Here is a 46,046-nt window from a genome sequence, read left to right as displayed (position 1 = left end):
TTTTAAAATCAAAGATACTAACTTGAACTGAACTAATTAAACCACATATTTTTCAATAGGTTATAGCTAACTAACCACATGTAATTCTGAAATTTTCTTTTTCTGAACATCACCTGATAAGGCTCACCGACCTCTCTTCTATCCTACCCTCTATAACCACATAAATTGTGTTGATTTTGTGAACATACGAGCAAAGTTGTCTTTGCAACTGGTGTAGTATTTAACGCATAAGCATCAGATGGTCATCTCGAGAGCGATCACTAGGTTTATGTGGTTCATCACCAAATGCTCTGAATGATAAGGTGCAAGCTGGCAATTAGCCATGAAGTATTTGGTGAGGAGTAAAGAATCGACGCATTAAGGAAGTCGAACTAATAATAAAACCATATACCAAGGAGCAACCTCTTATGTCTACGATGACCCAAGGGAGCAATGCGCACCACAACACCCCATCCTATCCCGGCCTGACTACTGTAATCCACGGCAATGGCGCTGTCGCACATGTTATGGATTACGTTTGTGGTGGAGTGATAGGATACCCAATCACCCCTTCTACTGAGATTTCCGAACTGTATGAAGCCTTTAGAGCTCAAGGTGGCTGCAATGTTTGGGGGCAACACCCATTCTTCTTCGAACCTGAAGGTGAGCATTCTGCGCAAAGTGGCGCATTAGGCGCCGCGCTGACAGGGGGCAAGTACATTTCCAACGCTTCATCAAGCCAAGGGATTTTATACGGGCTTGAATCGCACTATGTGACCGTCGGTAAGAAGGCTGCAGGTTTTGTGCTTCATGTCGCGGCGCGTTCAGTTTCTCGTCATTCACTGAATGTAATGGCGGGACATGATGACGTCTACGCTCTGTTATCTGCTGGATACACCACTTTATTTGCAAGTAATGCCCAAGAAGCGGCCGACCTTGCTGCCATTTCGTATCGCGTCAGTGCCTTGTCACTAATTCCTGTCGCCAATACCATGGATGGCTTCGCAACGAGCCATATTCAAAGTGAAGTTCAACTACCTGAGCCAGAATTACTTAAACAATATCTCGGTGACCCAACCGATCGAATTCTCGCACCAACAGAAGCTCAGAGAATGCTATATGGTGCCAAAGGCCGCGTCTGGCAACTCAATCAATTTATCGACAAATACCAAGACCAGTTTTGGCCTGAAAAATTAGCCGACTTAAGAGGCTATATCACAGCTAATGAAGCAGCGATAGAAAAAGACGTTCAGGGCGAATGGATTGAATCCACCAACGCTTACCTACCCGAAGCACTATTGAAAAAATGGCAACGTGCTTGGCTTAATGCCTATGAAAAAGATACGCGTCAACGTGTACCAGCGCTGATGGATCCGCATAACCCAGGATTAACGGGTGGTGTCCAAAATCAGCCAGACTACCAAGCGGGTATCGTCGACCATCGCAGCCACTTCCTGAGTGATGTTCCACAGTTTATCGAGCAAGCCATGCGTGAATATGGTGAGCTAACGGGTCGCACCTATGAGCCTGTCATGGATTATCTATGTGATGACGCTGAATACGTCATTGTCGGTTTAGGCTCGGTCACGGATGATGCTGAAGCCGTTGCTTTACACCTCAGAGAACAAGGTCAAAAAGTCGGCGTCATCTCCATCAAACAATTACATCCATTCCCTGAAGCGCAAATCGTCGAGAAACTTGCGGGAAAAACTGCGGTAACGGTGCTAGAGCGTTGCGACGAAACACGCTTAACTGCGCGCATCTCTAGAGCGCTATTTAAAGCGCAAGAAAATGCCCATTACCCTCGCCACAATGGCATCAAAGCACTGACGCACATACCAATGATCAATACTGGTATCTTCGGACTAGGAGGTCACGACCTGCAACCTAAGCACTTGATCGCTGCTTTTGATAACATGCGCTCAGAGAACATTAAGCCATTCTTCTACCTAGGCAGCCAGTTCTTCGACAAACAGGCAACTGGCGAACTAAAACAGATTCAAGATCGATTACGCTCTGCTTATCCAGATACTGAGCTGATGGCTTTAGAAACAGGCGAAAACCCGAACCTGTTACCTGAATCGGCAATGCGTGTACGCTTCCACTCTGTCGGTGGATACGGCACCATCGCCACGGGTAAGCTACTGACGGACATTCTTTCTGGTGCATTAGGATTGCACTCGAAGTCCATGCCGAAATATGGTTCTGAGAAAAGTGGCGCACCAACCAACTTCTTTATTACTCTTTCTCCAGAACCTATCAAAATCACCAATGCCGAACTACAACAGGTCGAAGTCGTTCTTTCACCCGACCATAAAGTGTTTATGCACACCAATCCACTGGCGGGTCTTAGTAAAAACGGCACCTTCATTTTGCAAACTCATCATGAACCAGAGCAAGTTTGGCAAGAGATCCCTGCGAGTGCTCGTCAGTTCATTCGTGACAACAACATCAACTTCTACATTGTTGATGCGTTCAAGGTAGCGCGTGAGCAAGCGCCATCAGCTGATTTAGAAATCCGTATGATGGGTATCGCCTTTATCGGAGCCTTGTGTGGACATGCAAAACAAGTTACCCAAGGTGCTGATGAGTCGGCGATGTTAGAGCGTATTACCCAACAAATCGCCAAGAAATTTGGTTCAAAAGGCGAGAAAGTCGTTGCCAGTAACATGGCAGTGATTCGTGAAGGCATGCACGCCACACAGCACGTCAATTACAGCGCATTTAACGACAATGTCGAAACCAGTGAAACGCTAGCGCAAACCGAAACCCAAAAACCAGCGCAAGCCAGTTGCGGATTATTTGATCCTTCTTATTTCAATAATATCGCAGGCAAACGCTACGTTGATGGCTCCATTGGCGAAGCTCCTGTTATCCCAGGTTCTGGCATGTTCCTGCCTCCTGCCAGTGCCATCACTAAAGATAAAGGACTCTTTAGGCTTAACGTGCCTAAATTTGATGCAGACAAGTGTACTGGCTGTATGGAATGTACTATTGCTTGCCCAGATGGCGCTATTCCTAACGCGGTGCATGAGCTGCACGATATTGCCTATGTAGCAATAGACAAACTGAATATTCCACCTGTACAACGCGACAGTTTGAAAGCGAAAATGCCGCCAATCCTGGACGCAGTACGCCACCACTACCGCAGCTCGGCAAAAGGGGAATCACAGCCACTGCATCAAGTCGTATCAAAAGTTGTGGATTCCATGACCTTTGAAGAGCCTATCGCCTTGCAAATGGCAGCGCTATGCGTGGCATTAGAATCCTTACCAGTAAGCCGCACCAAGCCATTCTTTGATGCGATGGAAAAAGCGGTACCAGGAAGTGGCGGTTTGTTCTCTGTGGCTATCGACCCAAGCAAATGTAGCGGCTGTATGGAATGTGTCGACGTTTGCGGCCCGAATGCGTTAGAAAAAGTTCGTCAAACCACCGAAATGAACCAGCAAATGCACGAACTGTTCAACACGCTTGCGAATATGCCAAATACGCCTACTCGTTTTGTTGAACAAGGTGTGAAAGATGCCTCAGAGTCAAAACGTTTGCTACTCGACCGCAGCAACTACTATGCAATGAGTTCTGGTCACGGCGCATGTCGCGGCTGTGGTGAGGTCACAGCCTTAAGACTCGTCACCTCCATCAACCGAGCACTGCAACAACAACGCTATCAAGCTCATATACAGACTCTTGAGTCTATGATTGAGCAACTTGAAGACAAGTTGGATATGATCGTTGGACAAGACAGTGAAAATACCAGAACCCAGCGGTTAGTTCGCACTATTGAAACGCTAGAAAAACGCTTGTTCCTATTCGAACATGGTCCAACAGGAAATGGTCCTTCTGATGCACTTATCGCTAACGCCACTGGCTGTAGTAGCGTCTATGCCTCTACCTTCCCTGCAAACCCATACAACGACCCTTGGGTAAACAGCTTGTTCCAAGACACCCCGGCGGTCGCGAAAGGCTTGTTTGAAGGTGAAGCAGCCAATCAGCTTGAACAGTTCAAAGCACTGCGCACTGCAAAACTCGAATTAGAAGATATGTACGATGAAGAGATTCACGATCGTCAGCTTCGTTACCTTGAGTGGAGTCAGTTGTCCGATCAAGAATTGGCACTGATGCCAACGGTATTCAGCATCGGTGGAGACGGCGCAACCTATGATATTGGTTTTGGTGCGCTTTCTAGACTGTTAACTACCAGTACACCGATTAAGATCTTTGTATTGAATACTGGGAGCTACTCTAATACTGGAGGACAAGCATCCACAGCAAGTTTCACCGCGCAAGATTCCGACCTCAGCCGTTTCGGCAGTGCTCATAGCGGTAAAGAAGAGGCACGTAAAGAGCTAGGAATTATTGCTACCTTCCATCCGAAAGTCATGGTGGTACAGACCTCAACGGCATTACAAGGTCACTTTATGTCGAACTTGATGGAGTACTTGAATTATCAAGATGCACCAGCACTGTTTGATGTTTATACCCCTTGTATGGGTGAGCACGGTATCGCCGATGATGCTAGCACGCGACACTCTCGCTTAGCCGTAGAGAGCCGCATGAGTCCGGTATTTGTTCACGACCCACGTAAAGGTGATACTTTAGCAGAGCGTTTCTCTATTGAAGGTAACCCTGAACTGGATCAGGACTGGGCAACACATACCATCAGCTACCTAGATAACGATGGCATGACCCAACTTAAACAAGTGCCATTTACCGCCGCAGACTTCGCGTTGTATGAGGGTCGATTCAAGAAACACTTTGCGCTAGTCAGCGATAACGACAACACCGTAGAGCTCGCTGATTACCTCAAGCTAAGCGCTCAAGAACGCGCAAATAAAGTACCGTTTATCTGGTCCACCGATAAACAGCAACATTTGGTGCAGCTCTCTGTTTCACCGTCGTTAGTGGCACTGAGTGAAGAGCGTCTTCGCAACTGGCACATGCTACAAACATTAAGTGGACAGCATATAGCGCAGATCGAGCAAGGTTATCAGCAGCAAATCGAAGAGTGGAAACTGCGATATCAACAAGCCTTGGACAACAATGAACAAACTATTGAGTCCATCGCAAACGGACTAGCAGAACTTGCTATGGTTGCAACACCAACCAGTAGCATCCCTGTGACACAAATCGACACCACTGACGCACCTGCGAAAGCCGATGGACAATCGCAACCTCTTGTCGCGATCAATGAGGACGAAAAATGTCTGTGTACCGATTGCAAGACCTGCTACCAACAACTGAGTGAACTGTTTGAGAAAACAACCGTGGTTGAGAATGGCGAAGCGAAAGTGATTAGCCAAGTCATTCCGGGTTCATTGGCGAAAGTGACACTCACTGATGAGTTAGTGAAACGTGCCGCACGAATCGCCGATGAGTGTGACGCTGAAATCATTCACTTTAACGCTCCTGCTTCGGTGGAGGTGTAGTTATGGTCGCTTTACTTACTCAATCTCAACGGGAGCTTATGCTAAAGCGCATGGATCAAAATCCACAGCGCTTCCAGCAAATGATCATCGAAGAGAGTCAACAGCTAATCCAGGACACGCTGAAACGCGGTAACCTATCGGCAGAGTTCACCACTAAGCTATGGGATCTGTTGCTCGCGGGCAACGATCTTAGTACCGCACTACAGCGTTATCTATGGCGAATTCCACTGAAACAAAAACGGGCATTTGTTAAAGGCTTAGACCTGCACCTTTCAGAACGTTATCCCATGTTTAAAGGGTTATCTGAAGGTTGGCCGGGCAGCAATAATATTCCTCCTTACGTTCGTCCTGCGGAAGAGCGCCGCAAAGACTTCGATCTAGTGAGCCAAGGCTACCTTGGCTACATGGGGTTGGGTTATTCGCTGCGCGAAGTAGAGCTGTTTGTGTGGCTTGAAGTGCTTCGCGATAAGCAATGCGAAGACAAACCTTGTGAAGTCGGTGTCCCAATGTGCGACCGCGACGGCAATCCCGCGGAAGAAGCCGATGGAGGATGTCCGGTTAAGATCCACATACCAGAAGTGTTGAACTTGATGGGCGAAGGCCGTTTTAAAGCAGCATTTGAGCTAATACGAGACGCCAACCCTCTGCCAAATGTTACGGGTCGAGTTTGTCCCCAAGAGCTTCAATGCCAAGGTGTATGTACTCACAACGATAGACCGATTGAGATCGGTCAGTTGGAGTGGTTCTTACCACAACGGGAGCGTGAGCTTTCTAATGGTGAGCCGCCGAAACCTGTGGCGTGTAACCCGTGGGTTGCCGCTAGCAAACCGCCAGTGGCTATTGTAGGTTCAGGGCCCTCTGGGTTAATCAATGCTTACCTACTGGCCAAAGCTGGCTACCCCGTGACGGTATTTGAAGCATTCCATGTCCTAGGTGGTGTGCTGCGTTACGGCATCCCTGAGTTCCGTCTACCGAACCAATTGGTGGATGACGTGGTAGAAAAAATCAAAGCGCTTGGAGGCCGCTTTGTCACTAACTACATCGTTGGTAAAACTGCCACTCTAGCGGACCTCAAACGTGCAGGTTTTGTGAGAGTGTTTGTCGGCACTGGGGCAGGACTACCGCGCTTCATGAACGTTCCGGGTGAGCATCTACTTAATATCATGTCAGCGAATGAGTTCTTAACTCGCGTCAACCTGATGCACGCCAACCTCCCTGACTATGAGACACCTATGCCAGAGATGGACAATAAAGAGGTGATGATCATCGGTGGTGGTAATACCGCAATGGACGCTGCGCGAACCGCTCGTCGCCTTGGCGCTAACGTGACCATTGTTTATCGTCGGACGCAACAAGAGATGCCAGCTCGTGTGGAAGAGCTACATCATGCGTTAGAAGAAGGTATTATGCTCAAAGAACTACGCTCTCCTTGTCAGTTTAATGGGGATAAAAACCATGTACTGGCGACTGCCGACTTAGACGTGATGGCACTAGGTGAGCCCGATGCCTCAGGCCGTCGCAGACCGCAGTCAACCGGGGAAACGGAGCTAATGAAGGTCGATTTCGCCATCATGGCTCTGGGTAATAGTTCTAACCCTATAATGAAAGACGCCAACCCAGATCTTAACACCTCGAAATGGGGTACCTTGCTGCTTAATAAAGGCTCGCAGGAAACCTCGCTTGCTGGTGTTTATAGTGGTGGTGATGCGACTCGTGGTGGCTCAACAGCCATTAAAGCGGCAGGTGATGGGCAAGCAGCCGCTCGTGAAATCATGAGTACGCTAGACTTCAATTTAAAAGAAGTCGAAGGGTTAGTCGCGCAGGCAAGCAATTACACTGAACTTGGGCAAATGCCAGCCAAAATCGTCAAACGTCGTCAACTTACCGATGAGATTGTCGAATTTACCATTACCGCCCCACTTATCGCCCGCTCCGCAAAACCCGGTCAGTTTGTGCGAGTTCTTGCCGATGAAAAAGGCGAGTTAATTCCACTGACACTCGCTGATTGGGATGCTGAAAAAGGGACGATTGAGTTAGTGATTCAGGGGCTAGGAAGCAGCTCTAAACTTATCAACCGGATGCAGGAAGGCGATGTCTTTGAAGCGATTGCAGGGCCACTAGGTCAAGCAAGTAAAGTCGTTGTGCACCAAGATAATCACAGAGTCTACTTCACCGCAGGTGGTGTGGGTCTTCCGGCTGTTCATCCTATTATGCGCGCACATCTCGAAATTGGTAACAAAGTCACTTTGATTTCCGGTTTTAGAGGCGCACCTCAAGCATTCTGGACTGAGCAAGGCGATAAAGTCGAAACACTCAAAGCGCTCTACCCTGATTTACTGGAAGTCATCTATACCAGTAATGACGGAAGCTTTGGTGTAGAAGGGTTTGTCACTACCCCTCTAAAAGACCGCCTAGATGAGCATCAAGCCGGAAAAGGCGAACCTATCGCGGAAGTCATTACTATAGGTCCACCACTCATGATGAGAGCTGTAAGCGACTTAACTTTGGAGTACAAAGTGGAGTGCGTGGCGAGCCTTAACTCTATCATGGTAGATGCTACTGGTATGTGCGGTGCGTGTATGGTCCCAGTAATGGAAGATGGAAAATTGATTCGTAAACATGCTTGTATCGATGGCCCTGAGATCAACAGTCATGTGATCGATTGGGACAAGTTCTTACCTAGGTTTAATCAGTTCAAACCGCAGGAAAGAGAGAGTCAGATAAAGCACAAGTTTATTGAGGAGTAAACGACGCGGCGGCTATCAATGATAGCCGCCGTTTTTACTTTCGCTTACTTAAAGCCTTACTTCATTAAAACTCGTAACTCACCGATCCTGCCAGTTTATTATTAGTCCCGTAGTCGTCCTCCGAGAGCATTCCAAAGAAGTTAAACGATGCATTTTTGTTTATCTTATAACTAAGGCCAAGTCCGCCCCAGTAACCGCGGTAATTATCCGAACCTATCGAGCCACCAGCAAACCCGAGTACGCTCCAATCCGAGTCATCAATTGGACGAATACCAAACATTCCCAAATAACCGCCGTGACTTTGGCTTCGCATCAGTACGTATTCGTTATCCACCTCTTCTGAAGGCATTGCCATTTTTCCATCGTTGTAGCTGTAGCCCGCCATGGGAAATAGCATCCATCCTGCCGGAGAGATGTCAAAGTAACTTAGAGGGATGTAGGTGCCAATACTGTAGTTGTTGCGATAGCTATCATTTTCATAATCAGTACGGCTAAAGTTGAAGTTTAAGATTCCCAAATCAAATAGCCATGAGCCACCCAAGCGCCACTCTCCAGTCTCATTGTATCGAGCGTTGATCATCCTAGCTTCATCAAGACCAATCGAACCAGACACAAACGCAGAGTCTGAATAGCCAGCACCTACTTTGGTAACGATCTTGGTTGGATCTTCATGATGTTTCTCTTTGGCTGAGACTCCTGTCACTACCAATAATCCAACAACGGTAACAAAGCCAAAAGCTCTGACAACCGATGAAAACAGACCATTCTTTTTCATAACGCTTTATTTCTCATTAAAAACAAAAATGCCCCTCACAACGGTGAGAGGCCAATTTACGGTTAGCTCACTAAGTTAGTAGGCGTAGCTGATACTTAGAACATGAATACGGTTGGTATCCACACTGCCAGTAAAATAAGGAATTGTGTCTGTAGGGCCAGTGTAGGTGACGTCTTGAGTACCCATATTGCGGTATTGGTATGCGATACCGATTCGATGACCATTTGAACGCTCTTTTTCTGCGCCAAGACCTAACGACCAGTTTGCTCCAATAGGAAGCGCAGGGGTCATTTTGTCAGTGTCATACATTTTCGAGTCGTAACGGATACCACCTTGGTAGGTCCAATCATTTTGAGAATACGCGAGCGCTGTACCTAAGCTATAAACGTTGTTTGCAGCATCATCAAACTGTGACCAAAATTCAACACCCGTCATGGCTTTGAAAGTTAACTCATCTGAGATTTTGTGCTGAAGGCCAAAATCAAGTTGAGCTGGCCAAGAAGCATTTCGCTCAATTGACGTAAACTGGTTGCCATCAAACGACACATCGATATCACCAGAGTTATGCTTTACTTTGTGTTTATAGTTGGCAGATAGAAAAGTAGAGTCTGACACGTCATACATAGCTGATAGCATAAAGCTTGCCGCCGTAGAACTGCCATCTCCATCAAGCCTAGAACCACCACCAAGCTCAAACGACGTCATTAAATGCTGAACGATCAAAGCTCCGCCAAGAGACAGATTGTCGCTTGCCTGGAATCCAGCGGCTAACTGCAAATTTAACGCTTCATCAGACAGTGTTTTTGGAAGACCACCATTAGGTCCTACAAGACCACCGCTATAGTCCATACTCAAACCACCTTCACCATGTAAAGATGCCCCGATAACCCAGCTGTCATTGATTCTCTGTGCATAAGCAAGACTTGGAATAAAAGCATTCGACTCACCTGTCGTTGACTTGTCAACAGAAACCCCAGTACCACTGTGCTCAGTCTTTGCGTTTAAGTACTGAACGCCAATAGAAAAACTATTGTCATCTATCACCGTTAGACCAGCAGGGCTAGTAATCACGGCACTTGCATCAGTACGATTAGATGAGTTCCCTACACCAGCAGAAGAAACACTATCAAAGGTAGCTACTTCGTGAAGTAAGATACCGCCAGCAAATGTGGACGAAGAGAAGGTTACAGCCATTGCGACTGCTAAAAGGTTTTTGTTCATCGTTTGCAACTCACAGATTCGGATGGCGCAAATCATAGTCAAATCAGCAATCCAAAGGTGCACTATGAGTGCATGGTAATAGCTTGTAACGAAAAGCGACGCAGGCAATTGGTCAAACTTCCTCGTTATCGAAAAGGTTGAACAATATAAACGGCGTTTATGTTTTATATAACCAGCGGCTTATTTATTCACCGTCTTGGCCCTCTTATAATCACAGACATACAACCCCCAAGAAGCTAAGGAATAGCGCTCATCCCTTTCTTGAGAGGCTTAAAATGTCAGTCCAGAAGATACTTAAAGAGATATACCGCGCTAGCGATGAACTTGCAGCTCAACTTATCCAGCGTGGCGCAGTTGTCACCATTCCCAAGGATAAATTTCTGTTCTTCCAGTATCAAAGTGTGAGCGATATCGTTATCCCTTTACAGGGCGTATTAGGTTTTTACCCCACTATCGATGAGGGCACTAACTTAAAGTACGACCTGATTACCCCCGGCATCCTTATCAATGATGTACCATTGATTTTGGGTGAGGGTGCTCAGTCTGATATACAAGCCGTGACCGACAGTACCGTGCTGCTGTTACCCTTTGAGGATGTCAAAGAATTGATGGATTCTTGCTGTAGTTTTTCAAAAATGATCAACTTCTCGTTGGCAAAAAAACAGCGCTTTTGCTTGACATTATTTCGCCTACGCGGCGAAAAAAATACCGATTTGAAGATTCGTTTGGCGATGGAAGCAATCAGTGCAGCGACCTACGATGGGTCTATCCCATTAAATATTCTTACTCTTGCTTCATTACTTAATATGTCGCGAAACACCGTCGGAAGCTATATGAGTAAAGCAATCGCTGCCGGAGAAGTAGAAAGGAATGAGCTCGGTTTTCGTTTAATCGAAAAGAGATCTATCGCAGCTTGACTATCTACTAGAGCATGAATCTACAAAACGTGAAATGAAGGAGCGCCAGTGCTTGTACATCAGAAGATATCTAACGCTCCTTCATACATTTACCCTGCTTCAGCACAAGAATAGTACTAAGGTCAATGTCGCCTCAGTATGCGCTAGTTTTTCTTCCTTAGGTGCACTAGCGGTGCATCTGCTTAAAAAACTCACCAACGAAATATAGGTATTGCCTATCAATAAAAGAGCTTTAATTGATTTTAATTCTCATTACCAGTTCATCATAATGGACTCATAAGATTTGAACTGAGTGATACATCCCATGATTAAGACGATTCGATTTGCCGCTATCCACTTTACTATTGCCTTTACGGTTGCATATGCGCTAACTGGCGAAATCTTAATCGCGAGTATGATTGCAATGCTTGAACCAGCCGTAAATACCGTTGCGTTTTACTTTCACGAACGTGTTTGGGACAAAAACCAACGCCTTCAAGCTTTGAGAAATAACGAAACCATTAAGACGGCTTCATTTGCGACCGTACACTTTAGTGTGGCGTTTGGTGTAGTTTATTTGCTAACGGGTGATGTGTTGGCGGGTGGTATCATGGCAACATTAGAACCAACGATTAATACCATCGCGTACTTTTTCCACGAAAAGTCCTGGAATAAGAAGCACCAGCACATGCGCTTTGCGCATTAATCACACCAAAGGTATATCTGCACAATGAGAGGAGGTCGTTCATACATTTTGTACACAATGCCGAGGTTTCTATCGTACCTGTTTGTATGACTTCCCACCCTATCTTCTAGTAACAAATAAGACATTACTGAAAGCTCAACGCCCCAATGCTATTCGCTGAGGCACTTGCAAACCAACTCTTGGACTCCTGCACACACGAAAGCCAACTACGTTTCATGACACCGCTAGTACATTCGGTTACAGATCGAAAATTACCCTAGGTGATAGAATAAGAGTTGGTGATATTGCTCGCTATAAAAGTTGGAGTGACGGCAAGGATGCTAGGTAATGAACTGTAAAAAATATAGGTTAACTTTCATTCTATTTGGCTTGGCAAACCTCTGCTTAGCTATCTTTCTTATGAGCGATTCTTATGTCGATCAATCGGGCGTCCTTGTAGAGAATTTTGGATTTCTTGCCCTATTCTGGCTATTACTCTTTAGTTCAGCAATTAGCTGGTTCATTACCTTGAATCGTCGACGTCGTTAAAACAGACAGAACAAAATAAACCAATACCTTCACCCAATCTCTATGAATGGATAGTTACTTAATAAGCTTGACGAAGAGCATTGTTGACTAAGTAGCTTTCGACTCTTTAGCACTCTTTTTATTTTTCACTGTTTTGGATTTTATATGTATATCGGACTAAAAAGTTTAAACATCAAATGGCTTGTCGCTGCACTAGCTATCACGCTTTCTGGCTGTTCCAGTATGTCTATTGAAGAGTGTAACAACGCTGACTGGTATCAAGTTGGTTATAGCGATGGACTTAACGGTAATAGCCCTAAAATGATTGATAGCTATATCAGTGATTGTAGCGAAGCCGCTGTTTTTCCCGATAGAGAACAATGGTCAAAGGGATTCAAAGTAGGGACGGGGCTGTACTGCTCACCAGATAATGGTTACAAGGTGGGTTATGAGGGACAGCAGTACTACTATGTATGTCCGGGCGAGTCTTTTCTCAAAAACTATGAGTTGGGCAAACAAGCTAGACAACGCGACCAGCGCCTTAAACAGATTGAAACCGAGTTACGTACTATCGAAGACAAGTTAAGAACGACACCAAGCGAAAATCATGATGAGCGCAAACGTCTAGAAAATGAAAAGCGAGATTTAGTGTCAGAGCGTTCTCATCTACTCGGGTTAACCGTACAACATAATTTCAATATCTCATTTTAAGCTAGCTGAGTCCTTGCTACCCAACGCCTTCCTCTTCAACAAAGAGGGAGGCTTACAATTTAACGATAAAAGTCCTTCCCAAATCCAGATTGATTACCGTCATATCGCATTAATTTTCAGATTGTTAGCCTAATAACTGTACAATTTCTACTCAAACAACCAAAATTAGTCACCACAGGCAGCAATTATTCTTCTATAATCAGCGACCGTATTTTTGGTCAACAATCATTTTGTTGATTGGTTAACGAGAAACACCAAATACCGCCATCTGCTTTTAGGAACAACGAATGTCATTTTTATCACAAGGTTTTTCATCTGAGATCGTGCAAGCACTGACCGAGTGTGGTTATGAAAAACTCACTCCAGTTCAACAACAAGCGATTCCACATGCTCGTCGTGGACACGATATTTTGGCACACGCTCAAACCGGCACAGGTAAAACCGCCGCTTTCTCTTTGCCAATTATTCAACAGATTGTTGATACTCCAAAAGCTCGCACTCGTGGAGCGGTACGTGCACTTATTCTGGCGCCAACTCGTGAATTAGTAGATCAAATCGCTAATAACATCGAAAGCTACACTCAATACGTCGACGTGTCAGTTGCCGCCGTGTTTGGTGGTGCGAAAATGTCGTCTCAAGAGCGCAAGCTTGAAGCTGGTGTCGACATATTGGTTGCAACTCCGGGTCGTCTTATTGAGCATTTGGAGCTTGGTAACGTTAAGCTTGCTAATCTTGAGTTCCTAGTCTTCGATGAAGCAGACCGAATGCTTGATATGGGCTTCATTAGTGCAATTCGCACCATCATGAGCAGCGTTAACAGCCAACCTCAAACCATGCTGTTTTCCGCGACATCATCACCTCAGATGAACGCCCTGGCACAAGATCTATTGCGTAAGCCTAAGCGCATTATTGTCAACGCAGAGAACTCAACCGCAGATACTGTTGCGCACGTAGTTTATCCCGTAGATGAAGATCGTAAGCTTGAACTACTGTCAGAGCTTATTGGTCGTAAAAACTGGCAACAGGTCTTGGTTTTCGTGAATTACAAAGAGACCGCCAATGAAGTGGTAAAAGAGCTCAAACTTGATGGTATTAAAGCGGTGCTTTGCCATGGAGATAAAGCACAAAGCTCTCGTCGTCGCGCTCTGGAAGAATTTAAAACAGGTAAAGCACGTGTGATGGTGGCAACAGAAGTTGCGGCTCGTGGTTTAGATATTCAAGGTCTTCCGCACGTTGTAAACTATGACATGCCATTCCTAGCTGAAGACTACGTACACCGAATTGGTCGTACTGGCCGTGCAGGTCAGCAAGGTCATGCTGTCTCTTTCGTTAGCCGTGAAGAAGAACTGACTCTGGTTCAGATCGAGAACCTAATTCAACACCGCATTAAGCGTATCCAACTTGCAGGTTACGAGCCAGCAAACCGCGATGCTTTGCTACAGAAAATGCACACTAAACCAGCTTACAAGGACCGCCAAGGTCGTACTAATAATGCGAGCGAGCAAGGCTCTGCGGAGCGCAGATTACGTCTGATGCGAGCAATCAAAAACAAGTCGAGTAAAACAACTCGCCTAAAAGGTTAATCGCAGTTTCACTAGCGAACACCATTAAAAAACGCAGCTGTTAAACGCTGCGTTTTTTGTTTGTCTGTCGACCTATCTCTGTCACCATCGTTACTCAGCTATTTCGCAATCGACTCCAATGAAGCATCCAAGCAGTCCGATATCGTCACCAACTCATCCTTAGCACGCACAACATTGTCGGTACTTTTAGTGCAGTCGAGCGCCAACTTATTCACCACCTCTAAACTGTCGATAGACTGCTCACATAGGTGCAGTGTTTCTACCGAGTCGTTACAAATCTGTTCATTCAATGCCAGAAGCTGGTTATAAGCGACCGTTATATCGTCAAAGCTGGCCGTGGACCGCGTGGTCACTTGAGATATTTCACTCACACTGCTCTCACTTTTCGCAATAGCGGATACTAAAGTACTCGCCGTATCGATAAGTTGTTTGGTCATGGTTTGAATTTCCGACACAGCGTTTTGGGTGTTCTCCGATAAGGTTCTTACCTCTCCCGCTACAACTGCAAACCCCCGTCCAGCTTCGCCAGCCCTAGCGGCTTCTATAGCAGCATTCAGCGCAAGCAAATTCGTCTGCTCTGAGATCGAAGTAATCACATGCAAAACATCCCGAACCTTCATCGAAACATCAGTCAGTACATTACTTGATTGATTTGCTTCTGCCATTTCGTGTCTGAGTTGATCAACATCTTTAGTTAGTTGCTGGTTGTTCTCCTGAATCGCTAAGAACTGATTGGAGATAGATTGGCTTGCATCAAGACTGCGCTGTGCTTCTTGCTCACCACGGCTTATCGCCACTTGAATATTGTTGATGTCTGACGTGGTATCGGCTAGCTGAGTCACCTGGGTTTTGAACAAGTCATCTAAATCCGAAGAAGCACTTTCGATATGGTGAGTGCAACGCTGAAGCTGCTCGACTGAACCATTAACATCATTGATAAGAGAAACCAATTTATTGAGAGTACTATCGACAGCCGAACCAATCTGACCGAACTCGTCTTGTCCTGAAAAGCCAATTCGGTGGTCAAGTTGACCGCGCTGAACCTGCTGCATAGTATCAATGATGTGTTTGAGAAGCGGTAAGATATTCTGGGAGATGCCGGTGGATAAGAACAGCACCAACCCAACGACTACCAATGAAAAGACAATAATCGCAGCAGGCGATAGTAGTAATTGAACGCCATCGCCACCCGATAACACACCTAAAGCGTACAAATTTGATATACATAGAACAACAATACCCAAGCAACCTACAATGCCCGGTAGCAGCATTTTTACTGGCATACTGATGTTCATAAACAGCCTATCTCGCCAGCCAATCTCAATATCACTCATTTCCATTCCCTTGATTTTCTGACCTTACGGTCAGGATATTGAGCAGGATTTAGCCGATAGTGTCAACTTATTCTGATATTGGAGTGTGCGTTTTATGATGCCAACGGTTTTATGAATAACATATAGATCGCAAAAGAAAAAACGGCACAAAGAGTGCCGTTTTTCATTAGTATCATATTCAGCTCATAAGACTATTAGCTGATAACCATTGCGATATAGCCAAGGATTAAAACGATAACGGAAGTTAGCGCATACGGCACTGGATAACCAATTGCTGGCATGTCACTTTGAGTGGCATCTTGAGCTCCTTTCATTGCAGGTGTGCTATTCCTACCACCAGCGCAAGCACCAGCAAGAATGGCCGGATTCATCTTACGAACATACAGACCATACAACCAAGCTAATACCGGTGGAACAAGTGCTGCAGTCACGCCAAGTAACGCTATTTTAATCACAATAATGCCTTGAAATGAGGCTAGGATCTTAGGCCCCACAGTCGCAGCTAGCACCGCTACGAATAAATTAAGGCCAATATCTTGTAAGAAGCTTCGCGCCCCCTCACTCATTGGGCCGCCAAACGCCGGATTACGAGTTCGTAAGAACGAGAACACGATACCAGTAAGCATACATCCAGCAGATGTACCCAAGGCAAATGGGATTCCTGCAATGGTCACACTCAAGTGGCCAAACACATAACCTACCAACAATGCTAACGCTAAGTAGAATGTTTCTGTGACTGTGCTCTCTACAATGGGCACACTATTCAACTGAGAAGCCGTTTGTTCTACACACCACTGTGAGCCTGCAATACGAACAACATCACCCACTTCTACCGTTGTATTAGGTAATAGTGGTTGTTGATGACCTTGTCGAAATAGTGCTTTGAAGTACACACCAAAACCCACCTCAGCATGCAACTGAGAAATAGTTTTACCTGCATGTTCTGATTTACCCACATGGATGTCAGCAACTTCAATATCGACATTGCGCGCTCGAGGTTCGTCAACTTCATTGCCAATATCTGCTTCACCTTCTTTGATAAGAGCGCTGTACTCACCACGAACACCGATAACATCACCAATCTTTAATGTTGGGTTGTCCGATGCATCCAACACCTCCTCACCACGCACCACTTTCAAAACCACTGCATCGGGAAACTGCTTATAGAGATCTTGAACCGAGCGACCTTCCAACTCCGCATGTGTCACTTTGTAAGCACGAACATCGATAGGCAAAGCACCAGCATCTGAGAACCCAAAGGTGCTGGGGAGTTTCTCATTGTCATCGCCGGTAGAAAACTCTTTCTCTGCATCTTTACCTGCTTTAACGGGGTCAATACCAAACATCGAAGGTAAGTATTTGATTAGCAGAATAATGAGCACTGTCGACAATACATAACTGATAGCATAGCCCGCTGCGATATTAGCACTGACTTGATCAGCGCTCATCCCCGCCGGCGGAACAAAAGCGCCCGAAGTAATCGCCGATTGTGCGACACCCATTACCGCGGTAACGGTATAGCTTCCAGAGATGATACCTGCCGCATATCCAGGCTCTAATCCCATCAACTTGGCGCCAATCACGACGATGGCGAAGTTACTAAAAACAACGATTAGCCCAATTACGACAAAATCTAAGCCACCTCTCGCCAGTCCGGAAAAGAACTGAGGACCTACTTTCATGCCAATGGCGTACATAAACATCATTAAGAAGATGTCCGATACTAGCCCCGGTTCCTCAATTTTTAATCCAAAGACTGAAAATGAGGTCAACGCCAACGTAACACCAACAATCAATGTACCTGCCGTTGTACCAAGGCTCACACCTTTAACAGTAATACGTCCTAATGGGTACCCTATCGCGAGTGATAGAAATAGAAATACAAATGGGTTTTCAGATAAGTAATTAAAAAGAAAAGACATGATCTCACCTGCTACATTGTGATTGAAGCAGCAGAGCAATGCGACGCATCGCTCTGCCGATTACCTAGAGCGGTGACAACCTTAACCGTGGTTAAAGTTGCTAGACTCGTCGGCATCACTGCCGTTAACCACTGGGTGCTTGTCAAAGAAATCAACACAATGTTGCAAGTCAGAAATCAGCAAGTCCGCCATGTCTCGACTAAAACCGTGACGTACGAGAATACGCATAATAACCAGATCTTGGCGATCCGCAGGCATTGCATACGCTGCAATCTGCCAACCACGAGATCGAATGCGATCCGATAAGTCATAAAGGTTGAAGCCTGGGTTTGCACCTTTCTTGATAGACCAACTTAGTGCTGGAATACCACCGTGGCCATCGTAAATGATTTCAAACATGCCCATCTTCTCAACTTCTTTGGCAATGTAGCGTGCTGTTTCGTAGCATGCATCATGAATCTTTTTATAGCCTTCTTTACCCAATCTTAAGAAGTTGTAGTACTGCGCAACGATTTGTCCCCCTGGGCGAGAGAAGTTCAATGCAAATGTTGGCATGTTACCGCCAAGATAGTTTACATTGAAGATCAAATCCTCATGCAACGCATCAGCATCACGCCACACGACCCAACCCACACCTAATGGCGAAAGCCCAAATTTGTGGCCGGAAGCATTAATCGATTTAACACGAGGCAAGCGGAAGTCCCATTCTAAATCAGGGTCACAGAAAGGCGCTAAAAACGCACCACTGGCGCCATCAACGTGAATAGGAATATCTAAGCCTGTTTCTTCTTGAAGCTTATCTAGCGCTTCATGAACCGCTTTTACTGGCTCATACTGGCATGTGAACGTCACACCAAGAGTCGGCACTACACCAATAGTGTTTTCGTCACAACGTTTGATCACTTCTTCAGGTGTCATGATGAGGCGATCACCTTCCATTGGAATCTCACGAAGTTCAATATCCCAATAGCGCGCAAACTTATGCCAACAAACCTGTACTGGGCCACAAATAAGATTTGGTTTGTCAGTAGGTTTGCCTTGCTTCTTCATTTTTTCGCGCCAAGCCCACTTCAATGCCATCCCGCCAAGCATCGCGGCCTCGCTCGACCCCGTCGTTGAACAACCCATTGGGTTCTCTGCATCTGGCGCATGCCAAAGATCCGCTAACATATGAACACAACGCGCTTCGATCTCCGCCGTTTGTGGGTACTCATCTTTATCAATCATGTTCTTATCGATGCATTCATCCATCAATTGATGAACTTCATCTTCTACCCATGTTTGACAAAATGTCGCTAAGTTCTGACGCGAGTTACCGTCTAGCATAAGTTCATCGTGAACAACTTGATAGGCATGTTCAGGTGCGTGCTCATTCTCAGGGATTCGATACTTGGGCATAACCACTGACAAATCTTTGGAAGAGTAAACATCATCTAACATTGAACCACGAACAGCTGACTTTTTATGAAGAGGCATAATCAATCCTTTATATCATTGAAACTATTGCGTAAGTTGTCATTAAGCATTTGTTTTAAAAGGCACAACGACGTTGGATTAAAGTTAGTCGAGATTCCATTGGCGTGCTAGTTTCATATTCGGTTGATAAGATTCAAATCGTTATTAGTAGACTTTTCTGCAGATGAGAGTAGTGCGGCCTTCCAGTATTATCTGGGGGACTAAAGACCATCATTTTCTCAGCTCATGAGATTAAACCGTCAAGAATGCCTAGAAAATTGACAATAACCGTTACCTGAAACCTAACTAGACGCTTAACACAAACGCAATTCGACTTATACCACCCGCTCTCACTGTCAGATAAATCTTAGTGCCAGAAGCTAAGATAAACGCCTCACCATGCATTTAGTGCGACAGTAAATCCGCCCTACTTGAAGCTTTGATTTACCCTTTTGTTAGTTTGGCTCTCTTTTTGCTTATTATTTGTTCGTTTTATCCTAACTAATAACGAAAATTGGAGATACCACTACATGGATAACCGTATCATTAAGGTTTCAAGGAATACTGAAAAAGCGCCCGTAAGCCCAATATCTACACAGTCTGTTGCCTTTTCTCACTACAATAATATTTCGGCTCAATTACCCATCGATCCTGCTACCAAGACTCTTATTGCGGGTGGTATAGAGCAGCAGGCAAAACAGTGTCTGAAAAATATCAAAATGATAGTAAACAGCATTGAGCATACGATGAGTGACGTGGTGAGGATCAACGTTTACCTGAAAAACATTACCGACCTCGACAAAGTCAATGAAGTCTATGCTTCCTTCTTTCCTCTACACCGCCCCACATATACGTCACTTGCAGTCGCTGACTTGCCAATGAAAGGGGCGTTGGTGCAAATGGACGCTGTCATTTCAAATGGCGAAGGTACCTACCCTCAAGACCCTTGTGATTTGGTGAAATTAACTCGAAATAGCGTCAACGCGCCGATAACACCACTCTCAAGCCAGACTGTTGCGTTTTCCCACTACAATCATATTTCAGCTCAGCTGCCTATCGAACCAAAGTCGGGGAATGTAGTGACAGGCGGGATAAAAGAACAGACACAACAATGTCTACGCAATATCAAAACGATACTCGAAAGCATTGACGTGCCGATGGATGATATCGTCAAAACAAATATTCATATCACAAAGTTGGAGGATCTTGAGGCCGTTGACGAAGTGTATAAAACCTTCTTCCCAGATTCTTCCATTGCTCGTGCCGTTAATTACTTACCTGCACGCTCCAGTGTGGTTGTGGAAGGCTTAGCGCTGGATGCACTCGTACAAATAGATGCGACCGTTTCTCACGGCGATGGTACACCGCCTCAATTAGTTGAAGACCGTCACGGCATCGTTATTAAGGCAACCAATACCGAAAAAGCACCGTTAAACGCCCTATCGACGCAAAGCGTGGCCTTCTCTCACTACAACAATATCTCAGCGCAACTGCCTATTGATCCTTCGATTGGTAAGATTGTTGCTTCAGGGACAAAAGAACAAGCGATGCAATGCTTCGAGAACATTAAAGCCATCGTAGAAAACATCGACCACGTGATGGATGATATTGTTAAACTCAACATTCAGCTAAAAGACATGAATGATTTGTGCGCACTAGAAGAAGTATTGAGAAGCTATTTCAGTGATTTGTTGCCAGCGTTGACCGTTATCGGCGTATCCAGTTTACCGTCTAATGCGGTAGTTCAAATAGATGCCATTATGTCGAACGCCGAAGGTACGCCACCGAACAAATAGGCTAATGGCAGCTCGCTGACAAGGTTTCCTGCTGACCTGAGTGCCCTTGAAGTTATCTTCTAGGGCACTTTTACTAACGAAACACCGATCTATTACAATGTGATGCTCTTAACCATCCCAGCTTCTGCATGGCCTGGAATGTTGCAAGCAAACTCGACTTGTTTCTCACCATGAAAATGCCATAGCAACTGTCCTGCTTTGCCTGGTTCAAGATAAACCACGTTGCCCATACCATGATGATCATGTCCCGCTGGCATCGATTTCATCATTTCACGGTGTTCCAATTGTTCTGCAATAGAACCGATAGAAAACTCATGGTCGATTTTGCCAGTGTTCATGACCACAAACTGAACGACGTCATTAGGTTCTATCTTAACATCACGCTTAAAAGTGATTTTCATGTCATCCGTTAAAATCACATGTACCACTTTATCGGGTTTCGCTCCCTTGGCAGGCATACCCACAGCAGACATCCCGTCCATGTTCATCATATTACTATGGTCCATCTTAGCGTCGTCCATATTAGAATGATTCATCATGCCATGGTCCATATTGGAGTGATCCATTTTCGAATGATCCATACCTTCTGCCATCACGGCGGTTGAAGCGATGGTAAGAGCTAATGTTATCAGTGTTTTTTTCATGATTGCTTCCTTTTTAAATAAGTGATTAGCGGCCTCTTCATTAGAGGCCGCCAACGGTTATTGGTTAATTTCTTTTGATTTCCATAACTTGTAGATAGCCGGAAGGACCAGCAATGTGAGCAGTAATGCGGACGCCATGCCGCCAATCATTGGAGCGGCGATCCGTTGCATCACTTCAGAGCCAGTACCTGACCCGTACATAATTGGAATAAGACCGATGATGACTGTTAACACCGTCATCATGACGGGTCGCACACGCAGCCCTGCGCCTTCTCGGATTGCCTCGGTTAACATATCGCGCGTTAGTGGTGCTTGATTTTCTTGTGCCGCTAGTTTGCGTGCATGCCATGCTTGATTTAGGTAAACCAGCATAATGACTCCAATCTCGACCGCTACCCCAGCAAGCGCGATAAAGCCCACTCCTACAGCAATCGAGAAGTTGTACCCAAGGTAATGCATAAGCCACAAGCCACCTACCATGGCGAGCGGCAGTGTCCCCATAATGACCAGCACTTCACCGACCCTTCTAAAACTCAGGTAAAGCAGCAACATAATGATGGAGAGAGTGACAGGCACAACAACGCTCAAACGCTCTTTGGCGCGCTCCATATACTCATATTGACCAGACCACGTTAGTGAGTACCCCGCGGGTAGGGACAACCGCTCCGCCACAGTGTTTTGAGCTTCGGTGACATAAGACCCAAGATCGCGCTCAGCAATATCAACAAACACCCAGCCGTTCGGGCGAGCGTTCTCAGTCTTAATCATTGGCGGGCCATCTTCATAACGAATTTCCGCCACATCTGCTAACGCGATTCGAGCACCATTTGGAGTGACAAGAGGCAGGTTCTGTAGCTTCACCACCGAATCACGATAATCTTGTGGATAGCGAACGTTAATTGGGTATCGCTCCAACCCTTCCACTGTCTCGCCCACATTCATACCACCCACTGCCGTTGACACAACTTGCTGAACATCACTGACGTTCAGACCATAACGCGCGGCGGCGAGTCGTTTGATATCAATCGTGACGTATCGTCCACCCGCTACCCTTTCGGCATATACCGACACCGTGCCTTGAATCGTATTGAGGATAGGTTCGATATTGGCACCTATCTCCTCGATGACTTTGAGATCAGGTCCAGCGATCTTGATACCTATTGGCGTCTTTATCCCAGTGGCCAACATGTCGATGCGAGTCTTAATTGGCATTACCCACGCGTTTGTTAGCCCTGGGAACTGAACCAAATCATCAAACTCCTTACGTAGTGATTCTGTGGTAACGCCATCTCGCCACTCTGAGCGAGGCTTCAATTGGATGGTGGTCTCAATCATGGTTAAAGGGGCTGGGTCAGTGGCAGTTTCTGCACGACCAATCTTGCCCCACACAGTCTCGACTTCAGGAACGGTCTTGATCAACTTGTTGGTTTGTTGAAGCAGTTCACGTGCTTTACCAATCGAGATACCAGGATAAGTCGTTGGCATGTACATCAAATCCCCTTCATCCAAAGGCGGAATAAACTCACTACCTAACTTACTGGTCGGATAGAAAGCCGACCCCATCAAGACGATAGCCAGTACAATCATCGATTTAGGGTAACGAAGACTTAGGTTAAGCATCGGTCGATACAAGACAATCAACGCTTTGTTGACGGGATTTTTATGTTCGGGCAGCACTTTCCCACGAATAAAGTACCCCATCAGCACAGGCACCAAAGTAATGGCTAAGCCCGCAGCTGCTGCCATGGCGTATGTTTTGGTATAAGCGAGTGGTGAGAACATTTTGCCTTCCTGCCCTTCAAGCGCGAACACAGGAACAAAACTCAATGTGATAATAAGCAAAGAGAAAAACAGCGGAGCACCGACTTCTTCTGCTGCACGTCCGATAACTTGCCAGCGGTTTTTATCGGTGAGGGGCGTTTTCTCGATATGTTTGTGAACATTTTCGATCATCACTATCGCACCATCGACCATAGCCCCAATGGCAATAGCGATCCCACCCAACGACATAATATTGGCGTTAATCCCTTGCCAGTGCATGACGATAAATGCGGACAAAATGCCAATGGGCAAACTAATAGCAATCACAAGTGAAGAACGAATGTGGAATAAGAACAGCGCACAGACTATGGCTACTACCACGAACTCTTCTGCCAACTTCTTCCATAGATTTTCAACCGCCGCATCGATGAGCGTTGAACGGTCATAAGTCACAACAATCTCAACGCCATCAGGCAGACCGCGTTGCAGCTCTTCCAACTTTGCTTTGACATCATGAATAACCTGACTGGCGTTCTCCCCAAAACGCATAACGATAACGCCACCAACCGCTTCACCTTCACCATTAAACTCGGAAATACCACGACGCATTTGAGGCCCAAGATTGATGTCCGCGATATCCCCCAGCAATAGAGGAGTACCTTTGCTCGTCACCTTAAGAGGAAGCGCTTTGATATCCTCAATGCTACTCAAGTAACCCGTAGTGCGAACCATATGTTCAGCCTCACCGACCTCTATCACTGATGCACCAGTCTCTTGGTTACCATTTTTGATAGCCATGTTGACCTGCTGCAAGGTCAGGTCATAAGCACGTAACTTAGCAGGATCAATTTGGACCTGATACTGCTTGACCATACCGCCTACCGTCGCGACTTCCGAAACGCCAGCAACTGTCTGTAACTCATACTTTAAAAACCAGTCTTGTATACTGCGAAGTTCTGCTAGGTCATGCTGGCCTGTCTTGTCTTGTAGTACGTAGCTGTAAATCCAGCCCACCCCTGTCGCATCGGGACCCAAAGTCGGCTTTGCCTGTGCTGGTAAGTTAGGCGTAACTTGGCTTAAGTACTCTAAAACCCGCGAACGTGCCCAGTACATGTCGGTATCATCGTTGAAGATAATGTACACATACGAATCACCGAAGAAGGAGTATCCCCGCACCGTTTCTGCGCCCGGCACCGCTAACATGGCGGTCGTCAGAGGATAAGTAACCTGATCCTCAACAACCTGAGGAGCCTGTCCCGGATAACTGGTTTTGATAATCACCTGAACATCTGACAGATCAGGAATAGCGTCAACAGGTGTATTCTTCACACTGTACAAACCTGCTAACGTCAAAAAGCAGGTTGCGACCAAGACGAGAAAACGATTATTGATAGACCAACGAATAATGGCTCCAATCATGGCTGACCTCCTCCACGCTGCAGATCAATAAGCACATAGTCCGAACCCTGCTTCGTCACTAAGAAGCGCACCGTTTCGCCTTCAGCGAAGCCAGTTAAATCCACATCTCCTTGAGAAGTGAAGTTCATTTCTCCGGCTTCCCAGCCCCATTCAGCAACGGCGTTGTGACTGAGGGTTATCATGCCAAAATCAGCCATCAACATGGTGATATCCCCTTGAACCCAAACTTGCTCGACAACCCGTTTGTCACTCACTTTGAGATCGATAATGGCGTATTGCCCTGAATCGGTCTTTGCCATTTCAAACTCAACCTGTTGACCCGATTGCAAGGTGTTAAGGTTGACACCCTTGTCCACCGTGAAATCCATAGTCATCCCCGGCCAATCCCACTCTGGTACGGGTTGGTGATTAATGGTCAACATATTGTGCCCTGCCATCACACTCGTGATTTCACCTTGCGCCCACACAGCCTCCGCTGGCGGTTCTACACCGTTGATTCGTGACAAATCCGCACTTTGGCTTGACTCCGAATCCAACATAAACTGCGCAGAGGTCACCACCTTGTCACTTGTGGTCAATCCTGCTAACACCTCAACTCGGTCACGGGCCTCTCGTCCAATGTCGATACGTGCCGAGCGGTATTTACCGCCTCCTTCGGATAACACCACGCGAGTCATCCCTCCAGAGCGAATCACGCTTGAACGAGGTATAGTGAGCACCGCATGCTCCGTCTTGGGTTGCAGCGCAATGTTGGCAAACATATTTGGCTTTAATTGATGATCTGGGTTAGCAAACTTGAGTCTTACTCTTAGCGTTCTCGTTGCAGGGTCGAGAATCGGATAAACATAGTCAATTTCTCCTTGCCATTCCCTGCCTGATAGCGCGTCTAATGTCATCGTTGCTTGGCTACCCGCTTTGATCCATTCCGCTTGGCGTTCGAACACTTCAGCATCGACCCAAACTTCATCAATTGGCCCCGCGCTGATAACCGATTGAGCTGGGGACAAATAGCCACCTTCTCGGATATTCAATGTAGCTACCACACCATTGCCCAGTGCCTTGATATCAATGGTCTGGGACGCTTTGCCTTGCTTGACTATCTGGTTAATTTGAGCTCGGTCTACACCCAGGGAAATTAAACGCTCCGTGGCGCCTTTAACCAAACTACTGCGTCCTGTGCGATGGGCATTAAGTAACTCTTCCTGCGCTTTGACCAGCTCTGGTGAATAAAGCTTGAATAACACATCTCCTTTGTTAACACGCTCTCCCACAGCGTTGATATAGAGCTTTTCGACCCAGCCCGCAACGCGCACATTGGTTTGCCACAAACGACTTTCATCAAAAGCGATATAGCCGACTGTCTCGATACGCGGCGATAGCTTCGCTAGCTTTACCGGTTCTGTTTTTACTCCTAAATTGTTCTCCACCGCCGGGTTGATGTTGACCGTTCCTGGTTTTTCATTACCACCGTTAAGGTCATCGGCGTACACTGGGATAAGGTCCATTCCCATTGGGGATTTACCTGGTTGATCGCGTTGATAGTTTGGGTCCATCGGTGCTACCCAGTACAGCGGCTCTTTTGCTCCCTTTGTACTGGCATTTTCATCGGACGCCTCCGCCATGTTATGACCTCCGACATAAGGAGCGACTAGCACACCAATTCCAGCGCCAACCGCTAAGGCCAATAGCGCAACATTCAATGTCTTCATCTTTGTTTACCTTCTCAGAATTATTGTTGTTTTGATGGCACTGAAAGCACCGGAGTTGAGGCTTGATAATCAAAACCACCCAGAAAATAGGACAGGTCGCTATTGACCAAGCTAAGATCTGTTTCCAACCTCAGCGCCTCTAGCTCTATTGCCAGTTCGTCTCTAGAGGCGGTGATCACATCACTAAATTGCGCAGTGCTGTTTTCATAACCTCTTTCTACCGCTTTGGTGCGAGCTTTAGCCTGAGAAAGGAGACTTTGACGATAACGTTCAAGACGTTCGGTGAGGTTTTGCCTATCCATTGTCAGTGCACTGACTTTGGCGTACATCTGAGAAAGCAATGCATCCTTATTAGATTTGGAGGCGACCACTTGATACTCGGCAGCGGCATGATTTTTATCCTGACGATTACCAGTGAACAGAGGAATATCCATCGTGACATAAGCGCTCACTAAATCTGGCGCTGGCTCACCGCGCATATTGTTAGCTTGTCGATGGGCATACATCGCTTCAACGCCAAACTGCGGTTTGTACGCTTCTTCTGCAATGGCGACTTGGGTTTCACTTGCAGCTATTTCGATATCCGCCATGCGAGCCATAGGGTGCTGATTAAGAATAGCGTAGTAGTCCGAACGACTGTGCTCTAATAAACGACCTTCCAACCTCAGCCAGTCTGAAGTCGTGGTCGCCTTAAGAGTCGGCGAATTAGACAACCATTGAGCACCTAACCATTCGGAGAGCTGAGCAATCAGGCGATTTTGCATTTGACGGTTGGCCTGCAACTTTTCATCCAGCTTACTGACCTGCAACTGAGCCTGAATCAGATCTTGAGATTCACTGTTACCAATGGCGTAGTTAGTTTGGATAAAGCGAACCATTTCTCGCATTAGGCCCTGACTTTCCAGCAGCACACGCTCTGACTGTTGCTGAAATCCCAGCTCATACCACAGCTTTGAGATACTGTTTGCTATCTCAAGCTCACGTGTCTGTACTTGAAATTCAATACCATCAGCTTGCTTTTGCGTTTTTTGGTTTTGCAGGGCTAACGTCGACCCTCGTCCAAACTGTTGCATCAAACCCACTGACACGTTTGTCATGGGATCTTGGTCGAATTGAAAGCTGTCCGTTGGTAGACCGCCAACGCCAACTTTTATTACTGGATCTTTCAGCGTAGCGCTAGCAATCCCAGACTGCCTTAACGATTCTGATTGAGCGTAGAATCGAACTCTACTTGCATCATTGGCGATCGACAATTCGATCAGTTGTTGCAGCGTCACTGAACCAAGCTGTTCCTCGCTTGGGTTATTAACTTGCATCGTGGCGACATTGTCTGCCAAAGCAGACATCGGCATCCACAAGGCGGCGCTCACGGTAAGCGCAACCAAAGTAATAGATTTGTTCACGATAGTATCCAATCTGCGCGCTTAAATAATAAGCACGATTAAAAAGCTTCTTAGAGCTCTAAGAAGGGCTAAAAAATTAGATTGGATTACGCTCTAGGGGGTCGATCGAGGCCGTTTGCTCGATAAATAGGACTAAACGCAAGTTCGAGCGTTCTTTTGGAGAAGAGATAATGATGAATACCGTGCATTAAGTCTGCACTGATAACCCCAACACCGTTCGCACACGTTGCGCTACAGCAATTATGCTTTGATTCGCCACCACACTCACTGACGGCGGTTTGCTTAGAAACATTATGATGGGAGTTTGTGGAAGAATCGACACTAGCAGTACAATCTACCATTGCACCATGTTGAGAAGACAAAACAATATCATTAGAAAAAGCCATCGTTGGTGCACTAACGGCTAACGTTGATGCTAATAGCGCAACAATCGTCAGTAACGACATCCAACGTTTTCTAATAACACTAAAGCGCATAACAAGCCTTCTACGAAAAATCTTCTTGAGTGTAGACCCTCCCCTAAGGGGAAGGTCAATAAAACTGTGAAGAAAATTTAGAAATATCGCTGTCTTTTCGCTAAGCCAAATTGAGCTCTAAATACGTTTTCGCTCATTGGGTTATTTTCATATTTTCCGAGCCCAGTCGTCCATAACTCTTCGTCCCGACCATCCATTTTAATACCTTGAAGACAATGTAAAGAATGAATCAGCTCATGAGCTAGCACCACATAAGGCTCTGCCTTCTCACCTCTTCGGGTTACAACCTGAACGTTGGTAAAACGCATATGACATACGGAACCCGTGGCGTTGGTGGCAGATTTTTGATCTAAAGCGGAATTGTGGCTGCCTCCAGAGATCCAGAATGGACATCCTTGAGGTGCGTGTTTGGCGAGATTTGAAGGTGTCATGCCTGTCAGCTTTTGGCTGTAATCTTGTGCGTATTCAATCTCAAGGTTGTAGCCACTTTGGGTAAAGTGAAGGTGTGTCGGAACACACATTACATTCACACCTCGAGGAAAAGAACCACGAAAAGCAGGTGTCGCCGCTTGAATCGATGAAAGTAATGATTTTCCTGCTGAAACCTGCTTTAGCTTGCGAAGGTTCTCTTCCATAATCACTCTGAAGTAAGGGTTCTTACTTGGGTCATATTGCACTGCGAATCCAGGAAAAGCGGGAAGGAGTTGAGTAATTTCTGCCATAATTCACCTCTCACTTTGCAGCTTGCGTCTAGTACCATAACGTCCGTGTCTAGAGTGTCATCTGCTCAGCTGATAAAGTTATGTGGTTGTAGCCACGATGAATTTTGAGTCTAGCCTTAATTTAAACAGGCATTGGCAAATAAAAATGAAGTTGGAGGGGGCTCACTATTTGGCGTGGTTTTATTGAAGATGTCATCAATGAAAAGGCAAACAAAATACCCAATATGCGCGAATACGTTCTTTTTGTAACGCTGGGTTAAAAACGCTTCCTGTGACTATTTAACCAAATAGAGCAGTGTCGAACTAACCTGAGGGATTTCTGAACTAGGGTCTTCCCAGCAAGATTGGTGGCAGGTATCACAAGCACTTCCATCAGCAGGGCACTTTTGTCTCATGACGATGTCATCTAACGCCCTGATACCCTGACGAGAGTTCAATTCAATGCTCCGAAAAATCTGGCATTGTGCTTCATCAGCCGAATCAACTAACCCCAAAATAGAAACACCTTCCTGCTTTGCGATCACCAATAACTCTTCTATTTTTCGTCTCAGCTCTGCACTCATCATCTACCTCATAATACTCTAGATAATTGGTTCACTCTCCTTGGACATAACGCATGCTTCCCTATCAGCGATCGAGTTCACTCTAACTGACAGTTATATAATCAAACTACTACGTTAATGAGTTGTTATACAATGGCAGTTTACAAAGCCATACATTATTGTCGCATTAGCGTAGAAGCTCTAAATAGAGCACCACAAAGAGGTTAACAATATGGATTTGATAGTAAAATGAGCGTCTAAATACAGCTATAAAGTAACCCCTGAATCGATTCAGTTTGTGGTTTTGTAATGTATTGTATTTGTGGGGTGTAAATCACTTAAACATCAGCAATTTTAAGCTTATGAACAATGCGTATTTGGAGAAGTTTTGTTCTACAGGTATAAATCTAGATATGATTTGCATGCGCTAGATGGCGATGCTTGCAATAAAATTCAACATAGCCCAAGTAAAATTTCAAACAGTTAAAAGGAGATTTGCAGTAATAAGTCCGCATAATTTTGCATCAGAAGTCAGCAAACTTTAATGAATCCTGGAAATACCTCGTAGTAAAACTACTATGTTGTCACTAGGTATCCTCGAAGAGTGCTGTAGCGTTTTGTAGAAATCTTTTGAACAAAGACAAGTTACGAGTTTTCGAACCACACAACCTATTTGCATTATTTTATTGTTATCAGCTTACGCTTAAATATAACCTTACCCGTTCCGAAAGCGCTTACATTAGAATTATGCAGAGATTATTTAACAAAATGTCTCATTCGAACCTCTCTCGGTGTCTGGTCGAATACTTGTTTAAACTTAGTGGAGAAGTAATTGCTGTCCTGATAACCAACCCTGAATGCGATATCTGTAATAGATTGATCAGTATACAGAATGTCGGAAAACGCTTTGCTGGTGCGTATGTAGTGCAGATACTGATTAAAATTCATGCCCGTTAATTTCTTCATACTGTTTGTTAACTGACGCGAAGACAGTTTGACCGCCTCAGCAACATCATCAATTTCATTAACGCTAGCATAGTACTGCTGGATATGAGACAAAGCGTAAATGACCTTATCGTTGCTATTAAGCAGATCAGCGTCTTTCATTTTACCCCGCCACAGCTCAACAATAATCTGCTGAAAAATGAACTGAGTAATCATGCGTGACTCTTCACTGTCGATATGTGACTCAACATGCAAGCGTTCGATCAGCTGACGCACACTTTGTGCGGTATTCTCACTAATAAACCAGCCCGTTTCTCTATCTGATTCATCTGGCATAAAACGCTTCAGATCCGAGCAAACTTGCAGCTTATCTTTTTCAAACAGAATATTACTTAAGTAGAGGCCATCTACAGCATCGAATAAATGACGGTCTTTCTTTTTGACAAAGCAAACGTAGTTTTTACTTAGATTCATTGGTACGTCATTCATGACATGTGTACCACATCCTTCGGAAACAATAATAATCTCTTCAAATGAGTGCGCGTGCTCAGGATAAGGCTCCTGAGGAGCTCTGAGCTCAGTAGTGACAGGACTGTTGGAGTTCATAAAGAACTCTCTCGACTTTAGATAGATCATTGCATACCTCTGCTTCCATGAGCGTAAACTTAGATGGTTTAAACTCGTTTTTCCTCGTCGAACATCTCACTTTTGCTCGTTTTTTTACTGATATTTTTAAAAGTGTGAAGGCAAAGTTGCCCACCTTAAAAAACTCACCAAAATACTCGTTTTGGATGTTAATTTTCCAAGGTTTAAATTTCTCAGCTTTGTAAGCTAATCCTAATTCCCTTGTCCTCCACATGGATAATACGTGGCGTTTTAGAGGGAAACAAACGAGAACAAAATTCACACACTTGAATTTAAAGACATAAGAAACAAGAGCTTACAAGTAGCAAGGAGACAATCATGTCTGAAGCGATTACCTCTACACAAACGCAAGAAACAGAAGCAACCCTCAATGAATATGAACAAGAGCAGGTGCCCAGACACAAACTACTTGGCTGGCGGCACTTTCTCGGCTCCTATTCCGGTGAACATGTAGCCGGTACTGAGTTTGTAATCGGTGCAGCTTTTGTCGCCTGGGGAGCCAGCACATTTGATATCCTGATGGGTCTGGTGGTTGGTAACCTGATGGCAGTGCTGACCTGGGCACTCATTACCGCACCTATCGCAACCCAATCCCGATTAACTGTCTACGAATACCTGCGCAGAGTCGCAGGTCCAGGCTTTAACAAAGTCTATAACGTGGTCAACGCCGTGCTCTTCTGTGCTCTGGGCGGGGCAATGATCACAGTATCGGCCTCTGCGGTACGTATCTTATTTGATATTCCGGCGCAGACACACTGGTATCCAACCAGTGCTGCGTTCGTTGCAGTGGCACTAGCTGTAGGTGCTATTGTAGTAGCCATTGCAGTATTGGGCTTTCAGAAATGCGCTCAGTTCGCAACCGTTTGTTCACCATGGCTGCTTGTTGTGTTTGTAACTGGCGGAATGGTTGCACTTCCAGCACTGAGCAATATTGGGAACGGTGAAACCTTTACTGGCTTCAGTCAGTTCTTGTCTCTGGCGGATCAGTACATCTGGACTGGACAAACGCCTGATGGTTCACCATCTATGACCTTCTGGCAGATTGCTGCTTTCGCTTGGGTATGTAACCTAGCAATGCACGGTTCTTTAGGAGACATGGCACTGCTACGTTTTGCTAAAAGCTCAAAATACGGTTACTTCTCAGCATTTGGTATGTTCTTCGGTCACTACATTGCATGGATCTGTGCCGGTATCATGGGTGCGGGAGCTATGCTTCTGATGCAAACTACAATGTCTAACTTGGACGCTGGCGGTATCGCTCACGCGGTTCTTGGCGCGACAGGTATCGTTGCGGTAATCATTGCAGGGTGGACAACGTCTAATCCAACTATCTACCGTGCAGGTCTGGCAATCCAAAGTATCTTCCCGAACAAATCGCGTGCATACATCACGACTATCGTTGGTGTTGTTACCGCTATTATTGCTTGTTTCCCATTCGTATTTACCCGCTTATTAGACTTTGTGGGCTACATGGGTCTTCTGCTGGCACCAGTTGGCGCAATCATCGTGTCTGAGCACTGGGTATTCAAGAAAATCGGTCTGACTCCACTTTGGTCTAAGTACCAAGGTAACGACCTGAACAAAGCGGCACTTATCACTTGGGCTATTGGTGTTGTTTTTGCGATAACGTGTGAACAGATGGGCATCCTGCATTTGTTCTTCCTTTTTGTACCGACTTACCTACTGTCTATGGCCGTTTACATCACGTTAGCGAAATCTATGGGTGCCGGTCATAACTACGCTAAACAGGAAGCGGAATACCAACAAGAGCAGAATCAACGTGAAGAGTACCATGCTGAACTAGCGAAACGCGAAGCAGCACAACAGACTGAAGCTAAGCCAGCCAGTCTGCTGGAGAAAGCTTCCGGCGCGATTGCTCTAGCCTCTCTGGCTGCGTTGGTAGTTTCTGCATTGAAAGTCTGGGGCGCAGGTGCTGACTACCAAGTGGCATTCGAGTCCTTTAAAGCGTTCGCGATTTATCCGACTTTAATTTACTTTATCTCGGCGACCACCTGGATCACTCTGCGTGACAAAGCTTAAGAGAGTATATAAATGAATGACTTAATCAGAAAAGCCTTTGTTATGCAGCTCAATGAAAGCTGTAAGGCAGAATACAAAAAACGACATGATGAAATCTGGCCAGAGTTGGTGGACGTTCTGAAAAGTCACGGCGGTCACAACTACTCCATCTTTCTCAATGAGGAGACTAATCAGCTATTTGGTTATGTCGAAATCGAGAGTGAGGAGCGTTGGGGTCGGGTTGCCAATACTGAGACTTGTCAGAAATGGTGGGCTTATATGCAAGACATTATGGCAACCAATCCGGATAACTCTCCGTTGTCTGTAACCCTAGATTCCGTCTTCTATCTGACTTAACGTTAAGACCAATCGCAGTAAATAACCAGTCACTAAGCCTCGCTATATTGCGAGGCTTATTATTTGACAGTGACGAATTTTTTCCATCTGCGCTTCCCCCTTTACCGTTCAACTGCTTCCTTCTTCAAAAGAACATAAAACCAAACATTTAGAGAAGCTCTGGCAGAACTTTATCTATGCAGTATCACGTTGTTTATCAAAACTTTGAAACGCCGCATGAGCTTCTTGAAAAAAACGCACCAATTGCGTTTTTACGGGGGGATTTTTGAAGTTATTCGGTCGCAAAAAACGGTGTAATAGCTCTAAAGAACAAGAGGTGGTATTCATGATGAAGGCTGTGATTGCAATAGACCTTGGGGCGTCAAGCGGACGTGTCATGGTCGGTTATCTAAACAACGGAAAAATCGAACTCGAAGAGTTTCACCGTTTTCAAAACCAGCAAGTGATGCATGGTAATGAGTCGTGCTGGGATCTCTACTCAATTCTAGAAGAGATCAAAGTAGGCATCAATAAAGTAGTGGCGACAGGTATTGAGATTACTTCACTGGGCATAGACACCTGGGGGGTCGATTTTGTGCTGCTAAACAAGTTTGGTAAACACTTAGGTGAGTTTGTCAGCTACCGTGATGCACGTACAGAAGGTGTCCTAGATAAGCTGTTAGCGGATAATCAGCTAACCCTGCAAGATATCTACACTACAACGGGCATTCAGTTCCTGTCTTTTAACACCATTAACCAGTTAAAAGCGATCCACGATCAACAGCCTGAATGGTATGGCGAGATTGATACCTTGCTGTTTATTCCGGATTACCTTAACTACAAGCTATCCGGCGTTAAACACTGTGAGTACACCAATGCCTCCACCAGTCAGCTTCTGGACTGCAAAGAGAAAGTGTGGAGCAAGGAGCTTATTAACGCATGTGGTGCAAAAATAAACTGGTTCCTGCCACCTAAAATGCCAAACCGCATTATTGGTGAGTACCACTTAGGCGATGTACGAATCCCGGTATGCTCTGTGGCAAGTCATGATACCGCATCAGCAGTAGCAGCAACACCAATCACTCATGAGACTATGGCTTACCTGAGTTCCGGCACCTGGTCTCTAGTGGGGATTGAAAGCTTTGAACCTTACACCGGCGAACTTGCTTACCAATACAACCTGACCAACGAAGGTAATGTGGATGGTCGCTATCGCGTACTGAAAAATATCATGGGCTTGTGGCTGATTCAGCGCATTAAAGCAGAAAACCCATCACTGACGTTCCCGGATATCGCTAGTCTGGCACGCCAGGCACAGCCGTTTAAGTATATCGTCAACCCTAATGACAATGATTTCTTAAATCCTGCGTCGATGACACATGCGATTAAAAACTGGTTCAACAAGCGTGACATGGAAGCGCCGGAAACTCTTTCCGAAGTCATTCGCTGTATCTACGACAGCTTAGTCCTAGCGTACGACAGGGTACTGACCGAGCTTGCGGAAGTCACCGGCAAATCCATAACTGAATTACGTATTGTCGGCGGCGGCACGCAAGATAAGTTCCTGAACCAACTTTGTGCCGATGTTTGTCAGATCAGGGTATCGACCGAACCGACAGAAGCCTCGGCACTGGGCAACGTGATTAACCAGTTTATCGCGTCCAACATTATTACCTCGCTGGAAGAAGGCCGCCAGATTATCGATGCCTCTTCCGATGTGAAGAGCTTCACTGCAAACCCTATTGAGGGATTGGAACAAATCAAATCCCAATTCCAACAAATAACTAAATAAGGTACATAACCATGAGCAAAGAGCAGATCATTTCAGCTTACAAACAAGCAAAAGCGGTTTTTGAAAAATACGGTGTGGACACAGATAAAGCAATGGAGCTACTGAGCCAGACAGCAATCTCTATGCACTGCTGGCAAGGCGACGATGTACGTGGTTTTGAATCGCCAGAAACAGCCCTGAGTGGTGGTATCCAAGCAACGGGTAACCACCCGGGCGCGGCAAAAACACCAGATCAACTGCGTGCGGACATGGAAAAAGCTTTCTCTCTTATTCCGGGTAAGAAGCGCGTTAACCTGCACGCGATTTACATCGATGCCGATGAATATGTTGAACGTGATCAAATCAAACCTGAGCACTTTTCTCGATGGGTTGAGTGGGCGAAAAAACAAGGGCTTGGTCTGGACTTCAACCCGACTCTGTTCTCTCACCCTAAAGCAGACGACGGTCTGACGCTGTCTCACCCGGACGAAGATATCCGTCAGTTTTGGATTGAACACGTAAAAGCGAGCCGTAAGATTTCTGAATACTTTGGCCGTGAACTTGGCACAGCATCATTTATGAACATCTGGATCCCGGACGGCATGAAAGATCAACCTGTTGACCGCCTTTCTCCACGCACACGTCTTGCAGACTCTCTGGACAAAGCTCTAGCTGAGAAGATTTCTCCTGAGTTCCACAAAGATGCTGTAGAGAGCAAACTGTTCGGTATAGGCGCAGAAGCATTCACCGTTGGCAGCAACGAGTTCTATCTAGCGTACGCTGCAACCCGCGGCACGGCACTATGCCTTGATGCAGGCCATTTCCACCCAACTGAAGTGATCAGCGACAAAATCAGTGCATGTTCACTGTACGTCAATGACCTACAGCTACATGTAACCCGTCCGGTTCGCTGGGACTCTGACCACGTGGTGTCGTTCGATGACGAAACGCAGGCAATCATGCGTGAAATCGTACGCAACAACCTGCTGGATCGCGTAGCAATTGGCTTGGACTTTTTTGATGCATCAATCAACCGCGTAGCGGCTTGGGTTATCGGTACCCGCAACGCACAAAAAGCACTACTTAAAGCCCTGCTTGAACCAGTAGAGCAACTAAAAGCGGCAGAAGCATCCTTCGATTACACCACACGCCTTGGACTGATTGAAGAGGCTCATTCTCTACCATGGGCAGCTGTATGGAATTACCACTGTTTGCAAAACGAAGTCCCGGTTGGCTTTGATTGGATCAACGATGTGAAGGATTACGAAGCAACCATTCTGGAAACACGTTAATTCAAACCGCTCAACAATCAAACAAGTCAGATTCTACGTCTGACTTGTTTGGCTAAGTTAACTAGATATAAAAGGCTAATACTATGATTCAATTAAACGATGCAGTGATATGTGAAATAGAGAAAGTCAGTGAAGTTTCTCAGTACCTTTGGCAACGTGAATGGGCAGAGCGCAACGGCGGTAACATCTCTGTGGACGTCACAGATCTATTCGATGAAATCCCGCAAGTTGACGTGCAAGAAAAAACACTGCCACTGCAACTGCCAATAGAAAGTGCTAACCGCATTTATTACGTAAAAGGTACTGGCCAACGAATCCGTGAACTGCGGGAGCCTGACTATGCGGGTTGTGTACTTAAAGTCAACGCAGCGGCAAACGGTTACCAAATCATCTGGGGCGGAAAAGCGAGTGAAGATTTCGCCCCAACCTCTGAATTTATCAGCCATATTAAGATTCTTGTAGAAAAAAGCAAAGCAGGCTCTGACCACAAATCCGTAGTTCACACTCACCCACTTGAACTGATTGCGCTTTCTCATCACTCAGACATTTCAAAGAGCAGCGAGCTGTTCACCCATACCTGCTGGAAGATGCTGCCGGAAGTCCGTGCATTCGTCCCACGCGGTATCGGCATGATCCCGTACTGTCTGCCTTCTTCAGAAGAGTTGGCGGATGGTACAACAGCAGCATTGCTTAAGCATGACGTTGCGATCTGGGAAAAACACGGTGCAACCGCTTCCGGTGCCGATGCGCTGCAAGCATTTGATTACGTAGATGTCGCCAACAAAGGCGCAAAATTATACCTGATGTGTATAGCTGCTGGTTATGAGCCTGAAGGTGTGACGAGAAAAAATATGGATATTTTGAAACGAGAATTCAATCTATAGAGGTATATATTATGAGTGTGTTCAAACTAGCTTTTCCGAAGATCAACTACTCCGGTGTTGGCTCAATTGAAGCATTAGTTGAACGTCTGACTGAAGAGCATGGCAGTGAAAAAGGTCTTCTGATCTGCGACCCGGCTCTGGTAGAGCTCGGCTTTGCTGACAAACTTCTCAGCAGTTCGCTTAACCTGATGCTTTTCAAAGATGTGCGTCCAAACCCGGACACCAATACCGTGAACAGCGCATACAAGATGTATTCTGAGTCTGAGGCGCAGTTTATTATTGGTTTCGGTGGTGGCAGCTCAATTGATACCGCGAAAGCCATCAAAATCCTTTCTGCTAATGATGGTCCGATTGCAGCGTATAACGGTATTGAGAAAGTAATAACGCTTGGCGTTCCTCTTTACGCAATCAATACCACTGCAGGTACAGCGGCAGAGGTGACGAGTAACGCAGTGATCACTGATACAGAGACACACGTTAAACACGTAATTATCTCGGACAAGATCATTCCAGAAATTTCAGTGAACGATCCTAGTGTTATGCTTGGTGTTCCAAGCGGTACAACGGCAGCAACCGGTATTGATGCATTAACACACGCGGTTGAATCTTTTGTATCTGTTGGGGCACACAAACTAACCGATTATATTTCTCTGGAAGCAATCAAAACCATCGCGCAAAACTTACCAAAAGCGGTTGATGACGGCACAAGTATCGAAGCACGTGAAATGATGGCATACGGTCAGTTTATCGCCGGCTTGTCATTTAACAGTGCAGGTCTGGGTATGGTTCACGCAATGGCTCACCCTGCCGGTGCTCACAAAGACTTACCACACGGGGTATGCAATGCAATTCTATTGCCTGTCGTGTGTGAGTTTAACCGCCCGTACTGCGTTGAAAAATTTGCCCGGGTTGCCAAGGCGCTTGACGCAGACACCTCTGGTATGACCGCAGAAGAAGCAAGTCTGGCAGCGATAGATGAACTTCATGCTCTTAACCGCCGAGTAGGCATCCCTGAAGGCTTTGCTCAACTAGGCGTAACGGAAGAAGATATTCAGAGCTGGGCAGATGATGCTCTGGCAGACCCTTGTGCAGGCGGTAACCCGCATCCAATGACTCGTGATCAAGTAATCGCACTGTATAGAAAAGCACTGTAGCTCCGGAAGATTCAGTATTTACTCTTTGTTCCGCAACACAAATGCCAACAAAACCATGTTGGCATTTCCCTATTTCCCCTATATCCAGTTGAAATTTATCAACACTGTTTGTTGCGTATGCATTATCAACCAAGTCTTGGTACTTATGTAAGCACCAAGACTTTCTGTTTATGTATCTTGTCCGTAATTACGGCTGCATTCTAGATCTCTCCTAATCCTGTTTCTAATTATTCTCTGGTATGCAGGCTCCTTTGCGCGTCTGATGAATAAAGTCTGCTATCAGAAAAAATAGGTAAATCTGCAGAAATAGAAGATTACACTAAGCACTCGGCTATCAAACTTTGGGGCATGAGTAAGCCAACCTCGTAAGATAGCTAGTTGAGATAGTTCATGTGATTCAGTGGACGGTATGGATAGATTCCTGTTATCACAGGAAAGACGGTAATTAGCGAAGATCTGATGAGATTTAGATAGCAAAACGCCGCTTATAAAAGCGGCGTTTTCAATGGGTGGAAGCCCCAGCCACATCCCGGCACACAAGTCACTCGCTGCGGCTGCTTCCTTCCGGACCTGACCGAGTTCACGAGCTATTGTTGCGGGAGGACCAGGGCCTCCATAGATTTTGTTGCGTTGCTTGGTGAAGGGTCACTGTTGCAAGGCGTGGGAGGATTATCAGGTATCGTGACGATGAATGCAAGGCCATCACTGCAAATTTGTACCCTAAGTAGATTAAGTGCTTACAGAATAGTCAAAGCGCCGACACTGTAGTCAATGTCTGCGCTTTTACTTGTTCAAAAAGGGCTTTAAGGTTCTTGCTGTTCTTCGTCTATGCTCAGAATGTAATCGGTCATCCATGCTGTGCCCAATAGACAGAGCCAAACAACAAATACTGGTTTAGGCACCTCTATCGATGGCACCACGACTAAGGCGGCAAAACCTACCGTGGGCAGTGTCCAGCACAATAGCTTGTTCCAACGAAATGTTTTCAGCCTTCCGAGACTTTCCATCGAAGCTAAAATTCCGGTCATACACAAAGATACCAGCGCGGCGTATGGCAAACCGGCCGCCCAAATTGGCAATATCAATGCCAATGACCACCAGCTATGCTCAGTTGAACCTTTCCAGTTTCGCGCCGCATACCAAGCAACGAAAACTGAGAAAGCTTGAACGAGTGTTACCATAGGGGTGCCACCTAATTTACCTGCCGATTGGGTGAGCATAATACCCACATTGAGGGTCAAGACTATGAGCCCTATGATGCTGACGACCCATATATTACTTCGTTTGGAAAACGCGACAGAAAACACTGGAATTAGTATCCAAACCGCCACCGACATCGCAATGGACTGAAGGGGTAAAGTGAGGCCGTATACCACCATTGATGCCAGCAGCATCAGTCCTGCTATGCCCCCCTGAGGTAAGATCCACAACGCAGGGATCATCATCGCTAGCACAGGGATATCCCCTTCGGTAACGCTGATAGTTCTAGCACAAACTACAACAAGCAGACTTGTGATTATGAATTGAAAAACGGAAAATACCATAGCTCCTCCTTATTACCTATCCTTGGCAAAATGAACTAGGACACCTTCAGTATGGATCAATTTAAGGCGCAAATCTTTGCAGTAATTCACCAAATTCCACTTGGAAAAGTCGCGACTTACGGTCAAGTTGCCAAAATGGCGGGCTATCCGGGTTATGCGCGCCATGTTGGCAAAGCATTAGGCAACTTACCTGAAGGCAGTGCATTACCTTGGCATCGAGTGATTAATGGCAAAGGAGAGATATCGCTAAAAGGAGACGATTTCTTAAGACAAAGAGCGCGATTAATGGAGGAAGGCGTGGCGTTTTCAATCAAAGGTAGGGTTCGTTTGAAAGAATTTGGATGGCAGCCATAACTGCCATCCAGTGCTAGGTATTAGCGCACGCCAACTAACATCATATTTACGTTTGCTGTTTGGTTCGCGTCTGTGATAACAGGGTACGAGGTATCACTGATAAAACGCAGCTTGCCATCTACTTCAATGCGAGCGCTCACACTATAAGTATGCTTCGCTTTAATATCTGCCATGTCGTAGCTTAACTCAAAATCAAACGGCACTTGTGCACCATCGGTTGTAAAGGTTTGCTCACTGATCACTGTGGCAGCAACGTCTTGTAGCGATACATCTTGAAGTTTCACTGTCACTACGGCATTAGGCGGTAATGCAATACGCTCTCTGTAAGCAATTGTGCCTTTCACTGATGACATACTGTCTTCCATCTTCTTCTGTTGTTCAACTTGAGATGCCGCGTCTGATTGAGGTGCAGATTGACACCCTACCAAGCCTAGACCTAAAGCAATAACCAGCGTGCCGATGAGTGTCTTTTTCATGATGCCTCTCTTGAGTTTTTGATTACAACCTGTGCAAAAAACAGGAACAATATGCAATAAACATATCAGATATACGGTATCTCGCTTAACAAAAACACGCTTTTTTTCAATAAATTCACCCAATTCCTACATTTTTCTCTGCTTGACGAAATTGACAGCAAAACCCACACTTGGCTAATAAAGTTATGAATAAAAGATGGGTGCTATGAGTAAACCACTAAGCGATTTATTAGAACTATTACAGCTAGAACAGCTCGAAGTTGACTTGTTCCGAGGGCAAAGTGAGAACCTTGGTTTACCGCAAGTTTATGGCGGCCAAGTGATTGGACAAGCGTTGTCTGCAGCGCGTTATACCGTAGCTGAAGATAGAACAGTTCACTCCTTCCACAGTTACTTTCTCTACCCCGGTGACCCAGAAAAGCCCATCATTTACGATGTGGAGAACTTGAGAGATGGTAAGAGTTTTAGTACTCGCCGCGTCAAAGCCATCCAAAATGGTCGCCCCATTTTCTACTTAACGGCAAGTTACCATGGTGAGGCTCCGGGCTTTGAGCATCAAAGCGCTATGCCAGAAATACCGGGACCAGAAAACTACGCTTCAGAATCTGAATTGGCAGCACGAATCGCTGACTTTCTCCCAGAAAAGCTTCGCAAAGCTTTTTGCGGTGAAAAACCGATTGAAATGCGTCCGGTGACCGTCATCAATCCATTGAAGCCAGAGAAGGCAGAGCCCAAACAATACCTTTGGATTCGTGCGAACGGTGAGATGCCAGACAATCAGCTTATCCACCAGTACCTACTTGGGTACGCATCTGATTGGGGTTTCTTAACCACCGCACTGCACCCCCATGGTGTTACCTTGTTAACCCCTAAATTTCAGGTTGCTACCATCGACCATTCCATATGGTTCCATCGTCCTGTAAAAATGGATGAGTGGTTGTTGTACGTAATAGATAGCCCGAACGCTAGTAACTCTCGAGGATTGGTTCGTGGCGAAATTTTTAACCAAAAAGGCGAGCTCATTGCTTCTTCAGTTCAAGAAGGGGTTATGCGCTTTACCGACGAAACGTCACGATACTAATAAAAAAGGCGGGGAATCATCCCCGCCTTTTCGTTCTTACTCTGATTCTCAGGTTAGTGAGGGTACTTACCCCACTTTCGATTGATTAGATAATTCACCACACGACGAGCGAATCCTGAGTAAGGTGAATGCAAAAAGCCAATCGCTGACATCTTGCCTTGGTGCATGATTGGACGCAGTTTAGAAAAAGTCTCAAACCCTTCGCGCCCATGATAATGTCCCATACCACTTGGCCCTACACCACCGAACGGCAAATCATGCTGTGCCACATGAAGCATCACATCATTGATAGTTAGCGCGCCGGACATGGTATTTTCCAACACCGCTTGTTGCAGTTCTTTATCATCAGAGAATAGATACAGCGCCAGTGGTCGGTCACGTTCATTAATGAAATGGTAAACATCGTCCATGGATTTGTAAGTCAGCACTGGCAAGATAGGACCAAAAATCTCTCTGGTCATAACAGGCTCATCGCAAGCGGGGCTTACCACTAAATGTAAAGGAAAACGTCGAGTCTGAGCGTCTGGCTCACTTGCTGGGATAAGGTTAATCACCTCGCCCTGCCCTTCCTTCGCCGATTGAAGCGTCTCGTTAAGGCGAGTAAACGACACCTCATCTATCACTGCAGTGTAATCTGGGTGGTCAATAGTTTTATAACGACTCTTCATCACTGATTTCGCTGCTTTAATCACATGCTTGAGCTTGTCTTCCGGCACTAACAAGTAATCCGGAGCCACACATGTCTGCCCAGAGTTATACACTTTGCCGCCAAGAATGCGCTTGAGTGCTTTCTTCACATCGTAATCTGGTGCGATGATGGTTGGAGATTTTCCGCCCAGTTCTAAGGTCACCGGTGTTAGATTTTCTGCTGCCGCCGCCATAACCTTGCGACCCGTCGCACCTGAACCAGTAAAGATAAGATGGTCAAATGGCAGTTTTGAGAACGCTTTACCCGTCGAGCCAGTTTCGGAGATAAAACACACTTCATCTTCGGTAAATGCACTGGAAAATGCTTGCGCTAAAGCTTGGCAGAGATGAGTTGAGTTCTCCGACATTTTTACCATGACACGGTTACCCGCAGCCAACGCGGCGGTCATAGGCCCCACAGCCAAATAAAGAGGATAGTTCCAAGGTACGATAATCCCAACGACACCTAACGGTTGAGGCACAACTTTATTTTTCGCAGGCCAGAACCAAACTGAAGTATGACGTTGTTTTGGACGCATCCATTTTTTTAGCTGCTTTCTGGCATCAATAATGCCATCAATGGAAGAAAAAATTTCTAGCAGCGCTGTTTCTGTTGAAGAACGATGCCCAAAGTCCTTAGCGATGGCTTCACAGATCTCAGATTGATTCTCTCGCAGGATTTTTTCCAGTTTGAGCAGGTTGACGCGTCTGAGTTCGCGACTAATACAAGGAGACTCTTTAAATGCGGCTTTCTGTTCTTGAAGTCGCTCTATCATTTGTTGTTCATTGAGTTCAACTGCACTCATTAATGCGCTCCTGTATCAAGTAATGTGTCTAATAGTTGTTGGCACTCCGCTACCGTCATCTCTTCAGGTACCGGATACTCACCAAACGCTTCCTTAATCGCTTGTTTTGCCAAGCGAGGAATGTCGGACTTATTAAGCTCCGGTATCACCATTGGAATATTCAGAGTACGGAGCAACGAATCGACATTTTCAATAAAGTGATGACTGTCTTTATATCCCAAGGCCAACGACAGTTTTGTCAGTCTTGCGTTATCTCTTTGTTCAATAAATCGAAGTACATGGGGCAATACCACCGCATTCGCCCTACCATGAGGAACATGGTAAAAAGCCCCTAGTTGATGGGCAATTGCATGAACATAACCAATATAAGTTCGAGTAAACGCCAAGCCAGCCTCATAGCTCGCTATAGCCATTTTTTCTCGCGCGATTTTGTCACTACCTTGCAGATAAGCAGCTGGAAGATAGTCGAAAATTGCTTGAATTGCGTTGATTGAGCACGTTTCAGTAAAGGTATTTGAATATTGGCTCAGATAAGATTCAACGGCATGAGTTAAGGCATCCGCCCCCGTTTCTGCGGTAATTTTTGGGGGTAAGCCCAACATAATATCAGGGTCTAACACCGCCACTTTCGGGACTAAGAACGGATCGGTAATAGAGCGCTTCATTTTGGACTCTACATCGCTGACTACCGCCGCTACCGTCCCTTCAGAGCCTGTGCCTGCTGTTGTTGGAATCGCAATAATGGGCATCAGTGGACGGTGTACTTTAAGCAATCCCGTCAGCTTAGAGACATCTTTGTTAGATTTCGCACTGCCAGCAATCGCCTTAGCGCAGTCCATTGGTGACCCACCTCCGAACGCAATAATGCCATCGCAACTCTGCTGTTTATATCGCTCAACGCCTTTGCGAACCGTGGCAAAGTCGGGGTCAGGAAGGACTTCATCAAACAAACTGTATTCAATAGCGGCGGCGTCCAATGCGGCCAGCATATCATCGAGCAGCCCCAGTTTTCTCAACACTCCATCCGTTACCACTAACGGCCTTTTCACAGAATACTGATGACATAGTGATGGAACGTTAAGTACTTGACCAGAGCCCGACAAGCACTCTGGCTTAGGCACTGGTACCATTTTGATAAACGGTTTTTTTACCGACACCATTAACTGATGCAGCATATGACACTCCTTTGCCTGCCAATTTTGATATGAATCTAGTCTATTTTTATAGAGTGATTACTCAGACGAAGCAAGCTTGATGGCAATAAGTTGAGAGCTTTTACTGAATCAACGTATCGGTAACGCCGTGGTGTACTTCAACGGTTCCATGGCAAATGTCGAGGTCACATTAGATAAACCATCAATACTATTGACCAACTTTTTGTAGAACTCATCAAAACATTTCATGTCTTTAACCAGTACTTTCATCATGTAGTCATACTCACCCGCCATGCGATAAAACTCCATCACTTCAGGAAAAAGTGATGCGGTTTCGACAAATTCTTTATACCACTCATGTGAGTGATCAGTCGTTTTGACTTGCACGAAAGCGGTGAATGACAAGCCAAGCTTTTCTGGGTCTAGCAAAGCGACGCGCTTTTCAATAATGCCGTTGTCTTCAAGCTTTTTTAGGCGCTTCCAGCATGGCGTCGTGGTCAGGTTGACGGCCTCTGCCAGATCGTTCAACGACAAGGTGCCGTCTTGTTGCAACAGTGCTAGCAATTTCTTATCAGTATTATCTATATCCACAAACAGCTCCAAATAGAAAAGTTTTCTACCTATAGGGGAATTCAAAGTCAATATAGCAAAGTTTTTCTCCTGATACGTAGGTAAATTATCACCATACCGATAACAAAGTAGGAAACAAAACTTATGTGTACCGATATTAAATGGATTAACAGCGCTGTTCGTAAAATTGAGGCAGACTTCCAACGCTCAGCCGATACGCACCTCATCAAACTCGATCTTCCAAGCATCGAGGGTATCGATGTTTATCTAAAAGATGAAAGTACACACCCTACTGGTTCGCTAAAACACCGTTTAGCGCGTTCTCTTTTCCTTTATGCGCTTTGTAACGGTTGGATTGGTCCAAAGACGACGGTTATTGAATCATCATCAGGTAGCACTGCGGTTTCTGAAGCTTACTTCGCGCGCCTACTTGGTTTGCCATTTATCGCGGTTATGCCAAAGAGCACGGCTCGTAAGAAGATCGAGCAAATCGAATTCTACGGCGGTAAAGCTCACCTAGTTGATCGTCCTGACCAAATCTATGCAGAGTCTCACCGCTTAGCGAAAGAACTTAACGGTCACTATATGGACCAA

The 46,046-nt window shown here is 45.7% G+C and carries 35 protein-coding genes and 1 other RNA gene (1 of these 36 only partly in view); 17 read left to right on the top strand and 19 right to left on the bottom strand.

Features of this window, described 5'->3' with window-relative positions; all coding sequences use genetic code 11:
* Nucleotides 1–407: 407 nt before the first annotated feature.
* Both OH456_RS21505 and OH456_RS21500 read left to right on the top strand, forming a co-directional pair.
* Nucleotides 408–5,405: a 2-oxoacid:acceptor oxidoreductase family protein gene (locus OH456_RS21505; RefSeq protein ID WP_270034231.1), complete on the top strand. Its 4,998-nt coding sequence runs from the start codon at nt 408–410 to the stop codon at nt 5,403–5,405.
* 2 nt (nt 5,406–5,407) lie between these two features.
* On the top strand, nt 5,408–8,152 hold the full coding sequence (locus OH456_RS21500) for a sulfide/dihydroorotate dehydrogenase-like FAD/NAD-binding protein (protein WP_270034230.1): 2,745 nt from the start codon (nt 5,408–5,410) through the stop codon (nt 8,150–8,152).
* Nucleotides 8,153–8,216: 64 nt separating this feature from the next.
* Here OH456_RS21500 and OH456_RS21495 read toward each other — a convergent pair whose 3' ends face one another.
* Together OH456_RS21495 and OH456_RS21490 are read right to left on the bottom strand one after the other, a co-directional pair.
* Entirely contained in the window at nt 8,217–8,927 is a 711-nt protein-coding gene (locus tag OH456_RS21495; RefSeq protein ID WP_006071348.1) for a hypothetical protein, read from the bottom strand.
* A gap of 75 nt (nt 8,928–9,002) precedes the next feature.
* Nucleotides 9,003–10,148 (bottom strand): OmpP1/FadL family transporter, encoded by a 1,146-nt coding sequence (locus tag OH456_RS21490; RefSeq protein WP_270034229.1) that lies wholly within the window; start codon nt 10,146–10,148, stop codon nt 9,003–9,005.
* Nucleotides 10,149–10,423: 275 nt separating this feature from the next.
* Between OH456_RS21490 and OH456_RS21485 the strand changes: the two genes are divergently transcribed.
* The 5 genes from OH456_RS21485 to OH456_RS21470 all read left to right on the top strand — a co-directional run bounded on the left by OH456_RS21485 (nt 10,424) and on the right by OH456_RS21470 (nt 14,551).
* The gene (locus OH456_RS21485) at nt 10,424–11,065 is read left to right on the top strand and encodes a Crp/Fnr family transcriptional regulator (protein WP_270034228.1); all 642 of its coding nucleotides are present in this window, start codon (nt 10,424–10,426) and stop codon (nt 11,063–11,065) included.
* Between the two features lie 304 nt (nt 11,066–11,369).
* Complete coding sequence (locus OH456_RS21480; RefSeq protein WP_124940808.1) at nt 11,370–11,750, top strand: DUF2061 domain-containing protein; 381 nt, start codon at nt 11,370–11,372, stop codon at nt 11,748–11,750.
* 327 nt (nt 11,751–12,077) lie between these two features.
* The gene (locus OH456_RS26000; RefSeq protein ID WP_081411551.1) at nt 12,078–12,278 is read left to right on the top strand and encodes a DUF3955 domain-containing protein; all 201 of its coding nucleotides are present in this window, start codon (nt 12,078–12,080) and stop codon (nt 12,276–12,278) included.
* A 144-nt stretch (nt 12,279–12,422) separates the two neighbouring features.
* On the top strand, nt 12,423–12,968 hold the full coding sequence (locus OH456_RS21475) for a DUF2799 domain-containing protein (RefSeq protein WP_236110555.1): 546 nt from the start codon (nt 12,423–12,425) through the stop codon (nt 12,966–12,968).
* A gap of 287 nt (nt 12,969–13,255) precedes the next feature.
* Nucleotides 13,256–14,551 carry a DEAD/DEAH box helicase gene (locus tag OH456_RS21470; RefSeq protein ID WP_006071353.1) on the top strand — a complete coding sequence of 432 codons (1,296 nt, stop codon included), beginning with the start codon at nt 13,256–13,258 and terminating at the stop codon, nt 14,549–14,551.
* 98 nt (nt 14,552–14,649) lie between these two features.
* On the opposite strand, the gene OH456_RS21465 is transcribed toward OH456_RS21470, so the two are convergent.
* The 3 genes from OH456_RS21465 to OH456_RS21455 all read right to left on the bottom strand — a co-directional run bounded on the left by OH456_RS21465 (nt 14,650) and on the right by OH456_RS21455 (nt 19,283).
* Nucleotides 14,650–15,885 carry a methyl-accepting chemotaxis protein gene (locus tag OH456_RS21465; protein ID WP_198557522.1) on the bottom strand — a complete coding sequence of 412 codons (1,236 nt, stop codon included), beginning with the start codon at nt 15,883–15,885 and terminating at the stop codon, nt 14,650–14,652.
* A 194-nt stretch (nt 15,886–16,079) separates the two neighbouring features.
* Entirely contained in the window at nt 16,080–17,807 is a 1,728-nt protein-coding gene (locus OH456_RS21460; protein ID WP_270034227.1) for an aspartate:alanine exchanger family transporter, read from the bottom strand.
* An 81-nt stretch (nt 17,808–17,888) separates the two neighbouring features.
* A complete protein-coding gene (locus OH456_RS21455) occupies nt 17,889–19,283 on the bottom strand; it encodes a glutamate decarboxylase (protein ID WP_198557519.1) in 1,395 nt (464 codons plus the stop codon).
* A gap of 509 nt (nt 19,284–19,792) precedes the next feature.
* Between OH456_RS21455 and OH456_RS21450 the strand changes: the two genes are divergently transcribed.
* Complete coding sequence (locus OH456_RS21450; protein ID WP_006071357.1) at nt 19,793–21,058, top strand: RidA family protein; 1,266 nt, start codon at nt 19,793–19,795, stop codon at nt 21,056–21,058.
* 92 nt (nt 21,059–21,150) lie between these two features.
* Here the strand turns inward: OH456_RS21450 and copI are convergent, their stop codons facing one another.
* The 8 genes from copI to OH456_RS21410 form a co-directional block, all read right to left on the bottom strand.
* Nucleotides 21,151–21,702 (bottom strand): copper-resistant cuproprotein CopI, encoded by a 552-nt coding sequence (gene copI, locus OH456_RS21445; protein WP_124940803.1) that lies wholly within the window; start codon nt 21,700–21,702, stop codon nt 21,151–21,153.
* A gap of 57 nt (nt 21,703–21,759) precedes the next feature.
* Complete coding sequence (locus tag OH456_RS21440) at nt 21,760–24,882, bottom strand: efflux RND transporter permease subunit (protein WP_270034226.1); 3,123 nt, start codon at nt 24,880–24,882, stop codon at nt 21,760–21,762.
* Nucleotides 24,879–26,591 (bottom strand): efflux RND transporter periplasmic adaptor subunit, encoded by a 1,713-nt coding sequence (locus OH456_RS21435; protein ID WP_270034225.1) that lies wholly within the window; start codon nt 26,589–26,591, stop codon nt 24,879–24,881. The genes OH456_RS21440 and OH456_RS21435 overlap by 4 nt, the downstream gene beginning before the upstream one ends.
* Before the next feature lie 20 nt (nt 26,592–26,611).
* Nucleotides 26,612–27,994: a TolC family protein gene (locus OH456_RS21430; RefSeq protein ID WP_270034224.1), complete on the bottom strand. Its 1,383-nt coding sequence runs from the start codon at nt 27,992–27,994 to the stop codon at nt 26,612–26,614.
* Nucleotides 27,995–28,080: 86 nt separating this feature from the next.
* Nucleotides 28,081–28,470 carry a hypothetical protein gene (locus OH456_RS21425; protein ID WP_096441575.1) on the bottom strand — a complete coding sequence of 130 codons (390 nt, stop codon included), beginning with the start codon at nt 28,468–28,470 and terminating at the stop codon, nt 28,081–28,083.
* Between the two features lie 77 nt (nt 28,471–28,547).
* Nucleotides 28,548–29,192, bottom strand: coding sequence for a M91 family zinc metallopeptidase (locus OH456_RS21420; RefSeq protein WP_006071363.1), 645 nt, complete (start codon nt 29,190–29,192; stop codon nt 28,548–28,550).
* Nucleotides 29,193–29,467: 275 nt separating this feature from the next.
* Nucleotides 29,468–29,755, bottom strand: a complete 288-nt coding sequence (locus tag OH456_RS21415) for a hypothetical protein (protein ID WP_270034223.1) — start codon at nt 29,753–29,755, stop codon at nt 29,468–29,470.
* Between the two features lie 735 nt (nt 29,756–30,490).
* On the bottom strand, nt 30,491–31,285 hold the full coding sequence (locus OH456_RS21410; RefSeq protein WP_006071365.1) for a helix-turn-helix domain-containing protein: 795 nt from the start codon (nt 31,283–31,285) through the stop codon (nt 30,491–30,493).
* Between the two features lie 357 nt (nt 31,286–31,642).
* On the opposite strand from OH456_RS21410, the gene OH456_RS21405 reads away from it, so the two are divergent.
* The 6 genes from OH456_RS21405 (at nt 31,643) to OH456_RS21380 (ending at nt 38,780) form a co-directional block, all read left to right on the top strand.
* On the top strand, nt 31,643–33,364 hold the full coding sequence (locus tag OH456_RS21405; RefSeq protein WP_270034222.1) for a purine-cytosine permease family protein: 1,722 nt from the start codon (nt 31,643–31,645) through the stop codon (nt 33,362–33,364).
* Between the two features lie 12 nt (nt 33,365–33,376).
* On the top strand, nt 33,377–33,700 hold the full coding sequence (gene rhaM, locus OH456_RS21400) for an L-rhamnose mutarotase (protein WP_006071368.1): 324 nt from the start codon (nt 33,377–33,379) through the stop codon (nt 33,698–33,700).
* A gap of 325 nt (nt 33,701–34,025) precedes the next feature.
* The gene (gene rhaB / locus OH456_RS21395; protein ID WP_270034221.1) at nt 34,026–35,471 is read left to right on the top strand and encodes a rhamnulokinase; all 1,446 of its coding nucleotides are present in this window, start codon (nt 34,026–34,028) and stop codon (nt 35,469–35,471) included.
* Between the two features lie 11 nt (nt 35,472–35,482).
* A complete protein-coding gene (locus OH456_RS21390; RefSeq protein WP_006071370.1) occupies nt 35,483–36,742 on the top strand; it encodes an L-rhamnose isomerase in 1,260 nt (419 codons plus the stop codon).
* Nucleotides 36,743–36,825: 83 nt separating this feature from the next.
* Nucleotides 36,826–37,626, top strand: coding sequence for a rhamnulose-1-phosphate aldolase (gene rhaD, locus OH456_RS21385; protein ID WP_006071371.1), 801 nt, complete (start codon nt 36,826–36,828; stop codon nt 37,624–37,626).
* 11 nt (nt 37,627–37,637) lie between these two features.
* Nucleotides 37,638–38,780 carry an iron-containing alcohol dehydrogenase gene (locus OH456_RS21380; RefSeq protein ID WP_270034220.1) on the top strand — a complete coding sequence of 381 codons (1,143 nt, stop codon included), beginning with the start codon at nt 37,638–37,640 and terminating at the stop codon, nt 38,778–38,780.
* A 513-nt stretch (nt 38,781–39,293) separates the two neighbouring features.
* On the opposite strand, the gene ffs is transcribed toward OH456_RS21380, so the two are convergent.
* Both ffs and OH456_RS21370 read right to left on the bottom strand, forming a co-directional pair.
* An RNA gene (gene ffs / locus OH456_RS21375) (signal recognition particle sRNA small type) lies at nt 39,294–39,390 on the bottom strand.
* Between the two features lie 193 nt (nt 39,391–39,583).
* The gene (locus tag OH456_RS21370) at nt 39,584–40,324 is read right to left on the bottom strand and encodes a hypothetical protein (protein ID WP_031496556.1); all 741 of its coding nucleotides are present in this window, start codon (nt 40,322–40,324) and stop codon (nt 39,584–39,586) included.
* A 51-nt stretch (nt 40,325–40,375) separates the two neighbouring features.
* On the opposite strand from OH456_RS21370, the gene OH456_RS21365 reads away from it, so the two are divergent.
* Nucleotides 40,376–40,678, top strand: a complete 303-nt coding sequence (locus OH456_RS21365) for an MGMT family protein (protein ID WP_270034219.1) — start codon at nt 40,376–40,378, stop codon at nt 40,676–40,678.
* A 20-nt stretch (nt 40,679–40,698) separates the two neighbouring features.
* Here the strand turns inward: OH456_RS21365 and OH456_RS21360 are convergent, their stop codons facing one another.
* Nucleotides 40,699–41,154: a YbaY family lipoprotein gene (locus OH456_RS21360; protein ID WP_006071391.1), complete on the bottom strand. Its 456-nt coding sequence runs from the start codon at nt 41,152–41,154 to the stop codon at nt 40,699–40,701.
* 205 nt (nt 41,155–41,359) lie between these two features.
* Here OH456_RS21360 and tesB point away from each other — a divergent pair, with 205 nt between their 5' ends.
* Nucleotides 41,360–42,235 (top strand): acyl-CoA thioesterase II, encoded by an 876-nt coding sequence (gene tesB / locus OH456_RS21355; protein WP_038222333.1) that lies wholly within the window; start codon nt 41,360–41,362, stop codon nt 42,233–42,235.
* A 53-nt stretch (nt 42,236–42,288) separates the two neighbouring features.
* Here the strand turns inward: tesB and OH456_RS21350 are convergent, their stop codons facing one another.
* The 3 genes from OH456_RS21350 to OH456_RS21340 all read right to left on the bottom strand — a co-directional run bounded on the left by OH456_RS21350 (nt 42,289) and on the right by OH456_RS21340 (nt 45,473).
* A complete protein-coding gene (locus tag OH456_RS21350) occupies nt 42,289–43,728 on the bottom strand; it encodes a coniferyl aldehyde dehydrogenase (protein ID WP_006071393.1) in 1,440 nt (479 codons plus the stop codon).
* The gene (locus tag OH456_RS21345) at nt 43,728–44,903 is read right to left on the bottom strand and encodes an iron-containing alcohol dehydrogenase (protein ID WP_270034218.1); all 1,176 of its coding nucleotides are present in this window, start codon (nt 44,901–44,903) and stop codon (nt 43,728–43,730) included. Before OH456_RS21345 ends, OH456_RS21350 begins: the two co-directional genes overlap by 1 nt.
* 108 nt (nt 44,904–45,011) lie before the next feature.
* Nucleotides 45,012–45,473 carry an Lrp/AsnC family transcriptional regulator gene (locus OH456_RS21340; protein ID WP_063605778.1) on the bottom strand — a complete coding sequence of 154 codons (462 nt, stop codon included), beginning with the start codon at nt 45,471–45,473 and terminating at the stop codon, nt 45,012–45,014.
* Between the two features lie 123 nt (nt 45,474–45,596).
* Between OH456_RS21340 and OH456_RS21335 the strand changes: the two genes are divergently transcribed.
* Nucleotides 45,597–46,046 carry the start of a PLP-dependent cysteine synthase family protein gene (locus tag OH456_RS21335; RefSeq protein WP_270034217.1) on the top strand. The gene runs 618 nt beyond the window's last position, so 450 of the gene's 1,068 nt are visible here — the first part of the coding sequence; its start codon is at nt 45,597–45,599; its stop codon lies off the right edge, out of view.

It is taken from the genome of Vibrio sp. La 4.2.2 (assembly GCF_027586995.1).
Classification (GTDB): Bacteria; Pseudomonadota; Gammaproteobacteria; order Enterobacterales; family Vibrionaceae; genus Vibrio; species Vibrio mediterranei.
The sequence above is the reverse complement of the archived record's forward strand: the minus strand, read 5'-3'. Positions and strand labels throughout refer to the sequence as shown.

Coding starts and splice junctions, on each gene's coding strand:
- OH456_RS21460 (WP_270034227.1), bottom strand. CDS start 17,807: ATGTCTTTTCTTTTTAATTACTTATCTGAAAACCCATTTGTATTTCTA.
- OH456_RS21465 (WP_198557522.1), bottom strand. CDS start 15,885: ATGAGTGATATTGAGATTGGCTGGCGAGATAGGCTGTTTATGAACATC.
- OH456_RS21365 (WP_270034219.1), top strand. CDS start 40,376: ATGGATCAATTTAAGGCGCAAATCTTTGCAGTAATTCACCAAATTCCA.
- OH456_RS21485 (WP_270034228.1), top strand. CDS start 10,424: ATGTCAGTCCAGAAGATACTTAAAGAGATATACCGCGCTAGCGATGAA.
- OH456_RS21480 (WP_124940808.1), top strand. CDS start 11,370: ATGATTAAGACGATTCGATTTGCCGCTATCCACTTTACTATTGCCTTT.
- OH456_RS21360 (WP_006071391.1), bottom strand. CDS start 41,154: ATGAAAAAGACACTCATCGGCACGCTGGTTATTGCTTTAGGTCTAGGC.
- OH456_RS21345 (WP_270034218.1), bottom strand. CDS start 44,903: ATGCTGCATCAGTTAATGGTGTCGGTAAAAAAACCGTTTATCAAAATG.
- OH456_RS21475 (WP_236110555.1), top strand. CDS start 12,423: ATGTATATCGGACTAAAAAGTTTAAACATCAAATGGCTTGTCGCTGCA.
- OH456_RS21470 (WP_006071353.1), top strand. CDS start 13,256: ATGTCATTTTTATCACAAGGTTTTTCATCTGAGATCGTGCAAGCACTG.
- OH456_RS21450 (WP_006071357.1), top strand. CDS start 19,793: ATGGATAACCGTATCATTAAGGTTTCAAGGAATACTGAAAAAGCGCCC.
- OH456_RS21505 (WP_270034231.1), top strand. CDS start 408: ATGTCTACGATGACCCAAGGGAGCAATGCGCACCACAACACCCCATCC.
- OH456_RS26000 (WP_081411551.1), top strand. CDS start 12,078: ATGAACTGTAAAAAATATAGGTTAACTTTCATTCTATTTGGCTTGGCA.
- OH456_RS21405 (WP_270034222.1), top strand. CDS start 31,643: ATGTCTGAAGCGATTACCTCTACACAAACGCAAGAAACAGAAGCAACC.
- rhaM (WP_006071368.1), top strand. CDS start 33,377: ATGAATGACTTAATCAGAAAAGCCTTTGTTATGCAGCTCAATGAAAGC.
- OH456_RS21425 (WP_096441575.1), bottom strand. CDS start 28,470: ATGCGCTTTAGTGTTATTAGAAAACGTTGGATGTCGTTACTGACGATT.
- OH456_RS21420 (WP_006071363.1), bottom strand. CDS start 29,192: ATGGCAGAAATTACTCAACTCCTTCCCGCTTTTCCTGGATTCGCAGTG.
- OH456_RS21380 (WP_270034220.1), top strand. CDS start 37,638: ATGAGTGTGTTCAAACTAGCTTTTCCGAAGATCAACTACTCCGGTGTT.
- rhaB (WP_270034221.1), top strand. CDS start 34,026: ATGATGAAGGCTGTGATTGCAATAGACCTTGGGGCGTCAAGCGGACGT.
- OH456_RS21415 (WP_270034223.1), bottom strand. CDS start 29,755: ATGAGTGCAGAGCTGAGACGAAAAATAGAAGAGTTATTGGTGATCGCA.
- OH456_RS21500 (WP_270034230.1), top strand. CDS start 5,408: ATGGTCGCTTTACTTACTCAATCTCAACGGGAGCTTATGCTAAAGCGC.
- rhaD (WP_006071371.1), top strand. CDS start 36,826: ATGATTCAATTAAACGATGCAGTGATATGTGAAATAGAGAAAGTCAGT.
- tesB (WP_038222333.1), top strand. CDS start 41,360: ATGAGTAAACCACTAAGCGATTTATTAGAACTATTACAGCTAGAACAG.
- OH456_RS21490 (WP_270034229.1), bottom strand. CDS start 10,148: ATGAACAAAAACCTTTTAGCAGTCGCAATGGCTGTAACCTTCTCTTCG.
- OH456_RS21370 (WP_031496556.1), bottom strand. CDS start 40,324: ATGGTATTTTCCGTTTTTCAATTCATAATCACAAGTCTGCTTGTTGTA.
- OH456_RS21435 (WP_270034225.1), bottom strand. CDS start 26,591: ATGAAGACATTGAATGTTGCGCTATTGGCCTTAGCGGTTGGCGCTGGA.
- OH456_RS21440 (WP_270034226.1), bottom strand. CDS start 24,882: ATGATTGGAGCCATTATTCGTTGGTCTATCAATAATCGTTTTCTCGTC.
- OH456_RS21495 (WP_006071348.1), bottom strand. CDS start 8,927: ATGAAAAAGAATGGTCTGTTTTCATCGGTTGTCAGAGCTTTTGGCTTT.
- OH456_RS21455 (WP_198557519.1), bottom strand. CDS start 19,283: ATGCCTCTTCATAAAAAGTCAGCTGTTCGTGGTTCAATGTTAGATGAT.
- OH456_RS21350 (WP_006071393.1), bottom strand. CDS start 43,728: ATGAGTGCAGTTGAACTCAATGAACAACAAATGATAGAGCGACTTCAA.
- OH456_RS21390 (WP_006071370.1), top strand. CDS start 35,483: ATGAGCAAAGAGCAGATCATTTCAGCTTACAAACAAGCAAAAGCGGTT.
- copI (WP_124940803.1), bottom strand. CDS start 21,702: ATGAAAAAAACACTGATAACATTAGCTCTTACCATCGCTTCAACCGCC.
- OH456_RS21410 (WP_006071365.1), bottom strand. CDS start 31,285: ATGAACTCCAACAGTCCTGTCACTACTGAGCTCAGAGCTCCTCAGGAG.